The sequence below is a fragment of the Metabacillus sp. 22489 genome, assembly GCF_052044855.1.
Taxonomy (GTDB): Bacteria; Bacillota; Bacilli; order Bacillales; family Bacillaceae; genus Metabacillus; species Metabacillus niabensis.
Window position 1 is genome coordinate 57,083 of the sequence record NZ_JBQENT010000002.1, and the last position, 55,094, is coordinate 112,176.

At 36.0% G+C, this 55,094-nt stretch carries 72 protein-coding genes (2 of these 72 running past the window's edge); 19 read left to right on the forward strand and 53 right to left on the reverse strand.

What is annotated here, in order from left to right:
* The 10 genes from ACTJJ9_RS01450 to ACTJJ9_RS01495 all read right to left on the reverse strand — a co-directional run.
* Positions 1-170, reverse strand: partial view of a phage head closure protein gene (locus ACTJJ9_RS01450; protein ID WP_440768386.1) — the 5' portion only. 151 nt of this gene lie to the left of the window's left edge; 170 of the gene's 321 nt are visible here — the first part of the coding sequence; its start codon is at positions 168-170; its stop codon lies beyond the left edge, outside the window.
* Positions 151-480 carry a hypothetical protein gene (locus ACTJJ9_RS01455; protein WP_440768387.1) on the reverse strand — a complete coding sequence of 110 codons (330 nt, stop codon included), beginning with the start codon at positions 478-480 and terminating at the stop codon, positions 151-153. Before ACTJJ9_RS01455 ends, ACTJJ9_RS01450 begins: the two co-directional genes overlap by 20 nt.
* A complete protein-coding gene (locus ACTJJ9_RS01460; protein WP_440768388.1) occupies positions 470-769 on the reverse strand; it encodes a head-tail connector protein in 300 nt (99 codons plus the stop codon). Before ACTJJ9_RS01460 ends, ACTJJ9_RS01455 begins: the two co-directional genes overlap by 11 nt.
* 40 nt (positions 770-809) lie before the next feature.
* Positions 810-2,018: a phage major capsid protein gene (locus ACTJJ9_RS01465; RefSeq protein WP_440768389.1), complete on the reverse strand. Its 1,209-nt coding sequence runs from the start codon at positions 2,016-2,018 to the stop codon at positions 810-812.
* A gap of 36 nt (positions 2,019-2,054) precedes the next feature.
* The gene (locus tag ACTJJ9_RS01470) at positions 2,055-2,795 is read right to left on the reverse strand and encodes a head maturation protease, ClpP-related (protein ID WP_440768390.1); all 741 of its coding nucleotides are present in this window, start codon (positions 2,793-2,795) and stop codon (positions 2,055-2,057) included.
* Positions 2,795-3,994: a phage portal protein gene (locus ACTJJ9_RS01475; RefSeq protein WP_440768430.1), complete on the reverse strand. Its 1,200-nt coding sequence runs from the start codon at positions 3,992-3,994 to the stop codon at positions 2,795-2,797. The genes ACTJJ9_RS01470 and ACTJJ9_RS01475 overlap by 1 nt, the downstream gene beginning before the upstream one ends.
* Before the next feature lie 82 nt (positions 3,995-4,076).
* Positions 4,077-5,792: a terminase large subunit gene (locus tag ACTJJ9_RS01480; RefSeq protein ID WP_440768391.1), complete on the reverse strand. Its 1,716-nt coding sequence runs from the start codon at positions 5,790-5,792 to the stop codon at positions 4,077-4,079.
* A gap of 5 nt (positions 5,793-5,797) precedes the next feature.
* A complete protein-coding gene (locus ACTJJ9_RS01485) occupies positions 5,798-6,319 on the reverse strand; it encodes a phage terminase small subunit P27 family (RefSeq protein WP_440768392.1) in 522 nt (173 codons plus the stop codon).
* Positions 6,320-6,431: 112 nt separating this feature from the next.
* Positions 6,432-6,794: an HNH endonuclease gene (locus ACTJJ9_RS01490; RefSeq protein ID WP_440768393.1), complete on the reverse strand. Its 363-nt coding sequence runs from the start codon at positions 6,792-6,794 to the stop codon at positions 6,432-6,434.
* Positions 6,794-7,048, reverse strand: a complete 255-nt coding sequence (locus ACTJJ9_RS01495) for a hypothetical protein (protein WP_440768394.1) — start codon at positions 7,046-7,048, stop codon at positions 6,794-6,796. Before ACTJJ9_RS01495 ends, ACTJJ9_RS01490 begins: the two co-directional genes overlap by 1 nt.
* Positions 7,049-7,208: 160 nt before the next feature.
* Between ACTJJ9_RS01495 and ACTJJ9_RS01500 the strand changes: the two genes are divergently transcribed.
* Positions 7,209-7,430: a type II toxin-antitoxin system HicA family toxin gene (locus ACTJJ9_RS01500; protein WP_249921928.1), complete on the forward strand. Its 222-nt coding sequence runs from the start codon at positions 7,209-7,211 to the stop codon at positions 7,428-7,430.
* A 66-nt stretch (positions 7,431-7,496) separates the two neighbouring features.
* Positions 7,497-7,919 carry a type II toxin-antitoxin system HicB family antitoxin gene (locus ACTJJ9_RS01505; protein WP_440768395.1) on the forward strand — a complete coding sequence of 141 codons (423 nt, stop codon included), beginning with the start codon at positions 7,497-7,499 and terminating at the stop codon, positions 7,917-7,919.
* Between the two features lie 181 nt (positions 7,920-8,100).
* On the opposite strand, the gene ACTJJ9_RS01510 is transcribed toward ACTJJ9_RS01505, so the two are convergent.
* From ACTJJ9_RS01510 to ACTJJ9_RS01525, 4 genes are all read right to left on the reverse strand, one after another.
* Entirely contained in the window at positions 8,101-8,715 is a 615-nt protein-coding gene (locus ACTJJ9_RS01510; protein ID WP_440768396.1) for a hypothetical protein, read from the reverse strand.
* Positions 8,716-8,953: 238 nt separating this feature from the next.
* Positions 8,954-9,496 (reverse strand): site-specific integrase, encoded by a 543-nt coding sequence (locus ACTJJ9_RS01515; RefSeq protein ID WP_440768397.1) that lies wholly within the window; start codon positions 9,494-9,496, stop codon positions 8,954-8,956.
* On the reverse strand, positions 9,493-9,954 hold the full coding sequence (locus ACTJJ9_RS01520) for an ArpU family phage packaging/lysis transcriptional regulator (RefSeq protein WP_440768398.1): 462 nt from the start codon (positions 9,952-9,954) through the stop codon (positions 9,493-9,495). Before ACTJJ9_RS01520 ends, ACTJJ9_RS01515 begins: the two co-directional genes overlap by 4 nt.
* Before the next feature lie 27 nt (positions 9,955-9,981).
* Positions 9,982-10,170, reverse strand: a complete 189-nt coding sequence (locus ACTJJ9_RS01525) for a hypothetical protein (protein ID WP_440768399.1) — start codon at positions 10,168-10,170, stop codon at positions 9,982-9,984.
* A 208-nt stretch (positions 10,171-10,378) separates the two neighbouring features.
* Between ACTJJ9_RS01525 and ACTJJ9_RS01530 the strand changes: the two genes are divergently transcribed.
* A complete protein-coding gene (locus ACTJJ9_RS01530; RefSeq protein WP_440768400.1) occupies positions 10,379-11,020 on the forward strand; it encodes a hypothetical protein in 642 nt (213 codons plus the stop codon).
* A 217-nt stretch (positions 11,021-11,237) separates the two neighbouring features.
* On the opposite strand, the gene ACTJJ9_RS01535 is transcribed toward ACTJJ9_RS01530, so the two are convergent.
* The 16 genes from ACTJJ9_RS01535 to ACTJJ9_RS01610 form a co-directional block, all read right to left on the reverse strand.
* The gene (locus ACTJJ9_RS01535) at positions 11,238-11,396 is read right to left on the reverse strand and encodes a DUF3954 domain-containing protein (RefSeq protein ID WP_440768431.1); all 159 of its coding nucleotides are present in this window, start codon (positions 11,394-11,396) and stop codon (positions 11,238-11,240) included.
* Between the two features lie 65 nt (positions 11,397-11,461).
* A complete protein-coding gene (locus ACTJJ9_RS01540) occupies positions 11,462-11,686 on the reverse strand; it encodes a helix-turn-helix domain-containing protein (RefSeq protein ID WP_440768401.1) in 225 nt (74 codons plus the stop codon).
* 267 nt (positions 11,687-11,953) lie between these two features.
* A complete protein-coding gene (locus tag ACTJJ9_RS01545; protein ID WP_440768402.1) occupies positions 11,954-12,229 on the reverse strand; it encodes a hypothetical protein in 276 nt (91 codons plus the stop codon).
* A 37-nt stretch (positions 12,230-12,266) separates the two neighbouring features.
* A complete protein-coding gene (locus ACTJJ9_RS01550; RefSeq protein WP_440768403.1) occupies positions 12,267-12,494 on the reverse strand; it encodes a hypothetical protein in 228 nt (75 codons plus the stop codon).
* Between the two features lie 87 nt (positions 12,495-12,581).
* Positions 12,582-13,019, reverse strand: a complete 438-nt coding sequence (locus ACTJJ9_RS01555; protein ID WP_440768404.1) for a hypothetical protein — start codon at positions 13,017-13,019, stop codon at positions 12,582-12,584.
* Positions 13,020-13,039: 20 nt separating this feature from the next.
* Positions 13,040-13,846 (reverse strand): phage antirepressor KilAC domain-containing protein, encoded by an 807-nt coding sequence (locus tag ACTJJ9_RS01560; protein ID WP_440768405.1) that lies wholly within the window; start codon positions 13,844-13,846, stop codon positions 13,040-13,042.
* A gap of 72 nt (positions 13,847-13,918) precedes the next feature.
* Positions 13,919-14,725, reverse strand: coding sequence for a DNA adenine methylase (locus ACTJJ9_RS01565; RefSeq protein ID WP_440768406.1), 807 nt, complete (start codon positions 14,723-14,725; stop codon positions 13,919-13,921).
* A gap of 12 nt (positions 14,726-14,737) precedes the next feature.
* Positions 14,738-14,863: a hypothetical protein gene (locus ACTJJ9_RS01570; RefSeq protein ID WP_440768407.1), complete on the reverse strand. Its 126-nt coding sequence runs from the start codon at positions 14,861-14,863 to the stop codon at positions 14,738-14,740.
* Positions 14,864-15,060: 197 nt separating this feature from the next.
* Positions 15,061-15,459: a DUF6906 family protein gene (locus ACTJJ9_RS01575; protein WP_440768408.1), complete on the reverse strand. Its 399-nt coding sequence runs from the start codon at positions 15,457-15,459 to the stop codon at positions 15,061-15,063.
* Positions 15,452-16,501, reverse strand: coding sequence for a DnaD domain-containing protein (locus ACTJJ9_RS01580; protein WP_440768409.1), 1,050 nt, complete (start codon positions 16,499-16,501; stop codon positions 15,452-15,454). The genes ACTJJ9_RS01575 and ACTJJ9_RS01580 overlap by 8 nt, the downstream gene beginning before the upstream one ends.
* A 14-nt stretch (positions 16,502-16,515) precedes the next feature.
* The gene (locus ACTJJ9_RS01585; protein ID WP_440768410.1) at positions 16,516-16,695 is read right to left on the reverse strand and encodes a hypothetical protein; all 180 of its coding nucleotides are present in this window, start codon (positions 16,693-16,695) and stop codon (positions 16,516-16,518) included.
* A 321-nt stretch (positions 16,696-17,016) separates the two neighbouring features.
* Positions 17,017-17,367, reverse strand: coding sequence for a hypothetical protein (locus ACTJJ9_RS01590; protein ID WP_440768411.1), 351 nt, complete (start codon positions 17,365-17,367; stop codon positions 17,017-17,019).
* On the reverse strand, positions 17,364-17,681 hold the full coding sequence (locus ACTJJ9_RS01595; protein ID WP_440768412.1) for a hypothetical protein: 318 nt from the start codon (positions 17,679-17,681) through the stop codon (positions 17,364-17,366). The genes ACTJJ9_RS01590 and ACTJJ9_RS01595 overlap by 4 nt, the downstream gene beginning before the upstream one ends.
* A gap of 13 nt (positions 17,682-17,694) precedes the next feature.
* Positions 17,695-18,261 carry a helix-turn-helix domain-containing protein gene (locus ACTJJ9_RS01600; RefSeq protein WP_440768413.1) on the reverse strand — a complete coding sequence of 189 codons (567 nt, stop codon included), beginning with the start codon at positions 18,259-18,261 and terminating at the stop codon, positions 17,695-17,697.
* Between the two features lie 54 nt (positions 18,262-18,315).
* Positions 18,316-18,618, reverse strand: a complete 303-nt coding sequence (locus ACTJJ9_RS01605) for a DNA-binding protein (RefSeq protein WP_440768414.1) — start codon at positions 18,616-18,618, stop codon at positions 18,316-18,318.
* An 11-nt stretch (positions 18,619-18,629) separates the two neighbouring features.
* A complete protein-coding gene (locus ACTJJ9_RS01610; RefSeq protein ID WP_440768415.1) occupies positions 18,630-18,857 on the reverse strand; it encodes a helix-turn-helix domain-containing protein in 228 nt (75 codons plus the stop codon).
* Between the two features lie 162 nt (positions 18,858-19,019).
* Between ACTJJ9_RS01610 and ACTJJ9_RS01615 the strand changes: the two genes are divergently transcribed.
* The 5 genes from ACTJJ9_RS01615 (at position 19,020) to ACTJJ9_RS01635 (ending at position 21,938) form a co-directional block, all read left to right on the forward strand.
* A complete protein-coding gene (locus ACTJJ9_RS01615; protein ID WP_440768416.1) occupies positions 19,020-19,349 on the forward strand; it encodes a helix-turn-helix domain-containing protein in 330 nt (109 codons plus the stop codon).
* 68 nt (positions 19,350-19,417) lie between these two features.
* Positions 19,418-20,053 (forward strand): ImmA/IrrE family metallo-endopeptidase, encoded by a 636-nt coding sequence (locus ACTJJ9_RS01620; RefSeq protein ID WP_440768417.1) that lies wholly within the window; start codon positions 19,418-19,420, stop codon positions 20,051-20,053.
* The gene (locus ACTJJ9_RS01625) at positions 20,050-20,400 is read left to right on the forward strand and encodes a hypothetical protein (protein WP_440768418.1); all 351 of its coding nucleotides are present in this window, start codon (positions 20,050-20,052) and stop codon (positions 20,398-20,400) included. Before ACTJJ9_RS01620 ends, ACTJJ9_RS01625 begins: the two co-directional genes overlap by 4 nt.
* A gap of 5 nt (positions 20,401-20,405) precedes the next feature.
* Positions 20,406-20,783, forward strand: a complete 378-nt coding sequence (locus ACTJJ9_RS01630; protein WP_440768419.1) for a hypothetical protein — start codon at positions 20,406-20,408, stop codon at positions 20,781-20,783.
* A gap of 6 nt (positions 20,784-20,789) precedes the next feature.
* A complete protein-coding gene (locus tag ACTJJ9_RS01635; RefSeq protein WP_440768432.1) occupies positions 20,790-21,938 on the forward strand; it encodes a tyrosine-type recombinase/integrase in 1,149 nt (382 codons plus the stop codon).
* A 47-nt stretch (positions 21,939-21,985) separates the two neighbouring features.
* On the opposite strand, the gene rlmD is transcribed toward ACTJJ9_RS01635, so the two are convergent.
* The 6 genes from rlmD to ACTJJ9_RS01665 all read right to left on the reverse strand — a co-directional run bounded on the left by rlmD (position 21,986) and on the right by ACTJJ9_RS01665 (position 30,879).
* A complete protein-coding gene (gene rlmD / locus ACTJJ9_RS01640) occupies positions 21,986-23,377 on the reverse strand; it encodes a 23S rRNA (uracil(1939)-C(5))-methyltransferase RlmD (RefSeq protein WP_440768420.1) in 1,392 nt (463 codons plus the stop codon).
* Between the two features lie 158 nt (positions 23,378-23,535).
* The gene (locus ACTJJ9_RS01645) at positions 23,536-26,355 is read right to left on the reverse strand and encodes a family 43 glycosylhydrolase (protein WP_145583841.1); all 2,820 of its coding nucleotides are present in this window, start codon (positions 26,353-26,355) and stop codon (positions 23,536-23,538) included.
* Positions 26,356-26,896: 541 nt separating this feature from the next.
* Entirely contained in the window at positions 26,897-27,763 is an 867-nt protein-coding gene (locus ACTJJ9_RS01650) for a DNA-3-methyladenine glycosylase family protein (RefSeq protein WP_145583842.1), read from the reverse strand.
* 132 nt (positions 27,764-27,895) lie between these two features.
* Positions 27,896-28,696: a delta-lactam-biosynthetic de-N-acetylase gene (gene pdaA, locus ACTJJ9_RS01655; RefSeq protein WP_145583843.1), complete on the reverse strand. Its 801-nt coding sequence runs from the start codon at positions 28,694-28,696 to the stop codon at positions 27,896-27,898.
* A 238-nt stretch (positions 28,697-28,934) separates the two neighbouring features.
* A complete protein-coding gene (locus tag ACTJJ9_RS01660; protein WP_145583852.1) occupies positions 28,935-30,473 on the reverse strand; it encodes a fumarate hydratase in 1,539 nt (512 codons plus the stop codon).
* A 208-nt stretch (positions 30,474-30,681) separates the two neighbouring features.
* Entirely contained in the window at positions 30,682-30,879 is a 198-nt protein-coding gene (locus tag ACTJJ9_RS01665; protein WP_145583854.1) for an SE1561 family protein, read from the reverse strand.
* A 540-nt stretch (positions 30,880-31,419) separates the two neighbouring features.
* Between ACTJJ9_RS01665 and yfkAB the strand changes: the two genes are divergently transcribed.
* A complete protein-coding gene (gene yfkAB / locus ACTJJ9_RS01670; protein WP_145583856.1) occupies positions 31,420-32,541 on the forward strand; it encodes a radical SAM/CxCxxxxC motif protein YfkAB in 1,122 nt (373 codons plus the stop codon).
* 8 nt (positions 32,542-32,549) lie between these two features.
* Positions 32,550-33,383: a mechanosensitive ion channel family protein gene (locus tag ACTJJ9_RS01675; protein WP_145583858.1), complete on the forward strand. Its 834-nt coding sequence runs from the start codon at positions 32,550-32,552 to the stop codon at positions 33,381-33,383.
* A gap of 101 nt (positions 33,384-33,484) precedes the next feature.
* On the opposite strand, the gene ACTJJ9_RS01680 is transcribed toward ACTJJ9_RS01675, so the two are convergent.
* From ACTJJ9_RS01680 to ACTJJ9_RS01725, 10 genes are all read right to left on the reverse strand, one after another.
* Positions 33,485-34,717 (reverse strand): hypothetical protein, encoded by a 1,233-nt coding sequence (locus ACTJJ9_RS01680; protein ID WP_145583860.1) that lies wholly within the window; start codon positions 34,715-34,717, stop codon positions 33,485-33,487.
* Between the two features lie 67 nt (positions 34,718-34,784).
* Positions 34,785-35,579, reverse strand: coding sequence for a YfkD famly protein (locus ACTJJ9_RS01685; RefSeq protein ID WP_145583862.1), 795 nt, complete (start codon positions 35,577-35,579; stop codon positions 34,785-34,787).
* Positions 35,580-35,840: 261 nt separating this feature from the next.
* Positions 35,841-36,896 carry a calcium/proton exchanger gene (gene cax, locus ACTJJ9_RS01690; RefSeq protein ID WP_145583864.1) on the reverse strand — a complete coding sequence of 352 codons (1,056 nt, stop codon included), beginning with the start codon at positions 36,894-36,896 and terminating at the stop codon, positions 35,841-35,843.
* A gap of 1 nt (position 36,897) precedes the next feature.
* A complete protein-coding gene (locus tag ACTJJ9_RS01695) occupies positions 36,898-37,029 on the reverse strand; it encodes a hypothetical protein (protein ID WP_255451982.1) in 132 nt (43 codons plus the stop codon).
* Positions 37,030-37,400: 371 nt separating this feature from the next.
* Positions 37,401-38,039 carry a hypothetical protein gene (locus ACTJJ9_RS01700; protein ID WP_145583866.1) on the reverse strand — a complete coding sequence of 213 codons (639 nt, stop codon included), beginning with the start codon at positions 38,037-38,039 and terminating at the stop codon, positions 37,401-37,403.
* Entirely contained in the window at positions 38,036-38,458 is a 423-nt protein-coding gene (locus ACTJJ9_RS01705; protein WP_145583868.1) for a permease prefix domain 1-containing protein, read from the reverse strand. The genes ACTJJ9_RS01700 and ACTJJ9_RS01705 overlap by 4 nt, the downstream gene beginning before the upstream one ends.
* Complete coding sequence (locus tag ACTJJ9_RS01710; protein WP_095299182.1) at positions 38,455-38,784, reverse strand: PadR family transcriptional regulator; 330 nt, start codon at positions 38,782-38,784, stop codon at positions 38,455-38,457. Before ACTJJ9_RS01710 ends, ACTJJ9_RS01705 begins: the two co-directional genes overlap by 4 nt.
* 254 nt (positions 38,785-39,038) lie before the next feature.
* Positions 39,039-39,851 carry a YihY/virulence factor BrkB family protein gene (locus ACTJJ9_RS01715; protein WP_255451983.1) on the reverse strand — a complete coding sequence of 271 codons (813 nt, stop codon included), beginning with the start codon at positions 39,849-39,851 and terminating at the stop codon, positions 39,039-39,041.
* Between the two features lie 26 nt (positions 39,852-39,877).
* Positions 39,878-40,195, reverse strand: coding sequence for a YtxH domain-containing protein (locus ACTJJ9_RS01720; protein ID WP_145583872.1), 318 nt, complete (start codon positions 40,193-40,195; stop codon positions 39,878-39,880).
* 80 nt (positions 40,196-40,275) lie between these two features.
* Positions 40,276-40,746 carry a low molecular weight protein-tyrosine-phosphatase gene (locus ACTJJ9_RS01725; RefSeq protein ID WP_145583874.1) on the reverse strand — a complete coding sequence of 157 codons (471 nt, stop codon included), beginning with the start codon at positions 40,744-40,746 and terminating at the stop codon, positions 40,276-40,278.
* A gap of 209 nt (positions 40,747-40,955) precedes the next feature.
* Here ACTJJ9_RS01725 and ACTJJ9_RS01730 point away from each other — a divergent pair, with 209 nt between their 5' ends.
* The 4 genes from ACTJJ9_RS01730 to ACTJJ9_RS01745 all read left to right on the forward strand — a co-directional run bounded on the left by ACTJJ9_RS01730 (position 40,956) and on the right by ACTJJ9_RS01745 (position 43,501).
* Positions 40,956-42,317 (forward strand): alanine/glycine:cation symporter family protein, encoded by a 1,362-nt coding sequence (locus ACTJJ9_RS01730; RefSeq protein ID WP_145583877.1) that lies wholly within the window; start codon positions 40,956-40,958, stop codon positions 42,315-42,317.
* An 82-nt stretch (positions 42,318-42,399) separates the two neighbouring features.
* Positions 42,400-42,624 (forward strand): DUF1128 domain-containing protein, encoded by a 225-nt coding sequence (locus ACTJJ9_RS01735; RefSeq protein WP_095300572.1) that lies wholly within the window; start codon positions 42,400-42,402, stop codon positions 42,622-42,624.
* 61 nt (positions 42,625-42,685) lie between these two features.
* Positions 42,686-42,838 carry a hypothetical protein gene (locus ACTJJ9_RS01740; protein ID WP_186324276.1) on the forward strand — a complete coding sequence of 51 codons (153 nt, stop codon included), beginning with the start codon at positions 42,686-42,688 and terminating at the stop codon, positions 42,836-42,838.
* Positions 42,839-43,006: 168 nt separating this feature from the next.
* Positions 43,007-43,501 carry a GNAT family N-acetyltransferase gene (locus ACTJJ9_RS01745; protein WP_145583879.1) on the forward strand — a complete coding sequence of 165 codons (495 nt, stop codon included), beginning with the start codon at positions 43,007-43,009 and terminating at the stop codon, positions 43,499-43,501.
* A 31-nt stretch (positions 43,502-43,532) separates the two neighbouring features.
* On the opposite strand, the gene ACTJJ9_RS01750 is transcribed toward ACTJJ9_RS01745, so the two are convergent.
* Entirely contained in the window at positions 43,533-44,471 is a 939-nt protein-coding gene (locus tag ACTJJ9_RS01750; RefSeq protein ID WP_249921987.1) for an alpha/beta hydrolase, read from the reverse strand.
* 203 nt (positions 44,472-44,674) lie between these two features.
* On the reverse strand, positions 44,675-45,049 hold the full coding sequence (locus tag ACTJJ9_RS01755) for a J-domain-containing protein (protein WP_095300570.1): 375 nt from the start codon (positions 45,047-45,049) through the stop codon (positions 44,675-44,677).
* 123 nt (positions 45,050-45,172) lie between these two features.
* Here ACTJJ9_RS01755 and ACTJJ9_RS01760 point away from each other — a divergent pair, with 123 nt between their 5' ends.
* The gene (locus tag ACTJJ9_RS01760; RefSeq protein WP_145583881.1) at positions 45,173-46,450 is read left to right on the forward strand and encodes an MDR family MFS transporter; all 1,278 of its coding nucleotides are present in this window, start codon (positions 45,173-45,175) and stop codon (positions 46,448-46,450) included.
* 491 nt (positions 46,451-46,941) lie between these two features.
* On the opposite strand, the gene ACTJJ9_RS01765 is transcribed toward ACTJJ9_RS01760, so the two are convergent.
* The 4 genes from ACTJJ9_RS01765 to ACTJJ9_RS01780 all read right to left on the reverse strand — a co-directional run bounded on the left by ACTJJ9_RS01765 (position 46,942) and on the right by ACTJJ9_RS01780 (position 49,375).
* Entirely contained in the window at positions 46,942-47,277 is a 336-nt protein-coding gene (locus ACTJJ9_RS01765) for an ArsR/SmtB family transcription factor (protein WP_145583883.1), read from the reverse strand.
* The gene (locus ACTJJ9_RS01770; protein ID WP_145583885.1) at positions 47,278-47,706 is read right to left on the reverse strand and encodes an SRPBCC family protein; all 429 of its coding nucleotides are present in this window, start codon (positions 47,704-47,706) and stop codon (positions 47,278-47,280) included.
* A gap of 204 nt (positions 47,707-47,910) precedes the next feature.
* Complete coding sequence (locus ACTJJ9_RS01775; protein WP_095300566.1) at positions 47,911-48,765, reverse strand: manganese catalase family protein; 855 nt, start codon at positions 48,763-48,765, stop codon at positions 47,911-47,913.
* A gap of 127 nt (positions 48,766-48,892) precedes the next feature.
* Positions 48,893-49,375, reverse strand: coding sequence for a GyrI-like domain-containing protein (locus ACTJJ9_RS01780; protein WP_145583887.1), 483 nt, complete (start codon positions 49,373-49,375; stop codon positions 48,893-48,895).
* A 148-nt stretch (positions 49,376-49,523) separates the two neighbouring features.
* Here ACTJJ9_RS01780 and ACTJJ9_RS01785 point away from each other — a divergent pair, with 148 nt between their 5' ends.
* On the forward strand, positions 49,524-50,138 hold the full coding sequence (locus tag ACTJJ9_RS01785) for a DUF47 domain-containing protein (protein ID WP_095300564.1): 615 nt from the start codon (positions 49,524-49,526) through the stop codon (positions 50,136-50,138).
* Between the two features lie 46 nt (positions 50,139-50,184).
* Positions 50,185-51,171 carry an inorganic phosphate transporter gene (locus ACTJJ9_RS01790; protein WP_095300563.1) on the forward strand — a complete coding sequence of 329 codons (987 nt, stop codon included), beginning with the start codon at positions 50,185-50,187 and terminating at the stop codon, positions 51,169-51,171.
* A gap of 94 nt (positions 51,172-51,265) precedes the next feature.
* Here the strand turns inward: ACTJJ9_RS01790 and ACTJJ9_RS01795 are convergent, their stop codons facing one another.
* Entirely contained in the window at positions 51,266-53,155 is a 1,890-nt protein-coding gene (locus tag ACTJJ9_RS01795; RefSeq protein WP_145583889.1) for an ABC-F family ATP-binding cassette domain-containing protein, read from the reverse strand.
* Positions 53,156-53,410: 255 nt separating this feature from the next.
* On the opposite strand from ACTJJ9_RS01795, the gene ACTJJ9_RS01800 reads away from it, so the two are divergent.
* Positions 53,411-53,830, forward strand: coding sequence for a GntR family transcriptional regulator (locus ACTJJ9_RS01800; RefSeq protein ID WP_145583891.1), 420 nt, complete (start codon positions 53,411-53,413; stop codon positions 53,828-53,830).
* Positions 53,831-54,313: 483 nt separating this feature from the next.
* A protein-coding gene (locus ACTJJ9_RS01805; RefSeq protein WP_145583893.1) for an ABC transporter ATP-binding protein crosses the window boundary here: on the forward strand, positions 54,314-55,094 show its 5' portion. 122 nt of this gene lie beyond the right edge of the window; 781 of the gene's 903 nt are visible here — the first part of the coding sequence; its start codon is at positions 54,314-54,316; the stop codon falls past the right edge of the window.

Here is a 55,094-nt window from a genome sequence, read left to right on the forward strand (position 1 = left end):
TCAAGGTGTGCAACAGCTGCTTGATAAAAAGAACGTCCTGTTGGTTCATCTTTCTCTGCCCAACACGTATGAAATGGAACCCATTTTGTTTGATTTATTTTTGTTATTGGGTCCTTGATACTCTTGTTTTCTCCTATTTCAATGCGACAATCAAGCCTTGCTGGATTCATCCTCATCACCTTTTAAAAGTGATTCAATATGAACAATAAGTGTTGAACGATTTCTTCCACTTTCTTCAGCTGCCAAAATTAATTTAAGAGTTTCCTTATCAAACTCTTCTGTAATGGATTTGCTAAGCTCTTCTACTGTTTTTCCTAAATCTACAGGTAATTCATCGCTATTTTCTTTAATTGGTTCAACATACCCATTTTCCTGTAGAAATTTTGCTCGATTTGAATCATCTGTTTTATAAAAACTTCCTTTAGTAAAATATTTTTTTGAAATCTTGCATATAAATGTCTTTAAAACTTTAAATTCCACTTGTTTCCTCTCCCTCAAATGTTATATTTTGTAATTGCGTGAGCATAGATTGTATTGTAAATCGAACTTTTTCTGATGGTTTATTACCAATTAATTCACGATTTTCATACCAATCAGTTACCAAAACGAAGCAAAAAAGCTTTGCTTGATTATATGTTTGGTCAAATTCATGACCAGTGGCATTTTTAAGGTAATTTTCGGCAGCACCTATAAGAACTTTTAGAGTTGTATCTTCGTCATCCCCATCAATCCGGAGCCATTCTTTAGTTTCTTTAAGTTCTATAATCACTTTGATTCCCCCTTAGGGAGAACGGTAACAAAACCGTTCCTTAAACTTCTGAAACAGTCGATATTTCCACTTCACCTTTAACAACTGCCTCCGTATCAACTGTTTTAATATCAAGTCGTTCACGTACTTTTACACCAGTTAAATCCTTACCCCATAAATCTCCAGCTTCTGTAGAAAATTCAATGGATAATGATTCTCTATCAAAAATTGTGATAGCTTCTTTTAAATCTCCAAAGTAAAAGGGAAATTTCTTTCCTGTTACTTCTTCTGCAGTTAATACATCAGTAGATTTTAAAACTTTATTTGATACTTTAATTACTGGGTATTCACCAAACAGTAATTTTTTTGTTGCTTGTGTAGGATCTTTTTGCAGCAAATAGTTACCATCAGCATCTTTTTGCTTGTCCAACCAATTAAATCCGTCTTGATTAGTTAAAACAATAGATGTTAACGCAATTGCAGGATCTAACTCAACATTGAAAATGTCTTTAAAATCATCAAAGGTATTCAATTTCTTGGTTTTTTCTCCACCAAAACTTTTGTCGAGCTCATCTAATATCATAAAGTTTCTTGTTACTCTTGCCTTTTTACTTATCCATTTTCTTAAGTAACCTAGGATATTTTCAGCAGTATCTTGAAGCAACTCTCTAGTTATTTTTAAAATTCCACCTTTTTTCAAGACTTTATATGCTAAATTTTTGAATTTAGGTGTGTCTACCTCTGGAAATTGTGCCGCCTCTTCTACGTTATCGAAAGGTACTTCGTCAGCATTTACCTCAATTACACGTGAACCACTAAGTGTTGAAACAGGCTCAATATTCACAAGTGTTTCTAATGCATCACCCGCACGACGTAATTCTTTAATTTGCGTACGAATATCTTGTGGTACTGTAAGACCACCATCTGAAACCCCTGCAGTAGGATCTTTCTCAGTCATCATGTTATAAACTTCAACATCTTCATTATTTACAGAGGTTTTCAATACAGTAGATTTGAATAAATTCACAAAAGAATTAAGGTAGTTTTTCTTTTGTTCTTCAGGTTTAACAGCTTTATTTTGTGCAGCTGTTTGTTGTTGTTTTTCTTCTTCGTCAAATAAATCCTTAGCTAAATCGAACTTGTTTTGCAAATCAATTAATTCATCCTTCGCAATCTTTGCTTCATCAATTTTATTTTCCATAACTAATCTTTTTGCTTCTGCTTTTTTGTTATTAATTTCAGTTAACATTTTCAATAATTCTGGATTCAATGTAATTCCTCCTTAAATTTGGTCATATAAAAAGAACTAGATAAGTTCTAGTTCCAAGAGAAGTTTTTCTTTTTCAATTTTGTTGTCTCTTGAGCTTCCAAAAAGTTTAATTGCCTGCTGTATAGATTGTTTAGTGCTATTAACTATATCTAACTTATTAAAAGTAAATGCACCCATATTCGCGATATCTAAAGGTTGGTCTTGATATAATACTCCATCAGCAAACCCTCTTGATACTGCATCATTAGCCGACATATAAGTTTCAATATCCATAAGTTGAGAAATTTCTTCTCTAGACTTACTTGTTTTTGTTAAATAAGCGTTAATTATTGAATCTTTAACAGTATCTAAAACATCAGCAGTCTTTCTTAATTCATGCATATCGCCATATACTCCTGTTAAAGGGTTATGAATCATCATAATAGCAACAGGACTCATGAGTATTTCATCCCCAGCCATGGCGATAACAGAAGCAGCACTCATTGCTTTGCCATCCACTTTTACTGTGATTTTTCCTTTATGTTCTTTTAAAGAATTGTAAATACTAGCACCAGCGAATACACTTCCACCATAGCTATCAATCCATACAGTTAAATCTTGTCCACTATATTTATTAAGTTCATTTTTAAATGCATTAGGACTAGCAGAAGGCTCACCAAACCATTCATAAACCCAAACATTGTTATCATCGACAATATCTCCTTCAATCCGTAATTCAACGCTTGCTGGTTGTGATTCGGTAGCTTTATTTTCTATGAAATTCCAGAACTTCTTCATTATTCCTCACCTCCTTTAGTCCATTGTCTTCCTGCCATTGTAACAGGTATGCTATTTCCATTAACTGTTAATACATCACCACCTTCAGCTATAGGAAGGTTTAGGATCTCTCTAGCTTCATTCCTCTTATAAATGCCACTGTCGACAGCTTTTGCAAGAGTTTCCATTTGTGTTTTACTATCTGTCCGAAGAATAACCTTCTCATTAAATTTATAAAAATAACCCTCATCCAGTTCCTCCGGTGAGAGTATTTTATAGTCAATCTCTTCTTCATACTGTTTTAAAATAAACAACTCAGTATCTACGTAGAAAGATAATTGTTGCATTTCCGAATTAGCATAGCTTGATTTTTCATAGTCATTAATTTGATTAGGCTTTATTCCGAAAGCTCCAGCAATCTGTAGTGCGTTAAACTTCTTCAATTCAAAGAATTGGCTATCTGTAAGCTTAATGTTAAGAGGAACTAACTTCATTCCTAGTGGAACAGGTATTATTTTCCCAGCATTATCCGAACCATTTGCAAAGGATTCAAAGCCTGCAACTAGTTTCTCCTTTGATTTCTGGTCTAAATCCCCTGTATATTCTAAAGCTGCTTTTGCAGTTAAACCGCTCTTATAAAGGTTATTCATGAAGGTTTGGCTCTCTAAGCCACCCTCGACAGTTGATTTTAATATTTCTCTAACTGGTAATCCCATTATTCCATCGAAACTATATGATGTTTTAAAATGAAGTACTTCATGGCTCCTGAAAAAGAATTGTTCTCCACTATATCGGTCTGTGTAGATATACCAGATCGAACCCTTCCCTCCAAAAAAACCAACATCATCAAATACAACCTGTACACAATCTGATGGCATAATCCACATATCTTGGATATCGTATGAACCTCCATAGGTTTGACGTTTAAACTCTTTTCGTAACCAAACATATGCATTTCCATAGTGGTTTCTATTAAGTTCTACCGTCGACCAAAATGTTGAAGGTGTCATCAATGGATTTGGTCGTTTCCTTAGAAGTTTATACGAGGCATTTGGCTTTGCCTTTTCAATTCCTTTTTCTGTTTCTTGATAAAATTTTATAGGCATTTTCCCTAACGTTTCTGACAACATTTTCAAACAGGTAAAATAAGTAACTTCACCCACAAGTTTTTTTGGAGTTTTACTTATTCCTAACCATTCGAGTAAATCTTCACTTTGCATATCTGATGTTTTGGATACTGGAGATATCCAGTTTTTAATACTCCGATAAACTTTGCTAAAGATATTCAAATTTTCACCTCCCTCACCATCCCATCATTTCAATAAACTCACTAGTTGCTTTATTTATATTTATGCTTCCTTCTGCAGCTGCCATCGCCATTTTCCAACCATCAATAACAGCATCAACAGGATCAATTCGTTTTTGCCTTAAATCCTTGTCGAGTTTTATTTCCCCAAAAGAGTTAGAAACTGTCTTGGCATTTCTAACAGACCAAGTTAAGAGTTGATTTTTTTTATCATATTCCACATTTCCCGCCTCAACCTCTAATCTAAAATCCTCTGTAGGGTCATTTAGGTTACGTGCAGATTGTGTAATAGATATTGAGTCAACTCCCATTTCTTCTAAATCGCTTAAAAATGCTGATGCATTGTGAGGATCGTAACAGACCATTTTTACATCCAATTCATATTCCTCTATGATTCTCTTTAAATATGAAATGATGTATTTATAATCAGTTTTAATTCCTCCCAATGTTTCTGTGGTTGTTAGTAATTTATCTCGAATCCACATATCATAAGGAGCATTATCTGTTTTGATGTGTTCAGCAACACGATTCTTTGGAATGAAAGAATGCGAATGAACATAATATTTTTTTCTTCCTTCAGTAAAATAAGGAAAAATTAAGGCTAGGCTTGTTAAATCTCCTCCACTTGATAAATCCAGTCCAACATAACAACTCATTTTCTTGAAGTCCGCAAGTGACTTTGTTGAAGCACACTTTTTCCAATGCTCAAAGTTCATGTATTGGTTATCAGTAAACTGAACCCAAATGTTAAGCCTCTTAGTCATGAAGTCTCTTAATTCTTCCCCGCCCATTTCCTTTGCTTTCTTGGCGATATCAATCATTCGATCGATTCCTTCTTGAGTCTTACATGTCATTGGATTAGCTTTAACCCAATTTTTCGGGTCCCAAATATCATCTTCTTTATCTAATTGAGCAATAAACACAAATTGTGTATCATTTTCAAATGCACCTTCCAATATTCCGCAACAATACTCATATAACTCAAAGCATGGTGAATTTAAATCAAATCCAGCTGTAGTAATAACACTGATTAGACACTCTTTTAAATTTCCTGTACCACCTTCAAGGAGTTTATATATCTGGTTAGTTGGATGTGCATGATATTCATCTATAATTCCTAGTAAAGGACGAAATCCATCAATAGATTTAGTATCTCGTCCCAGTGCCTTAATAATTGAATTAGTTATTAAACAAATTATTGTACTCTCGTATTCTTTAATCTTGAACATTTCTTCAAGATCCTCGTCAGAGCGAATAAACTTTATCATTTCGTTTAAAACAATTTTAGCTTGGTCCTGTTTTGTTGCTGTACAATAAATCTGCCCATAGTTATATCCATCGAAATTCCCGTAAAAAGTACCAAGTACCCCATTCATAAGAGATTTCCCTTGCTGTCTTCCTACCTGAATATAACTACTTCTAAACCGGCGGTAACCTGTTGACTTATGAACCCAACCGTGTAAGGAAGCAAAACAAAATACCTGGAAAGGTTCCAATTTCAAGGGTTGCTTTTCATCACCCTCACCAATTATCAAGGTTTCTGCATATTCAATAATAATATTTGCCTTGTCCTCATCAAATCGGTAAACATAAGGTGCAAGCTTTGACTTTTCTAAATCATCTAAATGTCTTTGAGCAGATAACTTTTCATATTTACCAGTAACTATTCGACCTTCTACTACATCTAATGCATATTGTGTGGCTCGATGCACTTACATCACTTCGCAAACTTCGAAAATTTATTTTTGGGTTTGTCTTCTTTCTTAGGAACAACTAATCTACATCTAGATGCAATAGTTAATCCTAGGTCGCTTGCAGCTGCTCGACATTGTTTGAAAAGTTTATCCTGACTAATTAACAATTCAGAATGCATATCATTAATAATTTCTTTTGTTCCATCTTCGTATATATCACCATTACTATCCTTTTTAAAATTAGGTACTTCCTTAGTAGGGGATATTTCCAACAATTTATCAGTGACCTCGAGATACATCTTTCTTGCCAATAAAAAACGAGATAGTGCATCATTATCAAGATTAGTCATAATCCCGATTTCCACTAACTCGCTTGCTATCTTCTTAAATTCTCTTTTTAAATCCCTTGGAAGATATGTTGGAGGCTTGACCTTATCACTTGGTGCCTTTACCTCTTGTGACTTTCGTTCTTCAATTTCCGCCTTTGTCAAATTTTTATTTCCTTTATATGTCAATAAATCCACCGGTTCTCTCTGTCGTGGCATACTTTTTCCTCCTCTCTGGAAAATTTGAAAAGGGAGTTTTTGCGAGAAATCAGGGTGAGCGCGGTCTACAGTGAATCGACAAAAACTTTTTAACCACCCCCTCCCCTTTCAATTAATAAATTTTCTTGTCTTCATTAGTCTTTATTGAGTGGCAATGGTTGCATAAAGACTGTAAATTTTCTAAATCAAAACGATATTCCCACATAACTTTAATTGGAATGATGTGGTCAACCATATCAGCAAGGGTTATTTTTTTCTTCTTTAGACATAGCTGACATAAGCCTTTGTCTCTTATTAATGCTTGCTCTCTAACCTTTTGCCAAGCAGATGAACTATAGAAAGATGCTGCTTCTTTATCTCGTCTGTATTTGTCGTATAACCTGTGACGTTCACCATTGCTCTTACTACAGTTGTTACACTTCGTTTTCTTAATATCTATTGGTTTACCGCAAGAACACAACTTTAGTAGAGTCATTAGATAATGTTGTTCTCAATGTAATTACATGAGGTGCAGTATACATTCTTATCCAATACCTCACCGTCAGCATGGATTGTATCTTCTGTTAACGCATTTCCACATTCGGGACAAGTTGATTGGTCAATCTTCTCTAATTCATCTGCTAATGCAGAAGTATGTTTTGCAATTGCTCTTAATTTTTTTGATAACTTAGATGTACTTAGGTCAATTGAGATTTCTCCTAAATCAACCTTTCCTTGTATAAATTCCATTACTTCCTACCACCTTTCGAATTTTTGTTTTGCTCTTTTAACAATTTCCCTCACCCTTTTACTCATATTAAGTACATAAAAAAACACGCATAATTTATGCGCATTTTTTGTTGACACGTATAAATTATGCGTGTTATAATATTAATATAGAAAGGAGGTAATGAAATTGGGGAAACAAGTCAACACTCGGAAAGTACTTCAAATACTTAAGAAAGAAGGTTTTATCAAGTCCCCTACACACAAAGGTGGAGGAAGTCATCAAAGATACATACATAAAGATGACCCAACAAGATTCGCAGATATAAGCATCCACAGTATGGGACAGATAATTCCAAAAGGTACTTTAAGAAGTATCGAAAGAACATCAGGGGTTAAGTTTTAACCCCTCTGTTCCACCCAATTTCATTACCTTACGAATGTAAAAAATAATGGTATAGGAGTGATACAAATGTCCAATAAGAGTCATTATATTTACCCCGTCGTGTATGAAAAAGATGTGGATGGAAACCAAGGTTTGTATTTTCCAGATTTCCCTGGTACTGCAATAATCCCATCTGATTTAATTGACGGTATAAAACGAGCAAAAGAAATGTTAGCTTTTCGTATTTTAGAGCTTGAAGAAAATGAAGCTGATTTACCTTTACCATCTGAACCCAACTCCATTGAGTTATCAGAAGATGAACAAATTATATTTATTGAAGTCTTCATGCCTCCTTTTCGTAATGAAGCAGCAAATAAAGCTGTGACTAAAAATTGCACATTACCAAAATGGCTTAGAGATGCTGGTGAAGAAGCTGGGTTAAATTTTTCTCAATTGCTACAAACATCAATAAAAGAAGCGTTAGGAATTAACTCGATTAAGAATAAGTAATAAAGAAAAACAGAACCTTTTTATTAGCTACTTGGGTTCTGTTTTTTTTATCCAATAAAAAAGCGCCCTCCATTTGGATAAGCGCTTTATGATATATTTTGATATTACTAATTTATCATGTTGAATTGTTCTTTTCGTCCGTTTATTGTCCGTAGATAGTTCGTGAATAGTTCGCAATAGACTAATCGTCATGACTATAAGATAATTCTTTGTGCATTGAACTTTTTAAATCTTTTAATCTTGTCTGAATAAGATCATATTGACTATTTACGTATGGTTTATCATACTCAAGACTCATGGAATAATTAACAATTTCGTTTGTCATTTTCAAAAAAACTGTCGCCTTATTAGCAATCACCAAAGACATAAATAATTCGTTGTGGAAAAAGAAATCAGCTGCATCTTTTTGGGCATTTACTAATTTCATCATTTCTTCATGTCTCCAACTTAACATGTCTCTACTCTCTCCACTTAAATCATATTTAATCGGCTCATCTAAATTAAACTCTGCTTCCATTGTAAAGATATAATCCCTTAGACATAATACTAAGGCATGCGCTTTTTTATATAATTCAGGATAAGTAGAATGTTTCTTCGTTGCAAAAGCTTCAAAGTCAAAAAGTCTCTTACTTAGGTCGTATTTAGTTTTCTCTGTGAGTGCATTTAATTCTTGCTTATGATGCTCTAGCTTAAGATTAAAATACGAATCAATCTTTCTCTGAATTAAATATTTGGCTAAAAATCCAAAAGCAGCAATTATTGCAGTTATACTTATATATTGAAATATCCAGTCCAAACAAAGGCATCCTCCAAATCATATAATTTTCACTCTTTAAATATATCAAAATCATAACCTTTAAAGTCGTTTTTTTAGTATTTTTGCTCTTAATGAATTATCTATATTCTATAATGTGTACAACTCACTATATATTCATAACCATTGATATATCAATGGTTATTAGCATTACATTACATGAGTTAGACAATACCCAATTTGTAGCTAACTGAAAAATGAATAAAAAAATAAGATAAATCTAAATTCTAAGTTTCCTTTGCATTTCATTTAGACTATCTTGTTCAATCCCTATATATCTAAGGGTAATGCTTGGGTCTGAATGGTTGAATATTTTTTGAAGTGCAGCTACATCTTTAAATTGTCTGTAATGATGATATCCATAACTTTTACGAAGTGAGTGAGTACCGATTCTTTCTAAGTCAAATTCTTCAGCTATTTCACTGAGTATTACATAAGCCATTCCTCTGGTGATTGGTTTGTTTTTTCCTTGCCTACTTTTAATTAAGAATTCAGATGAATCCTTATCCTTTACATAGTTCCTTATTGCCTTTTTTAATTCATTAGGCATTTTAATCTGTTTAGGCTTTCCTGTCTTCTTTTCCCTAATGTAGATGTCCCAGCCTTGAACATCTCTCACTCTCAATCTCAAAATATCTGATATTCGAAGGCCAGTATTGATTCCTAACAAAAATAAAATATAATTCCTTTCATTTGTTTCTTTTAACCACTTTTTAATTTCCTGTAAAAGTTCCTTATCTCTTATGGGTTGAACAAGGTTCATGCTGATTTCACCTCATTCTTTTTCTTATATACTTCAATTTGCAAATCAAATGCTAAGCGAAGCATTGCTTCTCCTTTAATTTCATAATATCTTGTTTTTCCAATTCCAAGTTCCAAATAAATATCTGGATCATATCCAATATCTTTATCCATGAAACTTTTTATAATAATAAATCTTTCATCTTGTTTAAGAGAGTTAACAGCTTCATGGATTCTATTTATGAACCTTTGTCTAGCATTCTCAAACTCTATACGTTCAATTGCTGCATCTTCTGTTGAACTGTGAAATTCATTAGTAAATGATGGTGGTAATTGTGAGTATGATGGAGTAATTTTCGGTAAAAAGTCAGAAGGCAGCGTAACCAAATACATTCTATATTCCTCAAAAGTCTTTTCAACTTCCTTTTTAGTTGCTTTATAATCTATCGCAGGTAAATATGTATTAAATTTCTTTTTCATCATTTTATCCTCCATTCACAATTGTTTTTATCGTTGTTTAAATGCTCCACCTAAACCTCTCGAATGCCTCGGTCGATAAATTCCCATTAATTCCTCTAGATCACGCTTAGATAACTTTTCTTTCTTCTTTATCGGCTTTAAATTTTCATTATTAGCAGAAACCATACTTCCATTTTTCTTTGACCATTTAGATAATTCATTCTGTAATGTCCTCATAAAAATCTCCTTTCAATATAGAAAAAAAGGACACCAATCAAAACAGCATAAATCATGCTATCTTGATTAGTGCCCTCGGTTTTTCCGTTAGGCATTATTTAATTTTCCTTCATAATTAAATCTTACGATTCCTCAAAATAGTTGATAAAAACATTTAACATTCACTTCTCCATTTCTAGTAAAATATTGCTAGAAAGGAGGTGGTATTATGGATACGATTTTTAAAATTATTATCGATTTACTACCATTAGCTACTTTTTTGATTGCAGTTCTGACGTTTATCATTACTTTCACGAACTTTTACAGAAATAGAGCTAAGATTGGGATATTACAAATAGACAACAGCACATCTTGTATAATTAAACCTGATTTTACCGATTATGATACTCCCGATGTATATTGGCATGAGGATTATCGTGCTATTCTTGATGTAGTTATCTCAAATAGAAGTGCATTACCTATATCAATCATTGAATATAAATTAAATGATGGTTTAATTTTTAACTCTTATTCAAAATTCGGAAGTAACTACAAAATAACTACCCAACCTAAGATTGAAAAAGATAGCAAAGGTGTTATATTCGCGATGGGAAAGGAACTTTCAAAGATTTTCTACATAGAAGATTCGTACTTGAAACCAGTTACAGATATCCCACCATACACATCAGTTAGAGGGTTTATATTTTTTCACTATCATGATAAGAACAAAGTAAAAATTGGCATAAATAAATTACAAGTTGTCACTTCTCGCAAGACTTTCTCATTTCAGGTAAAGATATCCGAATACGTTGAGAGTGCCCTACAGCTTCCAAGTAGTATTCAGAAGGCTCGCAATGAAAACTTTCAATAAATTCTTTTCTAAGTAATAGGAGATACTCATCAATTTCTTTTGTTCGGTTATCCTGTACATAAATTTTTGAAGAGGCTAATTTACTCGCTATCACATTAGCTTCTTCTATTTTTTCACCAAGTTTAAAAACCAATTTCTCGACTTCTTTAAATCCTTCTACTTGTAATATTTCTTTGGTATTTTCCATCACTTTCACCTTCTTTATTTTACATTTTCTTTAAACTTTCTTCTTAACTGTAGTTTCCAACCTATCAACTTTCCCTCCAAGTGTAATAATTACCGTTTCACCGTAATCAGGAAGGTCATGTTCTATTAGCCTTCCATCTTTTACTACATACATTTTTTTATCATTCATTAAGTCAACTTCGGCAGTCATTTTCACCGAGACCACTCCCATGTTATAATAGGTTTAGGTCGAGTCGAGAGTAATCTCGGCTTTTTTTATGCAGTCATTTTCTTATTCTTAATTCTTAACTTCACGACATTACGAATTGTATTTACAACATTGTAAGGATCCCTCGGAAGTTTCTGACCAGTCTCCCAAGCTCTAGCTGTTGTCACAGTTACTCCAAGCGCATTAGCAAAAGTTTTTTTATTCATTCCTGTTGATTTCCGCATAAATTTAACAAAATCGGCAAACTCTTCAATGGTTATTTCTTCATACACTTTTATCATCATCCTTTTCTTGGAATAAAGTTCTATAAAATGTGCACTTTAATTAGAAGGTACAAGGGGTCTTTTGCTCACCTATGAAGATTACTTCCACTACGCTCCTTGTGCCGCCTAATAAAAATATGAACACTTTCCATACTTTTGCATAATATAGCAGTATAAAACAAAGTAATTACCTCATATAAAACAGACTGCTTGTAGTATAGTGGTCTGTTTTTCATTTTTAAGTAACTTTCTTAATAATTTATCCTTGCTGCAACATTACTCTTTTTCTTTTCCTGCTATTCCAATCTCACTTACATCTGCTAGCCAATAATTTTCAATCACAATATCTGTACTAGAAAGAGGTATCAATGATTCAGCAGATAAACCTTCTAGTGTACTAATACATGCCTGCCTTCTTACGTTTTCGACTAAGCAAAACTCTTCCTGATATTGTTCTTGAATTGTTTTAACAAACTCATCATAATTAACAAAGTCCTTTTCTCTTCCATAGGCGATTTCCCCGCCTTCTGACCAAATAATGTTTTTTTTCACTTTTATTCCTCCTTTGCAATTTTCGTCAAATTGTGTATTAACTTTGCCAATCCGCGTTGTAAATTTCACCTGTTTCGATGTTTTGAAGTTTTCTATGAATACCATCGTCTATCATTCGAATACTATACGGTTCTAACCAATCTGAGTTTGTTTCATTATCTTCTCGACCAGAAAAAATAAGATTCTTCGTTTCAACTTCATATACATCAAACTCATAGTTCCAAGCAATATGAATAGCTTCAACGACATCATTAGATTGTATCAATATAAACTCTCCACGCTCCCAATCGTATGCCATGAATTTGGCTTCACTTTTATCCAATTTAACTTCCTCCTTACTTCACTATTTCTGTCAAAACAACAAAAGCTGACCATTATCATCACTCTCAAAATAGACATCTTCGACAATCGGTTCATTTTTCATTGATTTCGGTTCGACTTCCTCAAAATCAGAGAACCATGCTAGAGGAAAACACCCTTTGAATTGAGTTAATGCTTTATCATAATAGATATTGCAATGTGTCTTTTTGGGCTTGATATAGTATTCAATAAGTTCCAATCCAGGATAACCTTCTTTGCGATACATATAAGCAATATAAACCTTTTCTCTATCAAGTTCAGTTTCGCTTATCAACTTAAAATGTTTTGCTTGAAAGCATCCTGTGTGTGCTCCCTTATTGGGGAATTTTGAAACATAATAATGTTCTAATCCATTTGGAAAAAGATAATATCGTTCACCTTCTGTAAGGACCACTGTATTTTCTGTATCAATACAAATTCCTTGTAACATCGTTAACCTCCCTTTTTTATTTATTTGTTACTGATTTTTTTGAATGATTCATTCTCCAAATCCATGAGAGGTAAGATGTTTTTGGATTTTAATTTTTCATAGATAAATAATCTACCTTTTTGAGTCCAACGAGTATTCATTTTCACTGTTTGTGTTCCATCTGTATGAAATACATCTACAGTCATTGATTTTGTATATCCCTTACCCTTATGAATGGAATATAATAGCCATTGACCATTAAGCTTATATTGAATACCAGCATCATGTAATAACAGATTCATTTTTCTCCCAGACATTCCATAGTCTTCAGCGATTTGTGAAATGGTAACAGTATCTTTTGAATTAAGGATCATGTCTAAATAAGTAATTTTTGGTTTATATTCTGATACTTGCTGTTCTAATGCTGCTGTTTTAGTTTCTAATAACTGAACATGTTTTTGCTCTTCGATCCATTTTTCTGCTCGTTTAATTGGGTCTTCAATCATGTAAGATGGAAAATTCATTCGCTTTGCTCGCTTCTCCACCTCAATAAAGTATTTTCTAGTTGCTCTTCCCATTTCATTATTTTGAACCATCGCAATTTCTTTAGCTGTATCTATGGTGAGAAGATATTCTGTTTTAGGTCTTCCTGAAGTTTTCACCAAAATTGGGGAAAAGTCTTCACCTTCAACAAAACCATATTTTTCAATACGTTCTTTTATCCAGCTAGTAAAGTCCTTACCGACTAATAGGTGTGTATGCAATTCTCTTGCATCAACAAACTTTTCATTGTTTTCATTTTCATATACAGGTAACATTTCATTTGCTACAACCTTCAAATTACTCAATTTATTTCTCTCCTTTCTATTATTGATTGGAGTAGGAGAAGCAATTAAGTTTCTCCTATCGTTTTCATAAATTTAAAATAAAGTCTGCTGCTTATAACCAAACTCCGTAGCAATTGGATTAATCCAAAGAACTTCTTCTCTACTTGCTCCTGCTTCTGCAAATGCTCTATGAGTTTCTCTTCTCCAATGTGACAACTTTTGATCATATAATGGATGAGCATATCCCGAAAGAAGAACGGGTCCTGGATGATTATCTAATACTTCAAGTAGTTCAATATGATCCTCTAGGGTCATTTCATGTTTATAGTGACGTTTTGTTCTAGTTTCAATGATATAAGGAGGATCTGCATATATTAATACTCCTTCTCTTTTATACCGTTCGATTAACTTAACTGCAGGCTGCTGTTCAATTTGTGCTTCCTTTAACCTTTTTGCCACCAGTAAAATTTTTTCCGGAAGCTTCCCCCATTCCTTCGCAGTATTAGGACCGTTAAAGTTAATTAAACTTCTCCATCCTGTTCGGTCACTTGTTTTTGCCCCTATAGCTTGCCAACAACGTACTAAGAATTTTCTAGCATCTTCTAAGTCATTACCTGTCTGACCCTCATAAGATGAATAATATTCCTCTCTTGAAAATGGAGTCCAATCAATTCTTTCTGCTAATTCAGACGGATGGTCTCTGATAACCTTGAAAAGATTAACAACATTACTATCTAAATCATTAATAGTTTCAATACCCGAAGGTTTCTTGTTAAAAAAGATTGCTCCGGATCCAAAGAATGGTTCTAAATATGTTTCGTGGTCAGGCATTTTGCTAATTATCCAATCAGTCATACTCCACTTGCTACCCGGATAATGTAAAATTCTTGGAATGGCCAACTTCTTACCCTCCTAAAATAACTTTTTCATGTATCTATTTTTAAGTCGTTTATGATATGTTCCTTTTTTAATGGCATTAACATCAGCTAGTACTCTAGCAGACTTGTATAAATAACTGCATAATTTGCCAAGACTCATTTTCTTCCCTCCGATTCATTAATTTTTAAAGGGTTCCTAAGTTCATGGTTTTCTGGATGTTCATAAACGATTGCTAATGCTAAAATTTGCGACCTAGTTTTTAGGTCCAATGTTTCCATGTTAAGAACCATGTTTTGTACTTTAATTGGGTCTTTCTTAAGTTCATTAATTAAGACTTTTTCTACCAACTTCATACTCTACACCGCAATGACATGAGGTTTCCCTGACGTTCTGTTGATAAGATGTAATTCACCTTTGTTATTCGAAAGGTTTTTTACTATTAACCAATCTTTAGGCTCTAGACCAGCAGTTTTAATTTGTTTTTTCTGTGCGTTAGTAGGATTTTTACCTTGTTTCAACTTCTCGGATACCTCCCTCTTTATAAATTCTGCTTTTTCGAAAATTCTAGTTAACTTTGCAACAGGATACTCCTTGTTATTAATCTCGAATTTTTTAATTGTTGATAGCTTTAAAGAGTTTCTTACAACAACATCCACAAAGTGATTTTCGTTTAGAACGCTGCCTGTATATCCTTTGGAATATGAGTTATCTAACTCTCGATACTCAATGCGAATCCAAAAAGGATAATTAACCATCTTTATTGCCCCTGTTTTTCTTTATTCGCTCGAACAATTCTTTCTTCTGCTTTTCAAATTCTTCTTTACTTAACTCCGGTTCACTGTTGCTACTCGTTTGAGGTTCATCTTCATTATTCAACCAATCAGGAATTAGTTCTTTTCTCGTTGTACGTTGTTTTGGCTTACTTTTACGTTTTGACCTATTTTCTCTAAACGCAAGTTGAGCTGCATGAACTTGTTCCACTGTTTTCAGGTTCCGATTTGCCCAATCTCGTAGTACTGCTTCAACATACTTCCAAGTACGTACACCTGATTCAACAGCGATTTCCATAGACTTAATGACAAGCTCAGTAGACATACAATTTTCCCAATACTCAATTTTGTCGTGAACAAATGGAGTGATTGTCCCAAATCCGTTATCTTCAAAAAATCGATATGCGTTTGGTGATTGGGTGGCTTCTTCTTCTTCAACTTCTTTTTTAAGATCTGAAGTACTCTCTGAAGTAATCTCTGGTATTGCTCTTTCATCGTGAAAGTTCGGAGCATCATTTTGAAAGTTCGAACTTTCATTTTGATTTTTCGAATCGTCATTTTGAAAGTTCGAATCGTCAATTTGATTTTTCGAGTCGTCATTCAAAACTTGGGCATAACCATCAAGAGCAAAACCTAGTTGATTAAGGTCTGTTTGAATTTTGTGCAACTCTACTCTGTATTGAAATGTCTTATCCCATCTATACTTAGGATTGTTCCTCTTAGACAACCAACCCTTCTCTACCAACTTGTCTAAATAACGCCTCATCGTTGCTTCTGAGGATGTTATCATGCACTCTTCTGCCAACTCATCAGCTTTCTTATATATCCATCCATTTTGCAAACTGATTTCTTCACTATCGATGTTTTCTGCTTTTAAGCGTTCTTTCTCTTCTTTGATGAATTTGTCATAGTCTGTAACTCTCTCAGACCAGTAAATCATTTGATTTAAAACGATCGCTAACTTATAATCTCCAGTGAGCTCCACAAGTTCTTGCTTAATCACAATACGTCCTAGTTTAGTAGCCACTTGTTTCACTCCTTTCACACAATAAATTCTTGAATATCAAATTGAATTTCTTTATACTTTTTACTAATAAGACTATTTGCAATTTCTGACGCTTTCTCTCTACCTTCTGTAACCGTGTCTGCAAACACGATTGTAGAGTGAATCGTTTTGAAATTGTTTTTTACTTTCACGAATAAATCAATTTCAAAAAGCATGTTACCTCCCCTTTTCTTCTGACTTATCCATTGATAACCACACATAGACTGAGCAAACTAAACAAAATAGTAAAACAATACCTGCCTGCGTATAGTGTTCCAATGTTAATCCTCCTTTTCATAAATTTGATGCATAGCTTGTCCTATATTTGCGTGTATTAGTAACAAGTTCACATCGTCATAACCAGGAGTGGAAAAAGACTCTTGGGTAATTAGGAGGAAAAACACTCCTAGTTATGACGACAAGAACTAATTAGCTTGTCGTTCTAACTCGTACATGTTAGAATTAATTTGAAATTATTAGTTTTATCTATATCCCGATTAAGCAGTTAGTGTTCCCGCACTTGCTGCTTTTTTACTTTTCAATAAAGGATTGTTCTTATGTTGAAATACGAATCTAATATTCTCAATTTGATTTCCAAAATCCCTATACAACATCGATAATTCTTTATTGTTGGTATGAAAGTACTCTTTTCCTTGAAACCTTAAAGCTTGTGTAAGATAAATCATTTCCATGCCATCCAATTCAATTTCTTTCTCCATTTGTTGAACCTTTTTATATGAGATATCAAATAACTTTTGACCATCACCACTAAATGTTTTACGGTAATTTCTCATTGCAACTAGGGCTAAATCCTTTTGAAAGTTTGTTAGTTTAATCGACTGTTTCATATGATTCTCCTATCTTCAATGTAATAACCTGTTAACGTACCTCTATCGATTAGTAGTTTTGCTCCCCAAGCACCTAAGCTTTTGACACGGTATAAACCATCGTCTAGATAAAAAGTGAACTGATAAATTTTTATATCAGATAACACAATAATTGTTTTTGTTAATTTAGAAGTTTCTATTAAAAAGTCGATGAAAGTTCTTTGATTTTCAAATTCATAGGACAAATTCTCTTTCATGTAATTGACAAACCCAACAGAAGTTTCCTTTTCAACTGCATTAAAATCAATTTGATTTCCTTTCAAAAATGAATTCAATTTTCCGTCCTCCTTATACATGCATTAGTTCTCTTTCTTCATACCTTGGCATTGCTACCCTTGTTGAAAGTGACTTTCTTGTCCAATCATCTGATAAAGATTTAAGATTAATACCAAACTCCCTATTCAGTGCATATAGCGTTGTTCGAACTCCAGGACATAAATCAAACAGCTCTCTGAAATCATTCATAGGTACATCAGCAACTACTCCTGGTCTAAGGTCTGTCATCCATTCCTCAATCTGGTTAATAGAATCAAGAGCGTGTTGAATTTGTTGCTTTAAATTTAAAATGGCCCTTCCCAAATCCTCATTTAATTCTGGATTTATTGGTGCAGCTGCTAGTGGATGTAAGTCGTATAAGTAATGAACTAAATCAACATGTTCGAACGCTCCTAATGCTGTGAACCATTTGATTGCTAATTCAGGAGTCGGTTCAACTAACCCATTTTCAATATCACTAATTTGCTTTTGAGTACGATTAATTACTTTTCCTAGTGCGATTTGGCTGAATCCAGATTGATTTCTTAAATCTCTCATTAGATGATTAATATTGTGTCTGGAATATGGTTTGTTCGACATATGTTCGCCTCCGTTTTTATTCAGTTTTAAAATGTATAATTTAAGTAATGGTTATTAAATAATTCTCTTTTGAAAATAATCGGTATTTTCTTCAACCCAACTCGTGTTCTTTTCTATCCATTTGAAAAGCATGTGGGTTGGAACAAGAACTCCGGCTTCTCTAAATACCGGAAAGTCAGGACGATTAAGTAATTCTGAAGCTTTAGCTTGTTTAATGTTTAATAACTCCATAAATTGTTTTCGTGTAAGCATTGGAGGAAGTTGAGTAGTGCGGAAATCTTGTAATGCTTTGGTTACTTCCTCCTTTATGATTTCACTGAACATTTCTCTAAAAGCTTCCTTATCAAGAGTTAACATTTGGAACCTCCTTATGCAGTATTATCATTCAACTTTACGTTGAATTTTTCATCAAAAAAACATGAAGGGGATACACCTAAAGCTTCTGATATAGCTTCTAGTTCATCAGTTTTAATTGGTCTGCTTCCTGTTTCTTTCAAGCTATAGGCTTGCACTGTAATGTTTAATTTTTCAGATACGAAAGTCTGGGATACACCTTTTGATTTTCTGAGGAGCCTTATCTTTTCATATAATTTCATCTCTTCACCACCTATAATCAACGTAAAGTTGAACTATAATCTGATTATAAATCAACGAAAAGTTTAATTCAAGTATTTTTTCAACTTTTTGTTTATTATATTTAACGCTACGTTGAAAAAATGTTATTATAATTAACAAATAAGTGAATTGAGGAAAAAACCATGAGTCTTGGAAAACGTTTAAAAGCAGAAAGAGAAAAAAGAAATTACTCACAAAAATATGTTGCTGAAAAAATCGGTATAACAAATGCTGTTTTATCTAACTACGAGAGAGATTACCGTGATCCAGACACAGAAACTTTAAAAAAATTAGCTGAATTATATGAAGTATCAATTGATTATTTGCTTGGTATGAAGACCAGCCCACCTGTGAGTTCTGCTTTCCATGACTACGATAACATTACTGAAGAAGAAAAAGAGTACCTTGATTTACAACTAGAGATATTCCGTAAAATGAAAGAAGAACGGAAAAAGAAAAGAGAAAATAAGTAAAGCCTTTAATAGGCTTTTTATTTAAACTTCTAATGCGAACATATATTCTGTCTAAGGGGTCAATTACTATGTTTAAAGATTACAAACAAACAGATTTAGAAATTCAAATTGAAGATATTTATAAAAGTAAAGGATTATTAACGCCAAGTGACTTATCAATAAGCAACGTAGCTAAAAAATTTGGTTTTGGGGTTACATATATGGATGGTGCGCCAAATAGAGCTATTTGGGATGAAGAGGATGCTGAGATTTTCTTGGATTCTAATTTATCGAATAAAGATGCTAGAGGAGTATTCTTTCATGAATTAGGTCACCCATTAATGCACTACGGTGCACAAGAAAAAATGACAAGTAAAGCATTTAAAGATTTGCAAGAGAATCAAGCGAACCAATTTCAACTATACGCAGCTATGCCGTTTTTCATGTTCCGTGATCTAGACCTTCCAAACTCTGAAAATGGCATTATCAATGTACTTATAAAAGAATTTGATATTAATAGATCTCTTGCAAAAAAGCGTGTTGATCAGATTAAGAGACGAATACTAAAATCTCAATTGGACAAGCAATATTCTGAATTATTAGCAAATGAAAAAGTCTTTAATTACTGTAAAAATATCGAAACCAAAAAGGTACCTAAACACGCTATGGATATTGTGGCACTTGCTATTTCTAGAAAATTAGCAAAGGAGAAGATCAATGTATGACAAATTATAAAGTATATTATGACTACTTTGAAGGTGTAGAAGTTCCTATTTGGTTGGTGTTGGACATAAGGGAAAATAAGGTTGAATGGAATAACAGTATATATACTTTTCAAGTTCAAAGCCCCTTTGAATTACATCCAAGCGAATATTTTGATCAACATGCCCTAAATCTCTCTATAACGATGGACGAGCTTACACTTAATTCAAAGGAGAATCACATTGGGATTAACTTAAAATTAGTGAAATCAAGGTTAGATGAACATGACATTAACTACAGTGATGTTTCAAATTTTGTTATTCAAATGACCGATATAGAAGATGTACTTTCTTTTAAGATAGGAGATTAGATGGTATGCCTAGATTTACTTTATTCCATGACTTCGTTAGTGGCAAATTAGTTCCTTATTGGTTTGTAATGACTTTTAAACAGAATGAGATTGATTGGGGTAATAATGTAATTTATGTACCACTTGAATTACATCTAGAGTATTCCAATCGTGATCAATATGATTATAAGATTCCTAGTATATCGGTGTCATTAAAAGATTTAGTTTTTAGCAACAATCAACCTGGCAACGTAGGAATTTATTTAAAAAGCATTAGGAAACGGTTAAATGAATACAAAGTTGATCCTTATTTAATCCATCAACTTATCATTCCTTTTCCAGACACCCATAATTTTCTCAAATTTATCCCGAATAAGAAAAAAATCCTGATATTAAATAAATGAGGTGTTATAGTGGCTTATTTTAGAAAAGTACCAGCAAAAAATAGAAAAGGTTACACATACTCAGTTACCATTGAACTTGGTAAAGACCCTCTTACAGGAAAGAGAAAACAAACAACAAAAAGAGGATTTGAAACTAAAAAAGAAGCTGAACGATACGCCAATGAAATAGAAAACCAAGTAAATAAAGGTACTTATATTGTTGATAGCAAGATGTCACTTTCAGAATATCTTTATCAGTGGCTTGAATTGTCTGCAAAACGTAAGGTAAGAGATACAACGTATGCAAATTATAAACGTGCAATTGACTTTAGGATTATACCTGTTTTAGGAAAAATAAATTTAAGTGATTTAACTGTAGCTCAATGCGATAAATATATAAACCACCTAATCGATGAAGAACTATCAGAAAGATATATAGAATATATTTATACAGTGCTGAATGGTGCCCTAGAAAAAGCAGTTGATTGGGAGTTAATCATTAGGAATCCACTAAAAAAAGTTGAGATTCCAAGAGGAAGAAGACGAAAATACGTTACCTGGACACGTGAGGAATTAAATAAGTTTCTTCACTATGCACAATTCGGAGATATTACTTATTATATCGCATTTTTAATAGACGCATATACAGGATTAAGACGGGGTGAGCTTTTAGGATTACAATGGTCTGATATAGATTTAAATGAAGCTAGGATTAATGTAGAGCGTTCTTTAATTTATGATGATAAAGGATTCCGATTTGGACCATTAAAAACAGAAAGTTCTCAACGTAGTATCAAGATTGATGAAGTTCTAGTTTCAGAACTGAAAAAATATAGAAAACAACAATTGGAGTTTAAACTTTCCTTAGGTAACTCATATCATGATCAGAATTTAGTTTTTGCTCGGTTAGATGGTAATCCTATTTATCCAAGACAATTAACAACTGTTTTTAATCGAATAATTAAACAGGCTGAAGTACCAAAAATCAGGATTCATGATATTAGACATACTCATGCAACTTTAATGTTAGAGGCAGGCGCTAGTTTAAAAGACGTTCAAGAACGACTTGGACATTCTAGCATAAAAATGACTGGTGATATTTACGCTCATGTAACTCCAAAAATGCAGGAAAAAAGCACACAATTGTTCAGCGACTTTATGAGAAAAAACGGTTAAGTGGTCAAAATGTGGTCAATTGCCACTTAACCGTATAATAAATCCCTTTAAATAAGGGTTAATTTAGCAACACACTCCACATGCGCCGTATGAGGAAACATATCGACTGGCTGAATATATTCCACATGATAATCCTTTGCTAAGTAGCTAATATCCTTTGCCAATGTTGACGGGTTACATGATACATAAACAAACTTTTTTGGCTTTACTTGTTTAATGGCATCTAATAGCTTTTTGTCACAGCCTGTTCTTGGTGGATCGACGACGATGACGTCTGGGCGCCAGCCTTCATTTACCCATTTTGGGAGCCAATGCTCGGCGGTTCCGGTAACATAGGTTGCATTGGTGATGCCGTGTTTTATTGCATTTTCGTTCGCATCAATGATGGCTGATTCAATCGTGTCCATGCCGCGAACTTCACTTGCACCAGCTGCAAGCCACATGCCGATTGTTCCTACACCACAGTAGGCATCAGCAATTTTTTCTTTTCCTGTCAGACCTGCTGCTTGCTTCACTTCATCGTATAATTTGACGGTTTGGACTGGGTTTAATTGAAAGAATGCACGTGCTGATAGCTCAAAGCTTAAATCTCCAAGTGTTTCCTGGATGACCTCTTCTCCGCTAAGATGAATTGTTTTTTCACCGAAAATTAATGATGTTTTATTGCCATTTATATTTTGAACAAGTGATTTAACCTCTGGTAATCTCTTTTGAATTTCCGCCATTAATAATTTTTTTCGCGGTACCTCTTTTTGTGTTGTAATTAACACGACCTGAACTTCTCCAGAGCTAAAGCCGGCACGAGTAACGATCGTACGAACAATTCCTTTTCGCTTTCGTTCATCATAGATCGGGATTTGCAGGTCCTCAAGAATTTGTTGCACCCCTTCTGATACTTTGTTTGTTAAAGGATGCTGTACCATACAGTTTTGAATGGGAATGAGCCGGTGTGAGTCTAATCCATAAAGACCTGCGATGACCTTTCCATTTTTTTGCTGACCTACCTGGAATTGGCTTTTGTTTCGATAATTCCACGGTTCTGCCATTCCAATTGTGTCTCTAATGTCTAGCTTATTTAGCGCAAGCTTTGTATGCCGTTCAAGTGATTGGATAACAATGTCACGCTTCTCCTTTAGCTGCTGGGCATAGGCTAAATGTTGAAGCTGACAGCCACCGCATTCCTCGTAAATTGGGCATGGTGGCTTGACGCGGAAAGGAGACTGCTTTCTAATTTTCTTAACCTTTCCTTCTGCAAACTTTGGTTGGATTTTTGTCGCTTCAACTAATACCTCTTCACCAGGTAATGCACCAGGTACGAAGACAACCTGTCTTTTAAAGTAGCCGACACCTTCACCATTAATCCCTAAACGCTTAATTGTTAACGGGAAGGTTTGCCCCTTCTCTATTTTAATCGAATGATTTTTTTTCGTTTCTTTCATAGTAAAAAGCTCTCCATTTCTACTGGAACATTCATCTTTTAATCATACTAATAGTTCGTCCTAAAAGCTAGTAACGTTCATTCCTCTTCCTAGCATTTCCATAATCACTAAAGAAAATGAGGCTAACTCATATCGAGTCAGCCTCATCTCATTACATATTATTCAGCAGTGGTCTTTCTTCTTACTATAAGGAATGCAATTGCACCAGCGATTAAAACAATAGCACCAATTAGTAACGTATTATATGTGCTTGTTGCTGTATCCGGTAATTTTTCACCAGTTGTTTCTTTTTCATTATCAACAGGCTCAACTGTTACATCCTCTGGAGCTTCTGTTCCTGGTGTCTCTTTACCCGGAGGTTCTGTTCCTGGCGTCTCCTCACCTGGAGGTTCTGTTCCTGGCGTCTCCTCACCTGGGGTTTCTGTTCCTGGCGTCTCCTCACCTGGGGTTTCTGTTCCTGGCGTCTCTTCACCTGGGGTTTCTGTTCCTGGTGTCTCTTCACCTGGTGGGTCTGTTCCTGGTGTTTCCTCACCTGGTGGGTCTGTTCCTGGCGTCTCTTCACCTGGGGTTTCTGTTCCTGGTGTTTCCTCACCTGGAGCCTCTGCTGGAATTTCTCCAGTTTCATAATAAGCTTTAATTTCTTCTGCTGTTAATACCTTTGCATCGTATACAAGTAATTCATCTATTAAGCCTTTATATGGGGTATCCCAGTAGTTTACACCTAAGGCGAATACACAGTTCTCTGTTGTGAAGACGTCTGGGAAGTTTTCACCCGCAAACTTTTCTTCACCATTTACATAGATTTTTATACTTCCATTGTCTACTGAGAATGCAATATGTGACCATTCATTTGCTGGAATTTTCATACCTGTTCCCGCGTCATACCATGCTTCACCTGACCAGAGCATCGTATCATTTGCTACTCCGTCATGGCCCATTGGTAAAAAGCTAATCCATTTTGTGTTACTGCTTCCACCAAAGAATGAAGTTGTGTATTTATTCAATTCCTGCGGATTTAGCCATAATGATACCGTGTACTTATTACTAGAAATCAATCCATCTGGCAAACGAATTCCAGATGCACCGTCAAATACAGCTGCTTGTCCAACTTTTCCTTCTGCAAATGCACTTGTTCCACCTGTATTATCAATACGGTTACCAGTTACTGCACCGTCCGTCACATTTCCCGTGCTATCCTTTAAATTATCCTCAAATGCATAATGGGCAACGAGCTTACCTTCCTTTTGCGGTAAAACGACGACTGTAAATTGCTTCGTATCGGTCATTTCACCTTTAGTTATTGTTGCCGTAAGCGTTACTGTCACCGATTCCTTGCCAACAGGACGAGTTACTTTTCCATCATCAGAAACGATTTCAGGATGTGATGATTGCCACGTAATTTGTGTCCCACGTAATCCTGTTGTTGGTAATGTTAAATGACTAATGACATTTGTTGTGTCTCCAAGACTTAAATCATTTTTAACCGCCGCAACAATTTCTGCATCTGATTGTGATGCTGTTTTACTTCCCCAAATCGCAATGCCTTCATTTGATAGTGCAGTAAATGTTAAAACATATTCTTCAGAGGTTGGATCCCATTGGCGAACAAACACACCTTTATATGTTTTACCATCAACCTGTAAAGTCGCTTCATTTTCACCAGATAAACTCCATTCACCTGTTACGTCACCAGAAATCGTTCCATCGTCATTTAACGTAACTAGCACTGATTGTTTAATTTCTGCTGAAATATCTTTTCCATGATTAATAAATTTATAGTCTCCGCTTATATCCGCTGCTTCAACCCTTTCTAACGATTCGCCCGCATAACGATATGGCGAAACAACCGGCCAACCATCTTCATTCATATACATTTTATGTACACGAACCTGATGCATTTCACCTTTTTCAGGGAAACGAGTATGGAAAATTAAATATTGTTCGTCTGTTGCTTCATCATAGTAAACAGAATTATGACCTGGCGAAACATAGCCTGTCCCAATTCCAGTTCCAGCCTCACCAACTTCTCTTTTGAATAAGTGACTGCCCATTAATTTCACACCATATGGTTCGATTGACGCATCATCAAATATCGGAAGGTCTGGATTAGCCTTGACATTAATCATGTCATTGCCTTCTGCATCATAATATGGACCATCAGGATTTTCCGAACGAACAACACGCATGTTATAGCCGCCAGTTGAATCTAGTCCGCCAAATGATAGGTACATATAGTAATAATCCGTTTCTTTGCTATATTGGACATATGCTCCTTCAATACGACTATGGTTTCCACCGAGTAATTTTTTCCCATAGCCTTGGTTTGGCAATGGTTCACCTGTTTCAGGGTCCATTTCCATAATGAAAATACCACCAGAGTATGAACCGTACATCATCCAGAGCTTGCCATTTTTATCAAAGAATACATCTGGATCAACGGCATTTGGATGAATTCTTGCATCATAAATCGTTCCATCTGGGCTTACTTCATCCCACATCCCGGATTTCAGGAAGATTCCTTGATCTTTGTAAGGGCCTTCAATATTGTCTGCAACGGCAATCCCCATCGCTGAACGAGGAGAATCTCCTTTACAAGCGTTATAATACATATAAAACTTCCCATTTAATTCAATCACATCTGCTGCCCATAATGTATCAGATTCTGCCCAGTCAAAAGTTTCCTTTAATTCCTCAACAACGTTTTCAAATAACGGGTTATCGGGATTAACTAAGTTTGCTACTTCATCCCATTGCATAAAATCCTTTGTCTTTGCAGCTGCTAAGTGAGAGCCAAAAACATAGTACGTGTCACCTGTTTTAATGACTGACGGATCGTGGACAGATACATCTTTAAAAACAGGTGCTTCTGCTTGCTCGCTTGCTGCCCCATCATTTTCAATGGCGAACGCTAAATTTGGAACAAGAAGTACAAGTGTTAAAAATAAAGCTAAAAATCTACGAGATAATTTCTTTTTCATACTTTCATACCCCTCCTTTTTGTATGAAACGAAGTATTTACCCAAGAGTTGTATGCGCATTCATTATTTGGGATAAAAAGGGATGTACGTACAAAATTGAAGCTAACACCCTTGTAAATGTACGAAATCTAGTTTTCTATCTTTATCATACCCATGCAAAAAAATCGCTATATCCCGATGAAATGCGACAAACCTTAAGCTAAATACATACGTTTCTATTCATACATGGGTTAGAAAACTGCACATTTTTACAAAAATTCACTGAGAGGATGTTTTCCAAAAAGATGATAGGAAGAATTTTATGTATTGTAAGCGCTTATCCTAACCAATATTTATCCTATTACACACGTTCGTACATGTCAATATGTTTTCTATCAATTCGGAACTTGTTTATCCAATCACATAAACATACGTACAAGTTGACACAAAAGAGAGTGATTTACAGCAAAAGCTCTCCCCCTCAAACCCAAACAATCAATATCTTTTAACTAGAGTTTGCTAAGAGAGTCTTCCAATGTTAAGTCACTCTCTACGCATTCACTTATTCAATGCTTCTCCACAAATAAAGCGATGCATAGCTTAAATAAGGATGCCATTGCTCACTGTACATGTCCATTTCTTCACTTGTAGGCTTCCTCTCTAGGTTAAAATGCTTTTGAATCGCCTTTTGTATCCCAATGTCTGCTTTAGGAAACAAATTAGGTCTTCCTAATCCAGTTAACAAAAGATTTTGTACAGTCCATGGACCAATCCCACGAATTTTTATTAGCTTTTTCATTACTTCATCATCAGATAAGCTTTCAACTTGCGATAAATCTAAGCTCCCTTCAGCAATAAGCCGAGATGTATCAATCACATATTCAGCCTTCCTCCTGCTGAATTGCATGTTCATTAGCTCCTCAACCTCTAAAGCAGCAATCGTTTCTGGTTTTGGATAAAACCAAACATCATCAATCTCATAACCAAATGCTTTAACAAATCGTTCTGTTAACGTATGAGCAAAAGATAAATTTAATTGCTGATGAATAAAGCATTTCATTAAACAGCGATATAAATCATATTCCAATACAAGCGGCGTCCCCTCATGCTGCTGAAAAATATCTGATAGATTTGTCGCTTTGAAATGATTATTTAGTTTACTTAACGGAAAATCCCATTGAAAAATTCTAATGAGCTCAGCTTTAGCTTGTTCTTTTACATCATTATCATGTCCCTTTAACTCAAAGCGCGGATTTTCTAAAGTACCAACAGCCTGCACTTCGATGACATGTGGTTTTTCATTTATAATAAGCGGAACCTTCACCGATTGTTGCTCGTGATTTATATTGTTTAACGGATCAAGTGATAGCCTGCTTATAACACGGCCGAAATGATACGGTCCGTTTGCTTCAATGATTTCCTTCCACATTTTTATTCACAGCCTTTATACTCTTTTTGCCAATTATAGCATGGTTTTGTTTTTCCAATTAGGTTAATTTCAATGTAAGGATTTGCTTCGTTTTTATTACTAATCTGTTGTCTAAAAAAATATCTCCCTTGGTTAAAGGGAGATTAAGTCAGGATTGTCGATTATTTTTTGAAGCATTAAGTCGTCTAAGCTTTTGAAGATGTAGCCTTGTTTCTGCAATTCAACGATAGCGTTGTCCAGTCCTTCGGCATTGTCCTTTGATACGGTATGGAGAAGGATAATCGCTCCAGGGTGGATTTGTTGCATAATGTTTTCGTACGAATATCTCCAGCCTCTTTGTGCGTCTATTTTCCAGTCAACAAAGGCGAGGGACCAGAAGACAGTCGTGTATCCTAAATCTTTGGACGTTTGCAGCACCCGTTCACTGAAAATACCTCTTGGCGGCCTTAAGTAGTTCATCCCTTTTTGGTCTGTTAATTCCTCCACTTTCAGGCGAACAGATTCTAGCTCTTCTTTTATTTCTTCATCACTTTCTTTTGTGAGGTCAGGATGATACCATGAATGGTTTCCGACGATATGACCTTCCTTCACCATCCGTTTTACTAATCCTGGTTCGGATTCAATATAATGACCTGTTACAAAAAATGTTGCTGGAACCTCTCGTTTTTTTAAGACGTCTAACACCTTGCTCGTATAGCCATTTTCATAGCCATTATCAAAGGTTAAGTAAATTTCCTTCTTCGTTGTATCTCCTATATAGAAGGAGCCGTACTTGCCAAGAATTTCATCATATTCCTCTCCAGCAGAGGCTGGTTCGTGGTTTTTACTTTTTTTAAAGCCCCAATGAATTGGTTTATTTGATATCGCATATGCTTCGTTCGAAAATAATAAAATTAGACAGCATAGGATTGTCATGATAGACAATTTTTTCATTATACTCTCTCCTCATGATCGTTATATATGTATAGTGTTTATTTATGAGAGCATTCCATACTGGAAAAAATTACATTGTGTCCCTTTTCTAGTTTTTAAGGTACACTTTGTTGATTGATTGGAGTGTAACTGCAAGACTCCTGTGTGACGTTTAGTATGCAGTAAAAATAAAAAAGAGCGTGCCTTTAAAATCAGGGAAATTCCTGATTCAGGCACACTCATTCTTTTAAACAAACGTTTATTTAAATACCGGATCCTTAAATTTAGAGAGCTTTTCTAATGATGATTTATCGACATCGGCGTGAAGGCTGTTTCCGTGTGAATCCATTGTAACTACAGCTGTAAAGCCTTCAACCTTAAGATGCCACATTGCTTCTGGAATTCCAAATTGCATGAGGTCTACACCTTCTACTGATTTAATACAGTCAGCATAATATTGCGCAGCTCCTCCAATTGCATTTAAGTAGACACCACCGTGTTCTTGAAGCGCCTTTAACGTTTTTGGTCCCATTCCACCTTTTCCGATAACAGCGCGAATACCAAATCGCTTCATAATATCGCCTTGGTATGGCTCCTCACGAATACTTGTCGTTGGTCCTGCTGCTTTAACATGATACTTTCCATCCTCATCCTTCATCATAACAGGTCCACAGTGATAAATGATTTGTCCATTGAGATCAACTGGGGAGTCGTTTTCTGATAAGTATTTATGGATTGCGTCTCTTCCCGTATACATCATTCCATTAATGCGAACGACGTCACCAACTTTTAACTCTCTAATTTGTTCCTCTGTAATTGGTGCTTCTAGGACAACTTCACGAACCGATTGCTTTTGCTCTTCAGTAGAAGTAGCCTCAGCTTGCCCAAAGTCAACCTCATCTCCGTCTTGATATAACCATTCGTTAATTGCTCCTGTTTCAGGATCTAAATATACACCTAAGCGGCGATAAGCCCAGCAATTGTAAGCAACTGATACGAAGAAGCTTGCTGGAATACGGTTGATGACACCAATTTTACAACCTAGTAATGTTGTTTCTCCACCAAATCCCATCGTTCCAATTCCAAGCTCATTTGCATGCTCAAGAACATATTCCTCAAGCTTACGTAAATCTTCTCTTTCGTTCACATCATCGACACGTCTAAATAATTGCTCCTTCGCCAGCTCATAGCCGCTTGTTCGGTCACCACCGATTCCGACCCCGATAAAGCCAGCACTACAGCCTTGCCCCTGTGCTTGGTAAACGGAGTGCATAATGCATTTTCTGATTCCATCAAGGTCTCGTCCCGCTCTTCCTAAGCCTTCAAGCTCACAAGGTAAGCTATATTGGATATTTTTATTTTCACAGCCACCGCCCTTTAAAATAAGGCGTGCATCAATATAATCCTTTTCCCATTGTTCAAATTTAATGACAGGTGTTCCATCACCTAAATTATCACCGCTGTTTTTCCCAGTAATCGAATCAACCGAATTAGGACGTAGCTTGCCATCCTTTGTTGCTTGAGCAATGGCCCGCTTAATATCTTCCTTCATCTTTAGTTGATTGGCACCAACCGGAACCTTTAATTTAAACGTTGGTAAACCAGTATCCTGACAGATCGGTGAAATATTATCCTCAGCCATTTTAATATTATTCGTAATTGTTGCAAGTGACATTGCAGAACGAGTGCCAGCACTTTCTCGCAATTTTGCCGCAGCGATTGCTCTTCGTACATCTTTTGGTAGATTGGTCGATGTTTCTACTATTAATTTGTACATGCTTTCGTAAAAGTTCTCCATCTCGATTCTCCCCTTATATCGTCTCTTAATGTATCTAAACTTTCGGTCTATTTCTTCAATTTTTATTATACTCCTTCAAAAAAAGATTGAAAAGGAATATCATAAGCGCTTTCAGTTTGAAGTCTGTACCGACTTTTTTGCCCTGACATCCATCTTAGTCATGTGCCAAACTCGAAATAAAAATAGAAAAAAAGAGCAGACGCGAGTGTCATGCTCCATTTCGATCCCAATCCTTTTTAAATTGTTCATGCTTGAATTCAAGCTCATCTAACATTTTTAATAAGCGGTCAATATCTTCAACATCTGTTGACTCGGGATCCATTGAATCGAGTACTTCTAAAAACATATTTAACCGACTTTTTAAATAAGATAGTTGTGAATCCTTTTCTTGAACTGCATTACCCATTTTTATCTCTCCTCTTAAAGATATATTTCATCCTAACGTATTTATTAATTTGGCTGTTTTCGCATTTTATTGCTGTTTATTTGTTATTCGTTTTGGTTGATTTCCGATAAATTTCTCGTTTTCCGCCGGGTGGGTGATGAGCCTCTTTGGTGCTCTCACCTTTCCCACATATCCGCACCTAAACTAAATCAACCTTTACAAAGTTTAGCTTATATACAACAATATTAAGAAAATTGCCTTTAATTTTAAAACAACTGACTAAAAAGCGCAAGTTCCCTAGTGTGCTTCAAGCTACTGGATCCAAGTGAATAGAAGATGTAATCAAATCACTTGTGACGCATGAGCTTAATGAGTTAGAAACGAAAACTAAAGTACTTTCTTACTTTAATATAAAGCTCCAATGGATGATAACAATGAACGTTCATGTTAGAATGGGTATGGAGCTGACAACTCTGTATAGTAAGCTAATCTGTTTTTAAAGATATTTTAGCCTTATGTAAAAGGCTATTTTTATTTGTTAATAAAAGGAGTACCTCGAAAATGAATGTAACAAACACGTTAAAACCAATTACAACTTCATATGATCCGTGGGAAGCATATCTTGATGTCGCGCAATATGGAAAAATGGAGTTAACAAATATTGAATTTACCACAACAACACTTTGCAATATGCGGTGCGAGCATTGCGCTGTCGGTTATACACTACGTCCAAAGGACCCGAATGCTCTTCCAATTGATTTATTGTTAAAACGACTAGACGAGGTTCCAAAGCTTCGTTCCTTAAGTATTACAGGTGGGGAACCGATGCTATCGTTAAAATCTGTTGAAAATTACGTCATCCCACTTTTAAAGTATGCCCATGAACGTGGAGTGCGTACACAAATAAATTCAAATTTAACACTTGATTTAAATCGGTATGAAAAAATTATTCCATACTTGGATGTATTACACATTTCTCATAACTGGGGTACAATTGATGAGTTCGTTGAGGTTGGATTTGCCATGATGGACAGAAAGCCAACATATGCACAGAGAGCTGCATTGTTTGAGCGAATGATCGAAAACAGTCGTGCACTTGTTAAAGCAGGTGTCATTGTTTCGGCTGAAACGATGCTTAACAAAAACACCCTTCCGTATATTGAAAAAATTCATAAGCAAATTGTTGAGGAAATGCATTGTCAGCGTCATGAAATTCACCCAATGTACCCAAGTGATTTCGCCAGTGCATTGGAAACATTATCACTGTCAGAGATCCGTTCAGCGATTCATCATTTATTAGATATCCGCGATGAATCTGTTTGGATGCTATTTGGAACATTGCCATTTTACGCATGCAGCGATAATAAGGAAGATTTAGCGTTAATTAACCGTCTACGTTCAAGCAAAAATGTTACGGTTCGAAACGATCCTGATGGAAGATCCCGTTTAAATGTTAATATTTTCGATGGAAATATCATTGTGACAGATTTTGGTGATGCTCCTCCTTTAGGTAATATTAAGGATAATACCCTTCAATCTGCCTATGATAAGTGGATGGATTCTTCCTTAGCAAAATCACTCAATTGTCATTGCCCTGCTGTGAACTGTCTTGGACCGAATATTCTCGTCAAAAATAGTTATTATAAAGATGTTGATTTCACAAAACGACAGTCGAATTTATAGGTGATAGTATGGAACAAATAAAAGCGATCCTTTCAATAAACATCGTCCAAATCATCATCGCTGCCATCGTTCTCTGGATTAGTGTTGCAATTATTAACAAATCGTTAACCAAGTTCTTTCTCAGAACAGATTTTATTGAGGAACGAAAAGAAAAAACGATTGAAAGCTTAGTACGTTCATTATTGAAATATACTGCAACGATTTGCTTTATTTTATTTGTTATCTCTAAATACGTCGATAATTTCGAATCGATTCTTGCTGGAGCTGGAATTGCTGGGATTGTCATTGGCTTTGGGGCACAAAGCCTTATCAAGGATATTCTCGCCGGGTTATTTCTTATTTACGAAAAACAGCTTCATCAAGGTGATTTTGTGACAATTAATAACACCTTTAATGGCACTGTTGAAGAAATTGGTCTCCGTTCCCTAAAGGTAAGGGAATGGAGTGGAAAATTATTGACCATTTCTAACGGCGAGATTAAGCAAATTCAAAACTATAATATCGATCGGATGCGGGTAATTGAGCGGGTTGTTGTTAGGTACCAGGAGGATCCTAAAAAGGTATGGGATGCACTCGAAAAGGCCTGTAACCTTCTAAATAAACAGTTTGGACATTGCTTAAAGGTTGACGAGGAAAATTGTCTTATCGAACCGTTCACAATCTATGGAATCACCTCGTTAAATGCAGGATTCCACGGCTATGAGTACACGATTACAGGACTGGTTGATGACAAAGAGTACTGGAATACAGCAAGAGAAGCACGAAAAATCATTGCACAGGTGCTCTTTGATGAAAAAATCGGACTCGCTGAGGAGCAAATTTCTGTTAAACATAGCCAATAACAAAACCGCCTTGAAGGCTCCGATGCTTTGTTTCTTATAAAAGATAAAAAAAACAAGAACTGTTCCTGACTGGGATAACAGCTCTTGTTTTACTCTTTTCGTCATTCTCCAGCTATCACAACGACATCGACATTTTCTAACCATTTTTTCGGGTTAGTTCCATCTGGATTTGCAATCCAAACATCCATGTTCTCATCAAATAATGATTTCCCACGATACCAAATTAATTTGTTAGCTGTTTTGTTGTAAAACGGATGGTAATCTCCATACCCTTGAGGTGGATGTGTCATTTGCTTTTGCTTTTTATTGCTAATGTGAACAAGATAAAGGGCTGGAAGCGGATGCTCGCTACTATTATTTGACCATTCCTTTTCGATGACCCTTGACGTAACAATTGCCTCATTATTAAGCCAGGTAAAGTCAAGCTCTGCATAGTTTTGTGGGGTAAGGGTTCCTGATGCGGGCATTTCTTTAACCTTTAACCGCTTGTTCTTAAAGCCAAAGACAATTCTTCCTCCGCCCGCAATATATGCAAGCATATCTTTTGAAGGAGCCCATTTCGGCTTTCCGACACCTAAAATGACCTCATCCAACACTTGAAATGACTTCCCATCATTTGATAAAACCATAAGCATATTGCTGTCCATTGACCAGGACGCTGTTGGCGAGACAATGAAGGAAATCCATTTGCTGCTTGGTGAAAAGAGAAAGGAATTTGGGTAAATTGACAAAATATCAACATTTCCTTTTTTTATTTCCTTTGGGATCGTAAAAAATTCCTCTGCCTCTTCTAGCTTTATTTTGCTTAAATCACTAGGAAGCAGTTTTTTATAAATAACTGGGTTCGTCCATCCATTTGGTAGTAGCTTTGCACTTGAAGCTAATATTATACCATCATCATTTGGTAGCCACTCGTAATCTGCGACACCTAACGCTACATTATAAAAACGCTCTAAATCTGACACATTTACTAGTTCCTCATCCATAAAAGCTATAATATTTTTTGTTGCTGCCCATCTAGGTGAATGACTATCATGATAGATTTTCCTTTGCATTCCATCATTTGGACGGTAAACCCAAAGCTCCCTATGAATTTCTTCGCCTTGCTTTGCTTCATTTTGATAAGAAATCCATTGTCTATCATGTGACCATTGTGGCATGCCAACTATATGACCTGTATTCGTAACCTTCTTTTCCTCACCATTTGTCCAAAGCCATAAATCACCATCCCGAATAAAGGCTGCATCGATATTCTCTAAGCCTTGTCGATTTGCTGCAAAGCTTGCGTGAGGGAAAACTAGCAATACTGCGATAATAATAACGAGATGCTTCAACTTCCATCCCCCTTATATTTAATAAACATGAAAAAATCAATGCGTCTGAACGCACTGATTATATTCATTATTTTGGATTATCAGCTGTTACAAAACCGAATGATACATGATCTTGAATCGGAATCCATGCCCCAATTCCTTGTGACGTGACATTTTTGACGACAATGCTTTTTTTATTCCCTTTTAATACGAGGTAAACCTCACCATACGTAACCTTACCCTTTTCATTAACAGCTGGTGCATAGGCATATAAGTAGCCTAATTTTTTAGGCTGCACATTATAAATCTGGTCTGCCTTTGTCCCAGCGCCAATAATCGTTTCAAAGGAGAGTGGTAAATTCGTTTTCTTCATTGCTTTTAACAGCATCATTTTTTTCACATGCTCAGCTTCCGGTACCTTTGCGGTTAGGCCACCTTTTACAGACTTTTGTGCCTCTTGCTTATAATGCATTTGAAACGGGCCCTTCCCACCACGATTGTCTTGAAAATTCGTGTTGATCTTTTGGTATTCCCAGTTTGTAGCGGTTTCTGTTGACTGATAATTTAACGCCCATTCTCCTAAATAAATTGTTGCCCGATAACCGATTGCTAAAGGAGCATCAGAAATCGTTGACTCGTTTAATATTCGGATTAAATCAGGGTTTTCAATCGGTACATCAGATGTATCAATAAGTGATTGAGTAAAATCACTAGGTTGTAAGTATGGTAAATCTTGTGTTGGATTTGGATATGTGTTTTCCTTCGTTATCTCCATAACGGTATTTGGAATTTTAATTTGCTGCTGCTTACCTTCTGCATAAGAAGCATGAGAAACACTAAATGAAAACAGTAAGACAAGAGAAATGAATATCAATTTTTTCATACTTTCTTCTCCTTTCATAAGCTATGATTAGTGTTTTCAAGATTGTTTTTGTTTATCCAAGCTTTTTAATAAATTTCATTAAAAGCGTTTACAAAAATAAGATAACGGTGTAAAATAAAGCTATCAGAAATAAGTCCCTAGATAGTTTGTTGCGCTATTTTGCAAGCGTTACCAATTTCTCTAGTAATTTGTTTCGTCCTACAAAGAATGAATGAGGGTGACTCAAAAGGGTTTGAACCTTTTGAATCACCCTCTCTTTTTTTATAACAAATAAAAGCCAATACCCATGATGAGATAGGCTGCTAGTAGCATCGCCCCCTCAAACCAGTTTGTGTCACCGTCATTCGTGATCATAATGGTTAAAAAGACAGCTGTTACCATTGCAATAAGTTCAGGTAACGTAAAAACTAAAGGCATCCTATCGTTAAAAAATAGTGAAATTAACACTAATAGTGGGGCAACAAACATCGAAACCTGCAATGTCGAGCCGATGGCAATTTCTACTGCTACATTCATTTTATTTTTATATGCCATAATAATGGCTGAAGCATGTTCAGCAGCATTCCCGACAATCGCAACGATAATAACCCCAATAAATAGCTCCGTCCACCCGAATTGCTCTCCTACTGTTTCAAATGTATGGACAAGATTTTCTGATACGTAAGCAACTGCAATCGTTGAAAGCAATAAAATAATGATCGCCTTCATTTTTGACCATTCAGGTACCTCATGTGCTTCAGCTGTGTCTGATTTATGCTGATAGACGCCTCGATGAGTCACAAGCTTAAAGAATAGTGCAGCTAAATAAAGAATAATAAGAATGATCGAAATTCCAATGCTTAATGATAATGTTTCTGCCTCATCCATTGTCATCGAAAAGACCTCTGGAATGACAAATGCAACAACAACGGCAAATATAAGCATTCCCGAATTATGGCGTGCATCATAAACATTAAATTCCTGTCGTTTATACTTTAACCCACCGATAAAAAAGCTTAAACCCGCTACTAGGAGCAGGTTTCCTATTACTGATCCAGTTAAGGAGGCTAACACAACCCCTAATAGCCCTGCCTTCAATGAAAATATTGAAATAATCAATTCTACTGCATTTCCAAACGTTGCATTTAATAATCCACCAATTCTTGGCCCGGCAACGATTGCTAAGCTCTCTGTCGCTCTGCCCATAAAACCTGCTAGCGCAATAATTGTTAAGCAATAAATGACAAACATTAGAATTTGCGACCAATGAAAAAGGCTACCTGCTACTGATAGCGGTAATCCAATTAAAACAATAATAGTAAACAAACGATTAACCAAACTATTCACCATTCCCTTGCTTAGAATGTAAACTACTTTTTTTATAGGCTGTTCTCATAAACTTTGTTGCCTTATTATTAGTATTCGTTTTGATTGATTTCTGCTCAAGTGCATCGCTTTTTGCAAGATGCATGGTTAGCCACCTTGCTGTAAACATCCGCTTTACATTAACCAATCCTACGCATCAAAGCAGAGTTTCATACTTACGCTCCAACCAACCTTTACAATGTTAAAAACAACAATATCTTAGAAAAGAACCTGTTTGCCTTATTGTTATTGTATGATTCAGTTTTTATAGTTTAGTCTCTCAACTTAAACAAATTAATAAACCTATTTTTTGGAATTTTTGCTTACTAAGGATAATGAAGAGGTCTTCCGTGGATTAAATTTGATGAAGGTCTGCTGAAAAGTGTAAACTAGCTCCCTCGTACAGTGTTCGATGATTTGATATTTTCTCTTATGATAGTTTTTAATAGGAGCTAGTTTCATTGAACGTCGCATATCTCAAGCGATTTTTTTCTTCTTAAATCCGTAATAATACATGCTTAAAGGCCACCAGAGGATGCAAAAAATTGGATACACAGCCCAGATATGATCAGGCGTTGTAATAGCATTAACTGCAGCGAAAAATGCAATAACTAGCAAGCTCCCTGTAAGAGAAAACGCATAAAATGTTCTCGTTTTTCCATGATATAAAGCAAGCGGCCACCATAAAACAGCAAATGCAGGATAAATCGCCCACGGATGTTGAGGTGATAGGATAAGATTTAACATAATGTAATATCCTACAATACTAGCACTGCATAATATGGCCGTACTTACCTTTTTGCTATGTTTATCTAAGATAGCTAGAACCGGCCAACACAAAAGTGGTGGTATTGCATATAAAAACCATGGATATTCGGGTGTTTGTATATAGTTCTCGGTAACTAAAAAGGCAATGATAATCAAGCTGTACACAATTGATAAAAGCTTATGATTCTTTTTCTTCGCACAAAAGACACCAATCGGCCAAAGCAATAAAGCAAATGTAGGATAAATGAACCAAGGATATGTTGTACTTAAACTATTAACTACGATGATAAAGATAATCGTCATAATACTTCCTGAAAGTGCAAATTGAAAGGCTATATCCCTTTTCATTGATTAACACTCCTTTCTTCCTTATTCCGCTTCCAATAAAAGTACATCGATAACGGCCACCATAAGATTGCAAAAGTTGGGTAAACGAACCAAATTGTACCCGGTGTATAATAGAAATTAATAAAGACAAATAGCCCGATAATAAGCATGCTCCCCCATATCGAATAGCCAAGATTTAATTTTGCAAATTTGTTTCCCTTTTTCGGTTTCTTTACACCAAGCTCCTTTTTGATATCTTCAATATCACCAAATTCAACAATCGCTTTATTGATCGCATCCTCCTCGTCTTTCCCTTGTGCCATTAAATCCCAAACCTTTTCCTCTAAATTTTCAAGGACTTCCTGCTGAATCGCTCTTTTCTCTTCACTATCATGTAGATCCTTAAATAGCTCCTCTACATGATTCTTTAGTTTAATCACTCAAATCCCTCCATAAATAAATCGATAATTTCTTTCGTTTCCTTCCATTCCTTTACCATTTCCGTTAAATATGCTTTTCCAAGAGAAGTAATTCTGTAGTACTTTCGCTTTCCTCCCTGTGAGACATTTCCAAAATAAGACTCAATGAGTTCCTTTTTTTCTAAACGTTGAAAAACGGCATACAAGGTTGCTTCTTTAATTTGAAAACGATTTTCGGTACGTGAACTAATTTCTCTCGAGATTTCATATCCATATCTGTCTTTTTCTAAAATTAAGCGAAGAATCATGGAATCTAAATGTCCACGAATGATATCGCTTCTAATCATTATTACACATCCTTTACGACATTGCTCTATCTGATAGAGTAATATTATCGCAAATTACTCTATCTGTCAAAGTAATTTTTGAAAATATATGGAAAACTTGCGCCTATTTTTGGTAAACTCTGTTGCTTTGACTAAGTAGTGCTCGGTAGAAATCGAAAGTCTTGCAGGACCTTCTAGGATCAGAAACAGTAAATTAGAAAAAAAACTGCAGCTTCATTGTTAGACGTTTCCTAACAACGAAGCTGCAGTACGATTTAAATAAGCTTCTTTTTTCGTTTATATAACATGGCGTTTAATTCTCCACCAAAAATAAGGATCATTCCCGATAAATAAAACCAAATCATCAAAACGATGATTCCACCGATACTTCCATATGTCGCACTGTAATTTGCAATGTTTCCAACATAATAGGAAAATGCCAATGATACGAGAATCCACCCAATTGTTGCAGCAAATGCCCCTGGAATTCCATCCTTTATATGAAGGCGCTTATTTGGTGCAAAGAAATAAAGTGCTGTAAAAACGATGAACAGGATGATCGCACTTAAAAACCAGCGAAGCGTATTCCAAAGCGTTAAAAACTCAGTTGATAAGCCGAAATGCGAAGAAATCAATAAGCCGATTTCTCTGCCGAATACCGGTAATAATAAGGCTAGTACAATGATAAATACCATTGCGATAGTTAAAAAAATCGCCATTAGTCTTGAGGCAAAGAACGATCTTGTTTCTTCAACACCATATGCCCTATTAAATGCTCGAACGATTGAATTGATTCCATTCGATGCAGACCAAAGTGTTGCAATTACCCCGAACGATAATAAACCGCCATTTTTTTGCTCAATAATTTGATTCAATGATTCCTCTATAATCGCAACAGATTCACCAGGGGCAAATTCACTTATCGTCCCAAGCACATCCTCCTGTGTTAACGGTAAGTATGCAATTAATGTTATAAGGAAAAGTAAAAATGGAAACAGGGACAATAGGAAAAAATATGCGAGCTGTGCAGATAACCCCGCCACCTCATCATGTAAAAATCGTTTTAATAGCTCCTTAAAAAATGACAAGATATCCACCTCTCGATTATTGTCGGTTATGGAATAAATTTGTCCTTTGTTTCTTGTAGCATATGTACAACATGTGGAGAAGATTCCTTCAACTCTTGAACCTTTTCATTAATAAACGTGATATCGTCTGATACCTCTTGCACCGTCTGACGTACATGATCAATTTTTTGCTTTACTTCAGATGTTAATTTTGAAGGCTGTTTTGCATACTCTTTTACTTTTAAACCAAGCGTTTTGCCTGATTGGATTACTCCTTGGCGAGTGTTTTTATCAAATAAAGAAACAGCAGCACCAACGAGAGCTCCGATAACAATCCCTTTAACCAATTTATTGTCTTTTCCCATTTCACATTCCTCCTTACTTGATTAAAGCCTTATATGACCTTTATATACCCCAAGAGAAGCACTATGTAAAATTGACGTTTTTATTTTAATAAGTCTTGCTTTATTTCCTTTAATAGGTTTTCGCATCCTTTTGTAACAAGGTCATACACTTCTGTAAAATTCCCCGTATAATATGGGTCAGGTACATCCTCTACATCAGACTCTTTCACATAATCAAGCAGGCGTTTTATTTTCCCTGTTTGAGCATTTCCTGCCAGACGTTTAATATTCCCGATATTTTCCGCATCCATCCCAATGATATAGTCGAAATCATTTAGGTCTTGCTTGTTAATTTGTCTAGCTTTTAATCCTTCATATGAGATGTTATGTTTTGATAAAATCGTTCGTGTTCCTTCATGTGGCGGTTTTCCTGTATGCCAATTTCCTGTGCCCGCGGAATCAACCGTAATTTTCCCCTCTAAGCCTTCCTTTTCAATTAAATCCCTCATGACAGCTTCTGCCATCGGTGAACGGCAAATATTTCCTAAGCATACAAATAATATTTTTCTCATCTTAAATCCTCCTATTATCTCTACTCCTATAATAAAAGTTCTTTTCCCTTCTGACAATTATTGAAAATCCATCAATTTAAAGACATGTACGATACTAGTTTAGAATATTCTTTCTTAAGTGACTTTTAGGTACAATCTCCAATTATCACTTTACATCCTTACATGAATAAGCCCTTTCCTAAGTCACAATCAAATATAAGGGGGATGTTATGGAAAGTTTCGAAAAATTCATTGGCGATGTCAGTAGTTTTGTCTGGGGACCACCGTTACTCATTTTAATTGTCGGTACAGGGTTATATTTGACACTTCGTTTAGGATTTCTTCAATTTCGCATGCTGCCTTATTCGTTAAAGCTAGCCTTCACAAAAAAGCAGGATTCAAAATCTGAAGGAGATATTTCTCACTTTCAAGCGCTTATGACGGCGTTAGCCGCTACTGTTGGTACTGGAAATATTGTTGGGGTAGCGACCGCGGTCATTTTAGGAGGACCAGGGGCTGTTTTCTGGATGTGGATAACTGCTCTCGTTGGAATGGCGACTAAATATTCGGAGGCGATCCTTGCCGTAAAATACCGTGTAAAAGATAAAAACGGAGAAATGTCCGGCGGTCCGATGTATTATTTAGAGCGTGGTTTGAAGCAAAAATGGTTAGGCGTTTTATTTGCTATTTTCGGGGCAATTGCTGCCTTTGGAATCGGGAACATGGTTCAATCTAATTCTGTTTCAGGTGTGCTTAAGTCAACCTTTTCAGTGCCGACATATGTCACAGGCATTGTGATTACTATATTTACAGCCCTCGTCATTTTAGGTGGCATTAAATCAATAGGAAGAGTTACAGCTTATTTCGTTCCGATTATGGCCTTATTTTATCTCATCGCTGGCTTAATTGTTCTTATTATGAATGCAAGCCTTGTTCCAGAGGCAATCTCATTAATCTTTACAGACGCCTTTACTGGTGAAGCTGTTGCCGGAGGGGCACTTGGAGCTGTCATTCGTTGGGGAGTTGCTAGAGGAGTCTTCTCGAATGAAGCAGGTCTTGGCTCTGCACCGATTGCAGCTGCTGCAGCTAAATCAGATTATCCTGGCCGTCAAGCACTCGTTTCAATGACTCAGGTTTTTATTGATACAATTATCATTTGCTCGATTACAGGTATCACTGTTGTTATGGGCGATCTCTACTCAAGTGGTGCAGAAGGAAATGCTCTAACATCGATGACGTTTGAACATTTCCTTGGTCCAATCGGCTCCTATATTGTAGCGATCGGTATGCTGCTCTTCGCATATTCAACGATTCTTGGCTGGTCATACTACGGAGAAAAATGCATTTCCTATCTTTTCAATGAATCTGCGATTAAATATTATCGATATGCCTTTGTTATCGCAGTATTTATCGGTTCTGTTACAACACTTGATATCGTATGGGGAATTGCCGATGTGATGAATGGACTAATGGCCATCCCTAACCTCATTGGTCTCCTCGGTTTATCAGGTGTCGTTGTTGCCGAAACAAAAAGATTTTTAGATGTTGTCAAAGCGGAAAAAGCGCAGAAAAAAAATCAAGCAAGCTCATAACTTGTCGAGGTTTTTGAATGTTTATTTCAAAATCATGTTACAATATCTATAATATGACCTGAACTGAGAAAGGAAGGGAAAAATGAATTTAACTGAAAAGTCTGTTGAAAATGTTGAATATATGATAGAGCAAATTAAAGAAAAATTACGTGTACTAAATTTTGGGGCAATTAAACCGTCCCATTTTAATGAAGAAATGTACGAAGAGCTTAAAGAAATTTACGAGCTTGTTATGAAAAAGAAAACATTTAGCCCAAATGAAATGCAAGCAATTGCTGAAGAATTAGGAAATTTACGAAAAGGCTAATTGTTCGATTCTGACCTCCCTCTTATCATCATATGTTTTTGATAAGAAGGAGGTTTTTTCTATGATAAAAATGTGGCTGTTTATCCTCAGTTTAATTGGATTGCTGTTCATTTCCATTCTACTCGTCCTTATGCTCCTAAAAATTGCCTTAAAAACGGAAGATGCCTCACGAATTGACCCGATACCAAATGACGATGATTATGAGAAACATTGAAACAGACTACTTATGGGGGAAAGCATCCCCCCTTTTTTAAGTTTCTATCGTCATAGGTATTGCAGAGGCTAGATTTTTCCATATAAAGTTCCGCCAACGAAAAAGGATTTTCCCATTTTTTACTGAATACATAATTGAATAATATATAAAAGAAATGAGATGAATTAGATGGAAGTAATCATTAGACAAGCTATTAAAGAGGATGAGGCATTTCTTTGGGAAATGTTATATGAGGCTATTTATGTTCCTGACGGTGAAGATAAATTCGATAAATCATTATTGAAAACCTCTAAGCTAGCAAACTATGTTGAAAATTGGGGCAGAGACGGAGATTACGGTCTTATAGCTCTAAATGAACAAAATCAAAAAATAGGTGCAGTTTGGATTCGATTGTTTAATGAATTAACTAGAACCTATGGATATGTTGATGAGCAAACGCCAATTTTAAGCATGGCCCTGCTACCAGAATACCGTGGCATTGGCATTGGAACAAAGCTTATGAAGGAAATCATCGCACTTGCAAAAGAGAAACAATTTCCGGCCATTTCATTGAGTGTTGCTCCAGAAAATTCAGCCCTATCCTTATATGAGAAATTTGGCTTTATAAAAATCGGTATCGATGGCACATCTTGGGACATGATTGCAAAACTAGAGCCTAAGTAGTCTGTGCTCCTTTCCTACTTAGGCAATACTTTCAATAAGACTTCATTTTTTCACTACTAACGAATTGATCAATCATCTGAATAAACTCAATAACCTTCTTTTCATATCCAGCTGGATCAGTATTAAACGCCTCTGCGTGACCAGCCTTTGGAACGAGATATAGCTTTTTCGTTCCAGCCTTTCTTCTAAACATCTCTAATGTCATATCCAACGGGATAAACGTATCCTCTTTTCCGTGTATAAACAGTATCGGCGTCTTCGTTTTCTCTAAGCCTTTAATCGGAGAAATATCTGGAAAGCTCCAGCCATGCTTTAGCTTCACAATGAAATTGACAAAATCGATTAATGGATAGATTCCTAGCTTGAAATCCATTTTTAATCTTATTCTTAAAAGGGATTGAAAGTCGCTAAAGGAACAATCAGCAATACAAAATTTCACTCGCCGATCCCGTTTGCTTAGTTCCAAAGCAGATGCAGCCCCTAACGATTCCCCAAGCAAGCCGATAAAGGTATTGCCTCCAAACCGTTTTTCCAGATAGTCAATCCATGCCTTTAAATCATCCTTTTCATAGAAACCGTATGATGTATACTTTCCCCCACTTAATCCATGGTATCTATGATCACATAATAGAACATGAAATCCTCGTTTTTGAAACATTTTCACATATTTAAAGCTCCCAAATAATGACCATGTGATACCATGCGCAATAATGACAACCTTTTTTCCATTCTCTACAGGAAAAAACATCCCATGTAATTTATATCCGTAATAGGATGGAATAAATAATTCTTCCTTTTTTATCGAGTTGAAAGCACGTTCGTCAATTTCACCTCTTTGAATGCCAATTTTGAATGTTTTCTCATATGATACCCTTCTTGGTGAAAGGAGAAGCCAGCTTGCAATAAAGGCAAAAACCACGCAAGCACTAATACAAGTCATAATCGAATAAAGCAGCCATTGTGGAATCACTCTCTCACCCCTCCTAGGCTTTTTTATATCGTATTACGAACTCCCCTTCGTTGTGAAAAATTTTTTCATAATAGGATTGAAAAAGAGGGTGGCTCAAAACTAAAGATCAAGACCCCTCAAACACACTATCTAAACTAATGATGAGACTAGTTTATATCAGTGTTTGTTGGAGGGATTAGACGTTTTAAGTCACCCTTTACGATTTATTTCGTAAGCTTTCCGATGATTTTTTCCTTATAAAAAGCAGAGGCAGGTGCATCAAGTATCTTTCTCTTATTCAATAATTGCTCTAAGCGTAGCTCCTTCTCATGCTTTTTCTTTTTAAGCTTCACCCTTTCTTCTAGGTTATCACATGTTGCGAGTAAATCATCTAAAGACAATAGCTCTTCTTTGATTTTATCGACATCCTCAAGCATGTTTGAATTTTTCATAACTTTATAAGCGATCCGTAAATCCTCTGGGATATGTGATAAATCCTCCAGTTTCAAAGGCTTACCCTTTCCTGGCAAATCATCAAATTCCCCTTCCGCGATTGCCCGTTTAATTTTGTCTTCGGCTATAATTGAAAAAATATCCATATATAGTCACTCCCTCATGACAATTTATTATATTCAAAAATCAATTTCTCTAAGTTATCCTATTGTATTTCGATTTTCGAAAGAGTATGATGGGACATTATATACTTGATTGAAGGTGCTGCGATGAGAATACGAGATTGGGATTTAAACCTTAAAATTCGTTTATTTGGTGAAGCGCTAATGAACATTACCTATTGGATGTTCTTTCCGTTTCTAACGATTTATTTTGCCAATGCATTTGGTAAAGAGCTTGCTGGATTACTATTGATTATTTCCCAATTATTTTCTGTTCTTGCAAATTTAATGGGAGGGCATTTCGCTGACAAATATGGTCGCAAAACAATGATGGTTCTTTCCTCATTTGGCCAAGGACTTTCCTTTATTTTATTTGCTTCTACGAATTCACCATGGCTAGATATGCCATTATTAGGATTCGTCTTCTTTTCTTTAGCAGGTGTTTTCGGAGCATTTTATTGGCCAGCATCCCAAGCAATGGTTACAGATGTAGTCGATGAAAAACATCGAAGTGGCGTGTTTGCTATATTCTATACATCTATTAATATAGCTGTTGTTATCGGACCTATTTTAGGAGCGATTTTCTATGTTCGTTATCCATTTGAGGTTCTCTGTATATCCGGAATCATTTGTTTACTGCTTTCCTATTTATTAAAAAGAAACACAAGAGAGACAGCTCCAGTGTATCAAACAGAGCAGCAAAATTCATCTGGAAAATGGTATGGCATGATTATGCAACAAATCAAGGATTACAAGATTATTTTTAACGATCGGGCATTTTTATTGTATATCATTGCAGGTGTATTAGTGGCTCTTACCTTTATGCAATTGGATATGCTTTTACCAGTTTATATAACTGAAATGGTTCAAAAACAAAATATGTTCCATTTCGGTGATTGGTCTCTAACATTGTCTGGGGAGCAGCTATTTGGTGTAGTTCTTTCAGAAAACGGTCTTTTAGTTGCCTTATTTACAATTATCGTGACGAAGTGGATGAATACATATAAGGAGAAAAATGTCTTCGTTGTATCATCAATCATCTATGGGATTGCGATCGCTACATTTGGTCTTTCAACATCCGTATGGGTTATTATCCTCGCGATGGGCTTGTTTACATTTGCCGAGCTTATGACAGCAGGGATTCAACAAACCTTCGTTTCAAAAATCTCTCCTGAGCATATGAGAGGACAATATTTTGCAGCAGCTAGTTTGAGAAACACGATCGGTCGAACAATCGCACCAGTTGCAATCCCGATGTCGTTATGGTTTGGCTATTTGCCGACTTTTGTTATGTTAGGAATTCTAGCTCTTATTAGCGGCTATTTATATTATGTAATGTTTCAAATGGCTGAGCAAAAGCTGAACAACTATGTGAAAGCTAGTTAACTGGTTTCAAGGCAAAAAAACGAGGTTGGGACAAAAGATTTTCAACATAAAAAAATCCGAACTATAATTTGGAATTCTGCTTTAAACTTCGTGTCCTTTTTGTAAGTAGCAATACTTGTATACATTGTTGCTTTTTACTAGTAGTCGTTCTGGTTGATTTCCTCGTGCAGTACTCGCTTTCCGCGGGGTGGGTGGTGAGCCTCCTCGGTGTAAACCTGCTTAGGTCTCACCTCTCCCACGCATCCCGCAGGAGTCTCGCACTTACGCTCCAATCAACCTTAATAAAGTTTGCACAAAAAACCGACCTCTTCGTAAAGAGTCTTTTCTTTATAGTTTTTTGAAATAAGCAATGTTCGGTTTTCATAGAAATATATTCGTTATGTCCCAGCCTCGTTTTGTATTCTTTAAAGATGATCGTACTAAATTCCAACCACGTTCTATCCTAATTTCATCTTCTTTTATCACCTTAAGAAATCTACCTTTTGTTCTATCTACTCATTCTGCTCCTCATCATGTTCAAACATATACTTAAGAATTGATAGTTTATTCGTCCAAAACTGTTCGTAATAGGAGAGCCACTGCTTTACTTCTGTTAACGGTTCAGGGTGTAATTGATAGATCTTTTCTCTCCCTTTTCTTTCCCCGCGAACAAGCTCCGCCTCCGATAAAATCGTTAGATGCTTGACAATAGCTGTTCGACTCATTGGAAAGTGAGACGATATTTTCGAAATAGGTAATTCCTGTTCCGATAGTAATTGGAGAATTTTACGCCTTGTCGGGTCAGCGATCGCTTGAAAAACGTCATGTTTTTCTGCTGCTTGAGACATTTATCCTTCAACTGCCTTTTTCAGATTTTCATTTACAATGCCAACCCAGCCTTTGCTCATACGATCACGAATAACAGAGCTTTTTTCATTTGCTTTCGAAATTTTACTTTCTGCTTCCTTCCAGCCACCGTGGATAAGGGTAAATTCCGTTTTATCTCCTAAATCTTTCAAAATAAATGTAACGATCCAACCGTCTGTATCCCATGCAAAAGAAAGTCGATTTGGTTCATCAATTTCTAACACTTTACAAGGTGATGGGCCAAACGGTGATTGAACATGGAATTCATGTCCTTCCTTTGCCTCAAAGTCATTTGGCATAAACCAAGCAGCAATTCCTTCTGCAGTCGATACCTTTTCCCATACTTTTTGAATGGATGCATTTAATATAACGGTTTGTGTAATATCCTGTAATTGTTCATTTGAATTCATATTTCTGTTATTCCTTTCATTCCTAAAATATAACCAAATGGTTTTATATTACACATCATATAACACCATTTGGTTTCATGTCAATGAACTTATTTCGTTTAGTTAAGATTTACCATCATTTCACTATGTACATGACCTTTCTTTTTGACAACATAAAGACCAAATCAAATACGATTTGGTCAGCCACTCCATTATTTTAGAGAATTAAGTATTTAAATCGTTTAAACCAGGACTATGTTCATTAGGCATTTCTGGCATTACCGGTACTGGATAACCTTTTGGTGGCGGAACAACTTGTAATGTTCCATCATTCCTACTTGGAGATTCTCCTTGGAAAATTTGTCCGATGAGAGTATCATCTAATCTAAAGTTAAATTGAGCGTTATGGAAGCCCATTTCTACATATTTTCGACATTCAGGATACTTGTTAATATCATAGTTCGGAACAGGGAAAATTTTAGCCCAATCTACCCCTAATGTTTCCAACGCTTTCGCAAATGCATTTTGATGTGCATTGTCACGAACAATTAAAAATGCTAATGTTTCTCTAAACGTTTTATTTGAACTCATTTCATAAATTCTTGATTTTTGTAATACACCAGTCGATTCTAAAACAAGGTTATCTAATAAATCACTAATTAAGTTTCCATGGCTATAAACATAGTTTCCGCTCCATGGGTTCCCTGCAGCATCTACCGGAAGCGAGCTTTGTGCTCCCATAATAAAATGATGTGGATTCGCATGCTTGATTGCATCCTCAAGCGGTGCTCTAGTGCTTCCCTCTGCACCAACCGCATCTTCTCCCGCTCCATTTAAAAGCTGGTTAATCGTCGTTTGCACTAATTCAACATGGCTGATTTCCTCTAAGAAAACACCTCTAATTAAATCACGATATTGCTTTTGATTCCCGCGAAAGTTTGCGCTCTGGAAGAAGAATTGCATCATCGTTCTCATTTCTCCAAATCTTCCACCTAATGTTTCTTGAAGGACCTTTGCAGCTTCTGGATCAGGCTTGTCAGGAACAATCATATTGATTAAATCTTCTCTATAAAAATACAATTCATACCCTCCTAATGGATTCTCGATTCAAATTTCCCTTTTATCGTTTCCATACATATATTTTTTATCCACATCTCATGAACGAAAAAATGAGTATGCATAAAATAGGAGGGATGTTGTTCACCTTTTATACAACTTCTTTTATCGGAATAAATAAATCCACTTTCCCCTTGCCTTCGGGATCGTCGGCAGGGTTATTTTGATTGAATTCAAGGTTGTTTCTCGAATAATCAGCCTCATACTCACTATTAGTAGGCAGCCAAACTTCAAATACATATTGATAAGCAAACACTAATTTTTCCACCTGATCATAGAAGGGATACATCACATAAAGTCCACCATCTAGCTGTCTGAATTCGACCTCTTTATGGCTTTCCTTTGCAAATCCTTCAGGGATTGTGACACATGCATCATGCCGACATTGATGCCCTTCAATAATATTCGGGTCATCTAAGGAGATCCCGATAAAATGCTGGTTAGGTGGAACTAAATCATTACGTATCGCCCAGTCTAATAATTTCCCCCAATGATCCTGTGGCTCAAAATAACTTCCAACTCTTCTAATATAGGCAATCTCATATTTCGGTAATTCTCTAATTTCAACTGTCATGATTCTATCCCCTTCCCTAATATGGAAATCTTTTACTTATTTAATTCTCCTCTATTCGATATTTTCCTTTAATGAAAATGAATCGGATTATTCTAATAGGTAATATTAAAGTTAAACTACAAGAAATAAGGAAAGTGGAGGGACTAAAATGGCAAGAAAGAAAGATAAATTCTTTACTCACTTAACAGGGATATCAGCCAATTTAAAGGAAAGTGCAAATTACTTTGCCGACTATAAGTTGAAGAATGCGAATGACCTTAAAATCTTTTCTGAAAAAATGAAGGAATTTGAATCAAAGGGAGATACGTTAGTACATGAGGTGACAAAGGATTTACATAACGCTTTTATTACTTCTATTGAACGAGAAGATATTCTGACGTTAACAATGAATTTAGATGATATTTTAGACGGTATCGAACATACAGCTTCATTATTTGAAATGTATTCTGTCTTGGAAGTTGATGAATATATGAATAAGTTTGTCGAAGCAATTAAGAAATGTGTAGATGAAATTGATAAGGCGATCGAGCTCCTTTCTGCAAAAAAATTGCTTGCTATAAGAGAACATGCGATCAAGGTTAGAGAGCTAGAATCAAAATGTGACGAATTGCTACGCAGTTCCATTAAACATTTATTTGAGGTAGAAAAGGATCCAATCAAAATCATTCAATATAAAGAAATTTATGAGGATTTAGAGGAAATAGCAGACTTTTGCCAAACAGTCGCTAATACGTTTGAATCAATTATTATGAAAAACGCATAGCGCTCCCACATACTACGACACAATCTAACTGTTAGTGGAGGTTCAAATGACAATTATTGTTATCATCCTTATACTTGCATTAATCTTTGAGTTCATTAATGGGTTTCATGATACAGCAAACGCGATTGCGATGTCTGTATCAACAAGAGCATTATCCCCTCGATTTGCGGTTATTTATGCTGGGGTCTTAAATTTCATCGGTGCTTTAGTATCACAAGCAGTTGCCAAATCAATCGGGGGAAAAATCGCTGATCCCTTTCAAATTGAAAACGGCTTATACATTGTGATCGCAGCGTTAATTGCAGCAATTTTTTGGAATCTTTTCACATGGTATTATGGGATTCCATCTTCATCCTCTCATACATTAATTGGTTCTGTCGCTGGAGCTGTTATTTTCGGCTCTGGGCTTAACTCAATTAATTGGCAAGGATTTACCGATATTATTCAAGCGCTCATTATTTCGCCATTTTTAGCCTTTGGCGTTGGTTTTGTTCTGATGAAAATATTAGCCCTTTTATTAAAAAATTTAAACCCTCATCGCGCAACACGTGGCTTACGCGGCTTTCAAATTGTTGCTTCAGGTTTAGCTGCCTATTCTCATGGCGGAAATGACGGGCAAAAAACGATGGGGATTATTGTTTTTGCTTTAGTTGCCGGTGGGTTCCAATCGACATTAGATGTACCATTTTGGGTTCAGGTTACGTGCGCTGCGACTATCGGGCTTGGAACAATGATTGGTGGGATGCGGATTATCAAAACAGTTGCAAAGAAAATCTTCAAGGTGCAGCCAATAAATGGATTTGCAGCTGATTTATCATCATTCGCAGTCTTACAAGGTGCGACGATGCTTGGCTTACCTGTATCGACGACACATGTGTCATCCTCTTCAATCTTAGGTGTTGGTTCAGCTAAGCGTTTCCGTGGTGTAAATTGGGGGGTCGCAATAAGAATTGTGACAACATGGGTCATTACCCTTCCAATATCAGCGTTAATCGCAGGGCTCATTATAACAATTATCAATTTTTTCTTATAGAACAAATAAAGTGTGGGACTGTCTGAAAGTGTCTCTTCCAACAAACAAAAAGGGGCTCGCCTCATTTTTTTAGGCAGCCCCTTCTATATGTTTTTTATCCTTGTTCGATTTCTTCAACGAGTAATGATAGCTCTTCCCAACGTTCCATCGTCTCTTCTAACTTTTTGTCAACCTCTTCTTGCTCCTTATACAGCTCTTGTACCTTTCCGAAATCACTTCCGGCATCAGCAATTTCCTGTTCAAGCTGTTCCTTCCTCTGCTCAAGTCCTGCAATCACATCTTCAATTTGCTCCCATTCCTGCTGCTCCTTGTAGCTTAACCGTTTCTTCTTCTCCTTTTTATGAGAAGGCTTTTCTTTAGGAGTTTCCTTTTCCTGCATCATTTCCTTAAGCCTTGCATCCTCCATATAATCCGTGTAGCTGCCTTGGAAACGGAGAATTTGTCCGTTTTGTTCAAACACGATTAAATGTTCGACAACACGATCCAAGAAATATCTATCATGGGAAACAGTTAATACAACACCTGGAAATTGATCAAGATAATCCTCTAACACACTTAATGTTTGTGTATCAAGATCATTTGTCGGTTCATCAAGGAAAAGTACATTCGGTTCCTCCATTAACACCTTTAACAAATAAAGACGTCTTCTTTCTCCTCCAGACAATTTACGAATATATGTCCATTGAGCTGAGCGTGGGAATAGGAATCGTTCTAGCATTTGCTCCGCTGTTATAATCTGCCCGTCAAGCGTATGAACAATTTCAGCTGTTTCCTTAATATATTCTACAACGCGAAGATTCTCATCCATCTCCTCATGCTCTTGCGTATAAAAGCCAATTTTGACTGTTTCACCGACTTCAATCGTTCCTTGATCAGCAGGAATTCTCCCCGCAATAATATTTAATAGCGTTGATTTTCCGCTGCCATTCGGTCCAATAATCCCTAATCGTTCACCAGGTGTTACTAAATAGCTAAAGTCTGAAATTAATGTCTTTCCATCATACGATTTTGAAATATGCTCAAGCTCAATAACCTTTTTCCCTAGGCGCGTTGAGCCAATTGCAAAATCTAAATCCTTTTTAGCTGCAGGTCCCTTCTGTTCCTTAAGCTCTTCAAATCGGTCAATTCGCGCCTTCTGTTTTGTCGAACGCGCCTTTGCTCCACGTCTAATCCACGCAAGCTCTCGTCTTAATAGATTTTGTCTCTTTGTTTCAGCTTGCTCCGCATTCGTTTCGCGCTCTGCCTTTTTCTCTAAGAAAACCTCATAGTTCCCCGAATATGTGTAAAGCTTTCCTTGATCAAGCTCAAATATTTGATTTGTTACACGATTTAAGAAATAACGATCATGTGTAATCAAAAGGATTGAACCTCTATACCCAGAAAGAAACCCTTCAAGCCACTCAATCGTTTCATTATCTAGATGGTTTGTTGGCTCATCTAAAATTAATAAATCAGCTGGTTGAATAAGCGCTTTTGCAATTGCAACCCGTTTTTTTTGCCCACCTGATAAATGCGTTACTTGCTTAGAAAAATCATTAATCCCTAGCTTTGTTAACACCGTTTTTGCTACCGTGTTCGCTTCCCATGCATCATGCTCATCCATCTTTTGCTGCATTTGCATCAAATACTTTAGCTTTGCTTCATTTTCTGGATCTAACTCTAGCTCTGATAAGGCAAGCTCATACTCTCGCATCACCTTCATGATTTCGGCATCACCATAATAAATTTGTTCAAGAACTGTTAGTCCTTCCGTTAATTCCGGGTCCTGTGGTAAATACTCAACTCTCATCGAATTTGCATGGGTAATTTCCCCCTCATCCGCTGATTCAATCCGAGCGATTACCTTCAACAGAGTCGATTTCCCTGTTCCGTTAACCCCGATTAGGCCAATTCGTTGCTTTTCTTCAATCGTAAACGAAATATGATCGAACAAAACCTTGTCCCCATATGTTTTATATAAATTTTCAACTTGTAATATACTCATTTTTTATCCAATCCTTCATTACAGTATGTACCTATTGTAAAGCAAAATAGGGATCAAATGCTACGATAAGCGATTTACAAATATATCAAGTCATCTACTACAGTTTTTATCATACAACCAAAGCCATGTTTTAAAGCATTTCCCCAAAATAATAGTTATAAAAACAACTAAAATCTTGTTGATTTTTCCATTTTTCCCATATACAATTTAACTGTACTAATAATATTAATACAGTTAATACAAAGGGGGTTACTCATGTTTCAATTAGATGTGAGGAGCAGAAAACCCATATATGAACAATTAGTAGACAAAATTAAAGAATTAATTATTAATCAAATTTTAAAGCCTGATGAACAATTACCATCAGTTCGAGTGCTCTCAAGTCAATTAACCGTTAACCCAAATACAATTCAACGCGCTTATCGCGAGCTAGAACAACAAGGCTATATTTATTCGATTAAAGGAAAAGGCAATTTTGTTTCAAAAATTAACATTGTATCAAATGAACAAAAATTAACAGAGCTAAAAATAGATATCCAAAAACTAATTGCAGAAGCCATTTACCTTGGACTAACAAAAGAAGACCTATATGAAATCTATGAAAAGGCACACCCGAATAAGAAAAGCGGAAGTGCCTCGTTCAGCCCCGACAAGCATAAGACGCAAAAGAAATGAAGGTGTTCTTTGCCTTCAATTCTTTTGTGGCTTATGACCTCGAGGGGCTAGGCGCTGCAGCTAGACATCTTAGAAATGCGGAAGCGCCTCGTTCAACCCCGACAAGCATAAGACGCAAAAGAAATGAAGGTGTTCTTTGCCTTCAATTCCTATGTGGCTTGTGACCTCGAGGGGCTAGGCGCTGTAGCTAGACATCTCGAAAAGCGGAAGCTCCTTGAACAGCGACGTATAAACTGGAGCAATCCGTATGAGATAAAGGAAACACGGAGAGCGCTAGCGATTCGATGTTGACTTATCGTAAGGAGGATTGTGAAGTTTACTAGTCGCTAGGCGCCGCAGCTAGACATCTTAGAAAAGCGGAAGCGCCTCGTTCAGCCCCGACAAGCACAAGACGCATAGGAAATGAAGGTGTTCTTTACCAGGGAAAAAATCAAAAAATGGTAAATCCATCATTTAACATTTAAAACAAAAGGGGATAAACATATGATTGAAGTTCATTCCGTTAGTAAAAGTTATCAACAACACCATGCTGTTAACGACCTTTCATTAACAGTGAAAAAGGGCTCTATCTATGGATTACTCGGTTCAAATGGGGCTGGGAAAACTTCTTTACTAAAAATAATTGCTGGGATTAACCGCCAAGATTCCGGGACGATAAAAATTGAAAATCAAATCGCTTATGAAAATATTGCTGTAAAGGAACGGACGATTTTCATCCCAGATGTTCTTTACTTCTTTCCGCAAACAACGATCAAGCAAATGGCTGCACAGTATAAAGAATTTTATCCAAATTGGAACGAGCAACGCTTTGAACAATTGAAGCAAGCCTTTGCGATTGATGTCACTCGCAAGGTCAATCGCTTATCAAAAGGGATGAAGCGCCAGGTTGCTTTTTGGTTAGCACTTTCCGCTATGCCAGATTATCTCATATTAGATGAGCCGATTGATGGCCTTGATCCGGTCATGAGGAAAAAAATTAAAAACCTTTTATTTCAGGATGTAGCAGAACGTGAGATGACAGTCCTCATCTCCTCCCATAATCTTCGGGAAATTGAAGATTTATGTGATCATGTCGGAATTATGCATGAAGGGAAAATTATCGTTGAAAAGGAAATTGATGATTTAAAATCAGATACCCATAAAATTCAAATTGCCTTATCAGACCCAACACATGAAGAGCATTTGTTAAACCAATTACATATTCTCCATCAAGAAAAACGCGGCAGTGTGTTACTTTTAATCGTCAAAGGCAATGAAGACAAAA

Bases quoted from the DNA above. Each gene is read 5' to 3' on its own strand.
- ACTJJ9_RS01470 (WP_440768390.1), bottom strand. From the start codon at position 2,795: ATGAAGAAGTTCTGGAATTTCATAGAAAATAAAGCTACCGAATCACAA.
- ACTJJ9_RS01475 (WP_440768430.1), bottom strand. From the start codon at position 3,994: ATGCAAAGTGAAGATTTACTCGAATGGTTAGGAATAAGTAAAACTCCA.
- ACTJJ9_RS01485 (WP_440768392.1), bottom strand. From the start codon at position 6,319: ATGCCACGACAGAGAGAACCGGTGGATTTATTGACATATAAAGGAAAT.
- ACTJJ9_RS01490 (WP_440768393.1), bottom strand. From the start codon at position 6,794: ATGACTCTACTAAAGTTGTGTTCTTGCGGTAAACCAATAGATATTAAG.
- ACTJJ9_RS01495 (WP_440768394.1), bottom strand. From the start codon at position 7,048: ATGGAATTTATACAAGGAAAGGTTGATTTAGGAGAAATCTCAATTGAC.
- ACTJJ9_RS01500 (WP_249921928.1), top strand. From the start codon at position 7,209: ATGAAATTGGGGAAACAAGTCAACACTCGGAAAGTACTTCAAATACTT.
- ACTJJ9_RS01505 (WP_440768395.1), top strand. From the start codon at position 7,497: ATGTCCAATAAGAGTCATTATATTTACCCCGTCGTGTATGAAAAAGAT.
- ACTJJ9_RS01515 (WP_440768397.1), bottom strand. From the start codon at position 9,496: ATGAACCTTGTTCAACCCATAAGAGATAAGGAACTTTTACAGGAAATT.
- ACTJJ9_RS01520 (WP_440768398.1), bottom strand. From the start codon at position 9,954: ATGAAAAAGAAATTTAATACATATTTACCTGCGATAGATTATAAAGCA.
- ACTJJ9_RS01525 (WP_440768399.1), bottom strand. From the start codon at position 10,170: ATGAGGACATTACAGAATGAATTATCTAAATGGTCAAAGAAAAATGGA.
- ACTJJ9_RS01530 (WP_440768400.1), top strand. From the start codon at position 10,379: ATGGATACGATTTTTAAAATTATTATCGATTTACTACCATTAGCTACT.
- ACTJJ9_RS01535 (WP_440768431.1), bottom strand. From the start codon at position 11,396: ATGACTGCCGAAGTTGACTTAATGAATGATAAAAAAATGTATGTAGTA.
- ACTJJ9_RS01555 (WP_440768404.1), bottom strand. From the start codon at position 13,019: ATGTTACAAGGAATTTGTATTGATACAGAAAATACAGTGGTCCTTACA.
- ACTJJ9_RS01570 (WP_440768407.1), bottom strand. From the start codon at position 14,863: ATGAGTCTTGGCAAATTATGCAGTTATTTATACAAGTCTGCTAGAGTA.
- ACTJJ9_RS01575 (WP_440768408.1), bottom strand. From the start codon at position 15,459: ATGGTTAATTATCCTTTTTGGATTCGCATTGAGTATCGAGAGTTAGAT.
- ACTJJ9_RS01585 (WP_440768410.1), bottom strand. From the start codon at position 16,695: ATGCTTTTTGAAATTGATTTATTCGTGAAAGTAAAAAACAATTTCAAA.
- ACTJJ9_RS01590 (WP_440768411.1), bottom strand. From the start codon at position 17,367: ATGAAACAGTCGATTAAACTAACAAACTTTCAAAAGGATTTAGCCCTA.
- ACTJJ9_RS01600 (WP_440768413.1), bottom strand. From the start codon at position 18,261: ATGTCGAACAAACCATATTCCAGACACAATATTAATCATCTAATGAGA.
- ACTJJ9_RS01605 (WP_440768414.1), bottom strand. From the start codon at position 18,618: ATGTTAACTCTTGATAAGGAAGCTTTTAGAGAAATGTTCAGTGAAATC.
- ACTJJ9_RS01610 (WP_440768415.1), bottom strand. From the start codon at position 18,857: ATGAAATTATATGAAAAGATAAGGCTCCTCAGAAAATCAAAAGGTGTA.
- ACTJJ9_RS01615 (WP_440768416.1), top strand. From the start codon at position 19,020: ATGAGTCTTGGAAAACGTTTAAAAGCAGAAAGAGAAAAAAGAAATTAC.
- ACTJJ9_RS01620 (WP_440768417.1), top strand. From the start codon at position 19,418: ATGTTTAAAGATTACAAACAAACAGATTTAGAAATTCAAATTGAAGAT.
- ACTJJ9_RS01625 (WP_440768418.1), top strand. From the start codon at position 20,050: ATGACAAATTATAAAGTATATTATGACTACTTTGAAGGTGTAGAAGTT.
- ACTJJ9_RS01630 (WP_440768419.1), top strand. From the start codon at position 20,406: ATGCCTAGATTTACTTTATTCCATGACTTCGTTAGTGGCAAATTAGTT.
- rlmD (WP_440768420.1), bottom strand. From the start codon at position 23,377: ATGAAAGAAACGAAAAAAAATCATTCGATTAAAATAGAGAAGGGGCAA.
- ACTJJ9_RS01645 (WP_145583841.1), bottom strand. From the start codon at position 26,355: ATGAAAAAGAAATTATCTCGTAGATTTTTAGCTTTATTTTTAACACTT.
- ACTJJ9_RS01650 (WP_145583842.1), bottom strand. From the start codon at position 27,763: ATGTGGAAGGAAATCATTGAAGCAAACGGACCGTATCATTTCGGCCGT.
- pdaA (WP_145583843.1), bottom strand. From the start codon at position 28,696: ATGAAAAAATTGTCTATCATGACAATCCTATGCTGTCTAATTTTATTA.
- ACTJJ9_RS01660 (WP_145583852.1), bottom strand. From the start codon at position 30,473: ATGGAGAACTTTTACGAAAGCATGTACAAATTAATAGTAGAAACATCG.
- ACTJJ9_RS01665 (WP_145583854.1), bottom strand. From the start codon at position 30,879: ATGGGTAATGCAGTTCAAGAAAAGGATTCACAACTATCTTATTTAAAA.
- yfkAB (WP_145583856.1), top strand. From the start codon at position 31,420: ATGAATGTAACAAACACGTTAAAACCAATTACAACTTCATATGATCCG.
- ACTJJ9_RS01675 (WP_145583858.1), top strand. From the start codon at position 32,550: ATGGAACAAATAAAAGCGATCCTTTCAATAAACATCGTCCAAATCATC.
- ACTJJ9_RS01685 (WP_145583862.1), bottom strand. From the start codon at position 35,579: ATGAAAAAATTGATATTCATTTCTCTTGTCTTACTGTTTTCATTTAGT.
- ACTJJ9_RS01695 (WP_255451982.1), bottom strand. From the start codon at position 37,029: ATGCATCTTGCAAAAAGCGATGCACTTGAGCAGAAATCAATCAAAACG.
- ACTJJ9_RS01700 (WP_145583866.1), bottom strand. From the start codon at position 38,039: ATGAAAAGGGATATAGCCTTTCAATTTGCACTTTCAGGAAGTATTATG.
- ACTJJ9_RS01710 (WP_095299182.1), bottom strand. From the start codon at position 38,784: ATGATTAGAAGCGATATCATTCGTGGACATTTAGATTCCATGATTCTT.
- ACTJJ9_RS01720 (WP_145583872.1), bottom strand. From the start codon at position 40,195: ATGGGAAAAGACAATAAATTGGTTAAAGGGATTGTTATCGGAGCTCTC.
- ACTJJ9_RS01725 (WP_145583874.1), bottom strand. From the start codon at position 40,746: ATGAGAAAAATATTATTTGTATGCTTAGGAAATATTTGCCGTTCACCG.
- ACTJJ9_RS01730 (WP_145583877.1), top strand. From the start codon at position 40,956: ATGGAAAGTTTCGAAAAATTCATTGGCGATGTCAGTAGTTTTGTCTGG.
- ACTJJ9_RS01735 (WP_095300572.1), top strand. From the start codon at position 42,400: ATGAATTTAACTGAAAAGTCTGTTGAAAATGTTGAATATATGATAGAG.
- ACTJJ9_RS01740 (WP_186324276.1), top strand. From the start codon at position 42,686: ATGATAAAAATGTGGCTGTTTATCCTCAGTTTAATTGGATTGCTGTTC.
- ACTJJ9_RS01745 (WP_145583879.1), top strand. From the start codon at position 43,007: ATGGAAGTAATCATTAGACAAGCTATTAAAGAGGATGAGGCATTTCTT.
- ACTJJ9_RS01755 (WP_095300570.1), bottom strand. From the start codon at position 45,049: ATGGATATTTTTTCAATTATAGCCGAAGACAAAATTAAACGGGCAATC.
- ACTJJ9_RS01760 (WP_145583881.1), top strand. From the start codon at position 45,173: ATGAGAATACGAGATTGGGATTTAAACCTTAAAATTCGTTTATTTGGT.
- ACTJJ9_RS01765 (WP_145583883.1), bottom strand. From the start codon at position 47,277: ATGTCTCAAGCAGCAGAAAAACATGACGTTTTTCAAGCGATCGCTGAC.
- ACTJJ9_RS01770 (WP_145583885.1), bottom strand. From the start codon at position 47,706: ATGAATTCAAATGAACAATTACAGGATATTACACAAACCGTTATATTA.
- ACTJJ9_RS01780 (WP_145583887.1), bottom strand. From the start codon at position 49,375: ATGACAGTTGAAATTAGAGAATTACCGAAATATGAGATTGCCTATATT.
- ACTJJ9_RS01785 (WP_095300564.1), top strand. From the start codon at position 49,524: ATGGCAAGAAAGAAAGATAAATTCTTTACTCACTTAACAGGGATATCA.
- ACTJJ9_RS01790 (WP_095300563.1), top strand. From the start codon at position 50,185: ATGACAATTATTGTTATCATCCTTATACTTGCATTAATCTTTGAGTTC.
- ACTJJ9_RS01795 (WP_145583889.1), bottom strand. From the start codon at position 53,155: ATGAGTATATTACAAGTTGAAAATTTATATAAAACATATGGGGACAAG.
- ACTJJ9_RS01800 (WP_145583891.1), top strand. From the start codon at position 53,411: ATGTTTCAATTAGATGTGAGGAGCAGAAAACCCATATATGAACAATTA.